This is a genomic window from Microbacterium flavum (assembly GCF_018717645.1).
Lineage (GTDB): Bacteria > Actinomycetota > Actinomycetes > Actinomycetales > Microbacteriaceae > Microbacterium > Microbacterium flavum.
On record NZ_JAFLHG010000005.1, the window covers coordinates 1 to 56,878 of the forward strand.

The 56,878-nt window shown below is 68.9% G+C and carries 52 protein-coding genes and 1 pseudogene; 19 read left to right on the forward strand and 34 right to left on the reverse strand.

Annotation, left to right across the window (positions count from 1 at the left end):
* Positions 1-128 precede the first annotated feature (128 nt).
* Together J0P97_RS06300 and istB are read left to right on the forward strand one after the other, a co-directional pair.
* A pseudogene (locus J0P97_RS06300) lies at positions 129-767 on the forward strand (IS21 family transposase); the annotation flags it as partial.
* Positions 764-1,573, forward strand: a complete 810-nt coding sequence (gene istB, locus J0P97_RS06305; protein ID WP_215486936.1) for an IS21-like element helper ATPase IstB — start codon at positions 764-766, stop codon at positions 1,571-1,573. The pseudogene J0P97_RS06300 and the gene istB, both read left to right, overlap by 4 nt.
* A gap of 66 nt (positions 1,574-1,639) precedes the next feature.
* On the opposite strand, the gene J0P97_RS06310 is transcribed toward istB, so the two are convergent.
* A complete protein-coding gene (locus J0P97_RS06310) occupies positions 1,640-2,215 on the reverse strand; it encodes a cation efflux transmembrane domain-containing protein (RefSeq protein WP_215486937.1) in 576 nt (191 codons plus the stop codon).
* A gap of 122 nt (positions 2,216-2,337) precedes the next feature.
* Between J0P97_RS06310 and J0P97_RS06315 the strand changes: the two genes are divergently transcribed.
* Positions 2,338-2,820: an MmyB family transcriptional regulator gene (locus J0P97_RS06315; protein ID WP_215487144.1), complete on the forward strand. Its 483-nt coding sequence runs from the start codon at positions 2,338-2,340 to the stop codon at positions 2,818-2,820.
* A 33-nt stretch (positions 2,821-2,853) separates the two neighbouring features.
* On the opposite strand, the gene J0P97_RS15755 is transcribed toward J0P97_RS06315, so the two are convergent.
* The 3 genes from J0P97_RS15755 to J0P97_RS06325 all read right to left on the reverse strand — a co-directional run bounded on the left by J0P97_RS15755 (position 2,854) and on the right by J0P97_RS06325 (position 4,297).
* The gene (locus J0P97_RS15755) at positions 2,854-2,982 is read right to left on the reverse strand and encodes a hypothetical protein (RefSeq protein ID WP_281423643.1); all 129 of its coding nucleotides are present in this window, start codon (positions 2,980-2,982) and stop codon (positions 2,854-2,856) included.
* A 20-nt stretch (positions 2,983-3,002) separates the two neighbouring features.
* Entirely contained in the window at positions 3,003-3,758 is a 756-nt protein-coding gene (locus J0P97_RS06320; RefSeq protein WP_308163464.1) for a COG4705 family protein, read from the reverse strand.
* 203 nt (positions 3,759-3,961) lie between these two features.
* Entirely contained in the window at positions 3,962-4,297 is a 336-nt protein-coding gene (locus J0P97_RS06325) for a hypothetical protein (protein ID WP_215486939.1), read from the reverse strand.
* Positions 4,298-4,463: 166 nt separating this feature from the next.
* Here J0P97_RS06325 and J0P97_RS06330 point away from each other — a divergent pair, with 166 nt between their 5' ends.
* Positions 4,464-5,147, forward strand: coding sequence for a phosphatase PAP2 family protein (locus tag J0P97_RS06330; RefSeq protein ID WP_215486940.1), 684 nt, complete (start codon positions 4,464-4,466; stop codon positions 5,145-5,147).
* Here J0P97_RS06330 and efeO read toward each other — a convergent pair.
* Together efeO and efeU are read right to left on the reverse strand one after the other, a co-directional pair.
* Positions 5,140-6,366, reverse strand: a complete 1,227-nt coding sequence (gene efeO, locus J0P97_RS06335; RefSeq protein WP_215486941.1) for an iron uptake system protein EfeO — start codon at positions 6,364-6,366, stop codon at positions 5,140-5,142. The genes J0P97_RS06330 and efeO overlap by 8 nt on opposite strands.
* Positions 6,363-7,289, reverse strand: coding sequence for an iron uptake transporter permease EfeU (gene efeU / locus J0P97_RS06340; RefSeq protein WP_215486942.1), 927 nt, complete (start codon positions 7,287-7,289; stop codon positions 6,363-6,365). The genes efeO and efeU overlap by 4 nt, the downstream gene beginning before the upstream one ends.
* A 197-nt stretch (positions 7,290-7,486) precedes the next feature.
* On the opposite strand from efeU, the gene J0P97_RS06345 reads away from it, so the two are divergent.
* Both J0P97_RS06345 and J0P97_RS06350 read left to right on the forward strand, forming a co-directional pair.
* A complete protein-coding gene (locus tag J0P97_RS06345; RefSeq protein WP_215486943.1) occupies positions 7,487-8,152 on the forward strand; it encodes a response regulator transcription factor in 666 nt (221 codons plus the stop codon).
* Entirely contained in the window at positions 8,149-9,147 is a 999-nt protein-coding gene (locus tag J0P97_RS06350; protein WP_215486944.1) for a sensor histidine kinase, read from the forward strand. The genes J0P97_RS06345 and J0P97_RS06350 overlap by 4 nt, the downstream gene beginning before the upstream one ends.
* Positions 9,148-9,295: 148 nt before the next feature.
* On the opposite strand, the gene J0P97_RS06355 is transcribed toward J0P97_RS06350, so the two are convergent.
* Positions 9,296-9,913: a VTT domain-containing protein gene (locus J0P97_RS06355; RefSeq protein ID WP_215486945.1), complete on the reverse strand. Its 618-nt coding sequence runs from the start codon at positions 9,911-9,913 to the stop codon at positions 9,296-9,298.
* A 126-nt stretch (positions 9,914-10,039) separates the two neighbouring features.
* Between J0P97_RS06355 and J0P97_RS06360 the strand changes: the two genes are divergently transcribed.
* Together J0P97_RS06360 and J0P97_RS06365 are read left to right on the forward strand one after the other, a co-directional pair.
* Positions 10,040-10,432, forward strand: a complete 393-nt coding sequence (locus J0P97_RS06360) for a zinc ABC transporter ATPase (RefSeq protein ID WP_215486946.1) — start codon at positions 10,040-10,042, stop codon at positions 10,430-10,432.
* Positions 10,433-10,517: 85 nt separating this feature from the next.
* Positions 10,518-11,303, forward strand: coding sequence for a metallophosphoesterase (locus tag J0P97_RS06365; protein ID WP_215486947.1), 786 nt, complete (start codon positions 10,518-10,520; stop codon positions 11,301-11,303).
* 396 nt (positions 11,304-11,699) lie between these two features.
* On the opposite strand, the gene J0P97_RS06370 is transcribed toward J0P97_RS06365, so the two are convergent.
* The 6 genes from J0P97_RS06370 to J0P97_RS06390 are packed head-to-tail and all read right to left on the reverse strand — an operon-like array spanning position 11,700 to position 18,428.
* Positions 11,700-11,894, reverse strand: coding sequence for a hypothetical protein (locus J0P97_RS06370; RefSeq protein WP_215486948.1), 195 nt, complete (start codon positions 11,892-11,894; stop codon positions 11,700-11,702).
* Positions 11,891-12,163 carry a helix-turn-helix domain-containing protein gene (locus tag J0P97_RS16005; RefSeq protein ID WP_372449678.1) on the reverse strand — a complete coding sequence of 91 codons (273 nt, stop codon included), beginning with the start codon at positions 12,161-12,163 and terminating at the stop codon, positions 11,891-11,893. Before J0P97_RS16005 ends, J0P97_RS06370 begins: the two co-directional genes overlap by 4 nt.
* Positions 12,073-14,310, reverse strand: a complete 2,238-nt coding sequence (locus J0P97_RS06375; RefSeq protein ID WP_215486949.1) for a TniQ family protein — start codon at positions 14,308-14,310, stop codon at positions 12,073-12,075. Before J0P97_RS06375 ends, J0P97_RS16005 begins: the two co-directional genes overlap by 91 nt.
* Positions 14,310-15,488 carry an AAA family ATPase gene (locus J0P97_RS06380; RefSeq protein WP_215486950.1) on the reverse strand — a complete coding sequence of 393 codons (1,179 nt, stop codon included), beginning with the start codon at positions 15,486-15,488 and terminating at the stop codon, positions 14,310-14,312. The genes J0P97_RS06375 and J0P97_RS06380 overlap by 1 nt, the downstream gene beginning before the upstream one ends.
* The gene (locus tag J0P97_RS06385) at positions 15,485-17,635 is read right to left on the reverse strand and encodes a TnsB C-terminal domain-containing protein (RefSeq protein WP_215486951.1); all 2,151 of its coding nucleotides are present in this window, start codon (positions 17,633-17,635) and stop codon (positions 15,485-15,487) included. The genes J0P97_RS06380 and J0P97_RS06385 overlap by 4 nt, the downstream gene beginning before the upstream one ends.
* Before the next feature lie 34 nt (positions 17,636-17,669).
* A complete protein-coding gene (locus J0P97_RS06390; protein WP_215486952.1) occupies positions 17,670-18,428 on the reverse strand; it encodes a TnsA-like heteromeric transposase endonuclease subunit in 759 nt (252 codons plus the stop codon).
* A gap of 263 nt (positions 18,429-18,691) precedes the next feature.
* Here J0P97_RS06390 and J0P97_RS06395 point away from each other — a divergent pair, with 263 nt between their 5' ends.
* Positions 18,692-19,009, forward strand: coding sequence for a hypothetical protein (locus tag J0P97_RS06395; RefSeq protein WP_215486953.1), 318 nt, complete (start codon positions 18,692-18,694; stop codon positions 19,007-19,009).
* Between the two features lies 1 nt (position 19,010).
* On the opposite strand, the gene J0P97_RS06400 is transcribed toward J0P97_RS06395, so the two are convergent.
* The 3 genes from J0P97_RS06400 to J0P97_RS06410 form a co-directional block, all read right to left on the reverse strand.
* Positions 19,011-22,595: a YobI family P-loop NTPase gene (locus J0P97_RS06400; protein WP_215486954.1), complete on the reverse strand. Its 3,585-nt coding sequence runs from the start codon at positions 22,593-22,595 to the stop codon at positions 19,011-19,013.
* A gap of 93 nt (positions 22,596-22,688) precedes the next feature.
* On the reverse strand, positions 22,689-24,068 hold the full coding sequence (dnaB, locus tag J0P97_RS06405; protein WP_215486955.1) for a replicative DNA helicase: 1,380 nt from the start codon (positions 24,066-24,068) through the stop codon (positions 22,689-22,691).
* 370 nt (positions 24,069-24,438) lie between these two features.
* Entirely contained in the window at positions 24,439-25,161 is a 723-nt protein-coding gene (locus J0P97_RS06410; RefSeq protein WP_215486956.1) for a YczE/YyaS/YitT family protein, read from the reverse strand.
* Positions 25,162-25,366: 205 nt separating this feature from the next.
* Here J0P97_RS06410 and J0P97_RS15880 point away from each other — a divergent pair, with 205 nt between their 5' ends.
* Positions 25,367-28,324: a glycosyl hydrolase gene (locus tag J0P97_RS15880; RefSeq protein WP_308163467.1), complete on the forward strand. Its 2,958-nt coding sequence runs from the start codon at positions 25,367-25,369 to the stop codon at positions 28,322-28,324.
* A 37-nt stretch (positions 28,325-28,361) separates the two neighbouring features.
* Here J0P97_RS15880 and J0P97_RS15885 read toward each other — a convergent pair whose 3' ends face one another.
* The 6 genes from J0P97_RS15885 to J0P97_RS06445 all read right to left on the reverse strand — a co-directional run bounded on the left by J0P97_RS15885 (position 28,362) and on the right by J0P97_RS06445 (position 32,711).
* Positions 28,362-29,360 (reverse strand): LacI family DNA-binding transcriptional regulator, encoded by a 999-nt coding sequence (locus J0P97_RS15885; RefSeq protein ID WP_215486957.1) that lies wholly within the window; start codon positions 29,358-29,360, stop codon positions 28,362-28,364.
* 263 nt (positions 29,361-29,623) lie between these two features.
* Positions 29,624-30,076, reverse strand: coding sequence for a 50S ribosomal protein L9 (gene rplI / locus J0P97_RS06425; RefSeq protein WP_215486958.1), 453 nt, complete (start codon positions 30,074-30,076; stop codon positions 29,624-29,626).
* 11 nt (positions 30,077-30,087) lie between these two features.
* Positions 30,088-30,342, reverse strand: coding sequence for a 30S ribosomal protein S18 (gene rpsR, locus J0P97_RS06430; protein ID WP_005054609.1), 255 nt, complete (start codon positions 30,340-30,342; stop codon positions 30,088-30,090).
* 26 nt (positions 30,343-30,368) lie between these two features.
* Positions 30,369-30,884: a single-stranded DNA-binding protein gene (locus tag J0P97_RS06435; RefSeq protein WP_215486959.1), complete on the reverse strand. Its 516-nt coding sequence runs from the start codon at positions 30,882-30,884 to the stop codon at positions 30,369-30,371.
* 6 nt (positions 30,885-30,890) lie between these two features.
* Complete coding sequence (gene rpsF, locus J0P97_RS06440) at positions 30,891-31,229, reverse strand: 30S ribosomal protein S6 (protein WP_215487146.1); 339 nt, start codon at positions 31,227-31,229, stop codon at positions 30,891-30,893.
* A gap of 144 nt (positions 31,230-31,373) precedes the next feature.
* Positions 31,374-32,711 carry a glycosyltransferase gene (locus J0P97_RS06445; RefSeq protein WP_215486960.1) on the reverse strand — a complete coding sequence of 446 codons (1,338 nt, stop codon included), beginning with the start codon at positions 32,709-32,711 and terminating at the stop codon, positions 31,374-31,376.
* 68 nt (positions 32,712-32,779) lie between these two features.
* Here J0P97_RS06445 and J0P97_RS06450 point away from each other — a divergent pair, with 68 nt between their 5' ends.
* Together J0P97_RS06450 and J0P97_RS06455 are read left to right on the forward strand one after the other, a co-directional pair.
* Positions 32,780-33,421 carry a TetR/AcrR family transcriptional regulator gene (locus J0P97_RS06450; RefSeq protein WP_282838125.1) on the forward strand — a complete coding sequence of 214 codons (642 nt, stop codon included), beginning with the start codon at positions 32,780-32,782 and terminating at the stop codon, positions 33,419-33,421.
* A complete protein-coding gene (locus J0P97_RS06455) occupies positions 33,418-34,593 on the forward strand; it encodes a hypothetical protein (RefSeq protein ID WP_215486961.1) in 1,176 nt (391 codons plus the stop codon). The genes J0P97_RS06450 and J0P97_RS06455 overlap by 4 nt, the downstream gene beginning before the upstream one ends.
* Before the next feature lie 12 nt (positions 34,594-34,605).
* Here J0P97_RS06455 and J0P97_RS06460 read toward each other — a convergent pair whose 3' ends face one another.
* From J0P97_RS06460 to J0P97_RS06480, 5 genes are all read right to left on the reverse strand, one after another.
* Positions 34,606-35,262: a TMEM175 family protein gene (locus J0P97_RS06460; protein WP_215486962.1), complete on the reverse strand. Its 657-nt coding sequence runs from the start codon at positions 35,260-35,262 to the stop codon at positions 34,606-34,608.
* A gap of 229 nt (positions 35,263-35,491) precedes the next feature.
* Entirely contained in the window at positions 35,492-37,159 is a 1,668-nt protein-coding gene (locus J0P97_RS06465; RefSeq protein WP_215486963.1) for an ABC transporter ATP-binding protein, read from the reverse strand.
* Positions 37,159-38,157, reverse strand: coding sequence for an ABC transporter permease (locus J0P97_RS06470; protein WP_215486964.1), 999 nt, complete (start codon positions 38,155-38,157; stop codon positions 37,159-37,161). The genes J0P97_RS06465 and J0P97_RS06470 overlap by 1 nt, the downstream gene beginning before the upstream one ends.
* 1 nt (position 38,158) lies before the next feature.
* Complete coding sequence (locus J0P97_RS06475) at positions 38,159-39,244, reverse strand: ABC transporter permease (RefSeq protein WP_215486965.1); 1,086 nt, start codon at positions 39,242-39,244, stop codon at positions 38,159-38,161.
* A gap of 68 nt (positions 39,245-39,312) precedes the next feature.
* A complete protein-coding gene (locus tag J0P97_RS06480) occupies positions 39,313-40,965 on the reverse strand; it encodes an ABC transporter substrate-binding protein (RefSeq protein WP_215486966.1) in 1,653 nt (550 codons plus the stop codon).
* 228 nt (positions 40,966-41,193) lie between these two features.
* Here J0P97_RS06480 and J0P97_RS06485 point away from each other — a divergent pair, with 228 nt between their 5' ends.
* The 6 genes from J0P97_RS06485 to J0P97_RS06510 all read left to right on the forward strand — a co-directional run bounded on the left by J0P97_RS06485 (position 41,194) and on the right by J0P97_RS06510 (position 46,290).
* Entirely contained in the window at positions 41,194-42,099 is a 906-nt protein-coding gene (locus J0P97_RS06485; protein WP_215486967.1) for an ABC transporter ATP-binding protein, read from the forward strand.
* On the forward strand, positions 42,096-42,950 hold the full coding sequence (locus tag J0P97_RS06490) for an ABC transporter permease (protein ID WP_215486968.1): 855 nt from the start codon (positions 42,096-42,098) through the stop codon (positions 42,948-42,950). Before J0P97_RS06485 ends, J0P97_RS06490 begins: the two co-directional genes overlap by 4 nt.
* Positions 42,951-42,969: 19 nt before the next feature.
* Positions 42,970-44,163 carry a sensor histidine kinase gene (locus tag J0P97_RS06495; protein WP_246539911.1) on the forward strand — a complete coding sequence of 398 codons (1,194 nt, stop codon included), beginning with the start codon at positions 42,970-42,972 and terminating at the stop codon, positions 44,161-44,163.
* A complete protein-coding gene (locus tag J0P97_RS06500; protein ID WP_215486970.1) occupies positions 44,160-44,765 on the forward strand; it encodes a response regulator transcription factor in 606 nt (201 codons plus the stop codon). The genes J0P97_RS06495 and J0P97_RS06500 overlap by 4 nt, the downstream gene beginning before the upstream one ends.
* Before the next feature lie 169 nt (positions 44,766-44,934).
* The gene (locus J0P97_RS06505) at positions 44,935-45,474 is read left to right on the forward strand and encodes a GNAT family N-acetyltransferase (protein ID WP_215486971.1); all 540 of its coding nucleotides are present in this window, start codon (positions 44,935-44,937) and stop codon (positions 45,472-45,474) included.
* 24 nt (positions 45,475-45,498) lie between these two features.
* Positions 45,499-46,290 carry a ferritin-like domain-containing protein gene (locus J0P97_RS06510; RefSeq protein WP_215486972.1) on the forward strand — a complete coding sequence of 264 codons (792 nt, stop codon included), beginning with the start codon at positions 45,499-45,501 and terminating at the stop codon, positions 46,288-46,290.
* Positions 46,291-46,380: 90 nt separating this feature from the next.
* Here J0P97_RS06510 and J0P97_RS06515 read toward each other — a convergent pair whose 3' ends face one another.
* The 3 genes from J0P97_RS06515 to J0P97_RS06525 all read right to left on the reverse strand — a co-directional run bounded on the left by J0P97_RS06515 (position 46,381) and on the right by J0P97_RS06525 (position 49,054).
* Complete coding sequence (locus tag J0P97_RS06515) at positions 46,381-46,764, reverse strand: DUF779 domain-containing protein (protein WP_215486973.1); 384 nt, start codon at positions 46,762-46,764, stop codon at positions 46,381-46,383.
* Positions 46,765-46,897: 133 nt separating this feature from the next.
* The gene (gene exaC / locus J0P97_RS06520) at positions 46,898-48,445 is read right to left on the reverse strand and encodes an acetaldehyde dehydrogenase ExaC (protein WP_215486974.1); all 1,548 of its coding nucleotides are present in this window, start codon (positions 48,443-48,445) and stop codon (positions 46,898-46,900) included.
* 126 nt (positions 48,446-48,571) lie between these two features.
* The gene (locus J0P97_RS06525; RefSeq protein ID WP_215486975.1) at positions 48,572-49,054 is read right to left on the reverse strand and encodes a MarR family winged helix-turn-helix transcriptional regulator; all 483 of its coding nucleotides are present in this window, start codon (positions 49,052-49,054) and stop codon (positions 48,572-48,574) included.
* Between the two features lie 40 nt (positions 49,055-49,094).
* On the opposite strand from J0P97_RS06525, the gene J0P97_RS06530 reads away from it, so the two are divergent.
* Positions 49,095-49,970: a DMT family transporter gene (locus tag J0P97_RS06530; protein WP_308163470.1), complete on the forward strand. Its 876-nt coding sequence runs from the start codon at positions 49,095-49,097 to the stop codon at positions 49,968-49,970.
* On the opposite strand, the gene malQ is transcribed toward J0P97_RS06530, so the two are convergent.
* The 4 genes from malQ to J0P97_RS06550 form a co-directional block, all read right to left on the reverse strand.
* Entirely contained in the window at positions 49,933-52,110 is a 2,178-nt protein-coding gene (malQ, locus tag J0P97_RS06535; protein WP_246539912.1) for a 4-alpha-glucanotransferase, read from the reverse strand. The genes J0P97_RS06530 and malQ overlap by 38 nt on opposite strands.
* A gap of 76 nt (positions 52,111-52,186) precedes the next feature.
* Complete coding sequence (locus J0P97_RS06540; RefSeq protein WP_215486977.1) at positions 52,187-53,539, reverse strand: GAF domain-containing protein; 1,353 nt, start codon at positions 53,537-53,539, stop codon at positions 52,187-52,189.
* A 93-nt stretch (positions 53,540-53,632) separates the two neighbouring features.
* Positions 53,633-55,087 carry a CCA tRNA nucleotidyltransferase gene (locus J0P97_RS06545; RefSeq protein WP_215486978.1) on the reverse strand — a complete coding sequence of 485 codons (1,455 nt, stop codon included), beginning with the start codon at positions 55,085-55,087 and terminating at the stop codon, positions 53,633-53,635.
* Positions 55,088-55,157: 70 nt separating this feature from the next.
* Positions 55,158-56,729, reverse strand: a complete 1,572-nt coding sequence (locus tag J0P97_RS06550; protein ID WP_246539930.1) for a DUF7059 domain-containing protein — start codon at positions 56,727-56,729, stop codon at positions 55,158-55,160.
* Between the last annotated feature and the right edge of the window lie 149 nt (positions 56,730-56,878).

The following is a 56,878-nucleotide window of genomic DNA, read 5'->3' on the forward strand; positions in this document are numbered from 1 at the left end:
GGACCGCGGCGGCCTTCTCCTCCGGCGAATACCGACGCGTCGTCGGCTTCCCCACTGTCTGCTCTTTCGGCATAACCCCATCCTCGTTTCCAAGGTCAGGAGTCTCCAACAAACTCAGGGCGCTTCACATCGGCCGACAGGTCCGCGTCTCGCTACGCGCGTCGGAACTGGTCGTCTTCGACGGGCGCACCGTCATCGCGCAGCATCCCCGCGTGGTGGCACGCGGCGCGGACAGCATCGACCTTGACCATTACCTCGAGGTGCTGCAGATCAAACCGGGCGCTCTTCCCGGCTCGACCGCGTTAGCCCGCGCCCGGGCGGCGGGCGTGTTCACTGCAGCGCATGAAGCGTTCTGGGCGGCGACGAGGAAGGTGAACGGCGATGCGGCCGGGGCCAGGCAGCTGATCGACGTGCTGCTACTGCACCGGTCGATGCCCGCAGTCGACGTGATTGCCGGGCTTACAGCGGCGGTGAGCATCGGCGCGGTCACGGCGGATGTCGTCGCGGTCGAAGCACGCAGACATCACGCCGCCGGCACAGGTGGGGCCAGCCCAGACCGTCATCTTCCCGCGCAGACCCCGATCATCGAGCACCGTGTTGTCATTCTCACCCAGCGGCGGTTGATGGAATCGGCCGCCGGGATTGCCGGTCTTCCCGCCGATACACGCCCCACACCCTCGGTCGCCGGCTACGACGACCTGCTCACCCTGCACCGCCCCATCACGGATCGGCCGTTGGCTGCGTCTCGGAAGGACACCGCGTCATGACAACCACGCCTGCCCCTGTCCCTACGTTCCGTCGCCGCCGCGGGTTGACAGAGGAAGCCGCGATGGTCGCCATCGATCAGGCCTGCCGCCGGCTGCGCCTCCCCACGATCCGCGCGGTCGTGGATGACGCTGTCGGGATCGCGCAGAAAGAGCAACTCAGCTATCACGGGCTGCTCGCCGAGCTACTCCTCGCGGAATGCGACGACCGGGACCGCCGTTCCTCGATCCGCCGGGTGAAAGCCGCCGGGTTCCCCCGAGACAAATGGTTGGGGGATTTCGATTTCGACGCGAACCCGAACATCAACCCGGCCACCATCAACACTCTCGCTACCGGCGATTGGGTTCGCCGGGGGCAACCGCTCTGCCTGATCGGTGACTCCGGGACCGGGAAGTCCCACCTCTTGATCGGGCTGGGCACTGCGGCTGCGGAGAAGGGGTTCCGCGTCAAGTACACCCTCGCTACCCGCCTCGTGAATGAACTTGTCGAGGCCGCCGACGACAAGACGCTCGCGCGTACCATCGCCCGCTACGGCCGGGTCGACCTGCTCCTGATCGACGAGCTCGGCTACATGGAACTGGACCGGCGCGGAGCGGAGCTGCTGTTCCAGGTCCTCGCCGAACGGGAAGAGAAGAACTCAGTGGGAATCGCTTCGAACGAGTCGTTCTCCGGGTGGACGAAAACGTTCACCGACCCGCGGCTCTGCGCGGCGATCGTTGACCGGCTCACTTTCGGGGGGAACATCATCGAAACTGGCACCGACTCCTACCGCCTCGCCCACACCCGCCAGCAACACGCCACTCCCTAACCACCACAGACAGCATCGGTATCAGCGACTGCGCCGCTCGAGTCCGTCGCTGGCCTCGGACGATTCCTAAGGGGTGGGGTCGGTTTCTTGACGTGCTGCTTTCCAGACGGCTCGTGCCGCGTCGGCGTTGAGGATACCGATTCCTACTCCGACGATGATGTCGAGCCAACCGGTCGCGAACCAGAACGTGAGGATGCCGACAGTGATGATCGCGATGTTGGCGAACGCGTCGTTACGGGCGGAGAGCCACGCAGCCTTGGTGAGGCTTCCACTGTGATGGCGGTGCCGCACCAGCAGCAGCGCTGCGGTCAGATTCACCAGCAGCGCGCCGAACGCGGTGATGGTGAGCGCGAACGGTTCGGGCGGGTAGGGGTCGAAGGCTTTGGCGATCGCCATCCAGATGGTCGCGATGGCCGGGATCAGGATCACGAAAGCTAGGACCGAGCCGACCGTTCTGCGCCTGGTCGCCGTCCACGGCAGGGCGGCGAAGATGAGCAGGTTGATCAACGCGTCTTCGAGGAAATCGACACTGTCAGCAAAGAGCGACACCGAACCGATTGTGAGCGCCACGGTGAATTCGACGAAAAAATAGCCGAGGTTCAGAAGGGCGACGGTCAGGACCACGCGGCGAAGCATCTGCATACTGCCATCCTCGCAGTCCCCAGATCATCGCGAGGCTCGGCGAGCACCCACCCTTGACCAGCCAACACTACCGGGGCCAGATCAAGCCGTCACCCCGGGGCCAAACGAACTTGACATAGCCACTGCTCGCGTTCAACACGCCCGGCCGCGCCCTCTACAGCCCTGTCCTCAGTAGCGCCGCGCAGCCTGCTAACACCGCGCGGTTCACCTTCCTCGACGCGGGATCGCATGACTTCTGGGATGACTGGGCTGCGATGGCCGACGGGCTGGTCGCCACGCTGCGCGCCGAAGCCGGGCGGTACCCGACGGACAAACGCCTCACGGACCTTATCGGAGAGCTCGCGACCCGCAGCCCTGATTTCCGGAGCCGCTGGGCATCTCACGAGGTGTATCGGCACTCCACCGGGGCCAAGACCCTTCACCACCCCTTTGTGGGGGAGCTGACATTGACGTTCGAAGCGCTGACCTTCCCCGCCGACGATGGGCTGGCGCTCGTCGCCTACGACGCGGAGCCCGCATCACGATCAGCAGATGCTCTCCGGCTGCTGATGGCTTTGACCTCTGCACCTGTGGGCCTCGACGAGGGCTCCGGGCGGGAAGGTTGACCGCGTCCGGCGTGGCGAAGGAAGCGTGTGTTGTCAGTCGGCGAACTCGTCATCCTTGTCGTCGAGCTGGTCAGCGATGATCGCGGCCAGCTTGACCGCGCCGGCCAACACACCCGCGATGACCACTGCCCCGCCAATGACACCTGCCGCGATGCTCCACATGCGGAGACCTCCTAATTTCTTCACCCGACCCGCGCCCGCGGAGCGTCCCGGGAAGCCAGCGCCGTCGAGGTCTGTGGACGGACATACATCACAGCGACAAGCACGATCATGATGATCGCGAAGCCGAGGGACACCCACCCCGACCCGACGCCGAGCCCCCCTTCGGCAGATGGCTTGCCGAGCCAGTCCGCGACCGACGCGCCGAGCGGGCGGGTCAACACGTATGCGAACCAGAACGAGAACACGGCCCCCCAACGCCAATACCTGTACCCGACCGCCGGGAGCATGATCGCCGCGGCGAACAGGAAAACAGACGGCAGGTATCCGAGTCCCAGCCCCACTGCAGTGAGGTCGCCCACGGCGGTACCGAGCGCGAAGGTCCCCACGACGGCCGCCCAGTAGTAGAGCTCGCGACGAGTTGTGGTGATTTGGTGGACGGAAAGCGTCCGCTCGGTGCGCCGCCAGAGCGCGAACGTTCCCGCAAGCACGACCGCGTACAGTGCAGCCGTGGCGGCGTACGACAAGCCGATCACCACGTGCATGACGTCGGCGGCCATCGTGCCGAACACTCCCACTGCGGCCACTGCCAGCCAGTACACCGCGGGGACATAGCGGCCTCGCGTCAGCTGCAAGACCAGGGCCAGGGCGAAGAAGACGAAGCCGAGGAAGACCGCGACGACAGGATCCATGATGCGGATGGAGAAATCCGAGAGGGCCTCACCCAGAGCCGTCGAAGCCGCTTTCGTAGCCCAGAAGACGAGTGTCGGCTCCGGCACCCGAGAGACGCTACCGGGCTCGAGGGCGCCGGTCCGGGGACGGTAGGGAGTCATAACGCCGAGCCTTCGACCCTTCGTCTAAGTCACTTCTAAGAAAGTGCCGCTCGGCGACGGGCTGCGACAAGTGACGATCGCGGGGCGCCTCGGACCAGACGCCCCGCGACCGGTGGGGGCGAGATGACGATGGGGTTCGTCGTCTCGATTCAGTTGCCGCTCGACGACGAGGAGGCGTCGTCGTTGGTCTCCGTGTCGGTGTCCGCAGCCCCGCTGTCGTCGGCGGTTTCGGTGTCCGTGTCGGTCGCGCTGCTGTCGTCGGCGGTTTCGGTGTCCGTGTCGGCCGCACCGTTGTCGTCGGCAGTTTCCGTGTCCGCGGTCGAGTTGCCGTCGACGGCCGCGGTGCCTGTGGCCGACGTGGAGCTCGCCGGCGCCGGCGTCGCTGCGTTGGCGGGCAGGGCGAGCGCGACACCACCGATACCGAGGACGAGGGCCGCTGCACCTCCGCCGATACTCGCGATGAGGGTCTTCTTCTGAACAGTCATGTCATGTCTCCATTCCGCGGGCGATTGGTCCCGCATAACCTCACCGTGACGTGCGGCCTCTGATGAGCGTCAAAGAATCAGCCGCCGGCGGTCAGCGTTGAGCAGATCCATAGGCGCTGTGGGACTTCTCAGTGCTGCCTTAGAGCCGACGACGGAGAGTGCATGGATGCCGTCTTCACCACGCCGTTCCGCTGCATGGCTCAGCGTCTCCCTTGCCGCCCTCAGCCTGGTAGCCGCTGCGGTCAGTGGTCTGCTCATCGTGGCGTCGCCCACATGGTCGGACGCGGAGGTCGGACTCGTGGGCCTGGTGCACGGGCTGCACAGCACTGCCGGCGACGTCGTCGCCTTGGCGATCAACTCGGTGTTCGGGATCGGTGGAGGGATCCTTGTGTCGCTGATCGTGCTTTCTTGGATCCTGTTGGCCACGCGTTCGTGGCAGGACACGGTGCGCGCGGGCATCGTGCTGGTTGTTCCGTGGGCGTGCGTTGAGGCGCTCAAGCTGGTCGTACGGCGGCCTCGACCAGACCCCGCGATGCTGCAGCCGATGATCGTCGCTGATCCGATGTCGTTCAGTTATCCGAGCGGTCACACAGCCTTCGCGGCCGCGTTGTGCTGTGCTGTGGTTCTCGTCGTGCTGCCCCGACGTACGCGAGCATGGAGCGTGCCGGTGGCGGTGCTCGTCGTACTCGTGACGGCGTGGTCGCGTGTCTACCTCGGCGTTCACTACCCGACCGACGTGCTCGCGGCCGCAGTGGTCGTCCCTGTCGTATCGGTTGCGACTGCGCGCGCTGCCGCGGCGTGGCCTCTTCTGGCACCGCGGCACGTGACTGCGGTGAACCGGATCAGTTGAGAATGGTGCCCGTCAATCGGGAAAGGGGTTCGGCGAGCGTGTTGATCTGATCGACAAGCGCACGCTTGTCCGCTGCGGTGAGATCGGTGTAAGGCACGAAGCCCGCACTGAGGGAACCGTGCGTTGCGAGTTCGTTCTCGAGAGACGCGAATCCGGTCTGGATCCGCTCGACGAGTGTGGCCCCCTGCGCGCCGGTTGCCGAGGCGAAGTCCTTTACGAAACTGAACGACATCTTGGCGCCCTCGACGTTCGCGGCGAAGTCGTAGAGGTCGGTGTGCGACCACCAGTCCTCTTCCCCGGTGATCTTCTTGGTTGCGACCTCGTCGAGCAGGCTGATCGCTCCATTGGAGATCGCGGCGATGCCCTGACCGTCGAGAGCCGCCTGGAAGTCGTCTGAGTGCACGTAGTCGTACAGTTGGCCGATGTCGGCGACGAGGCGCTCGCCCAGTTGCGCGCGCTGTTCGGGAGTTGACGGGCTCCAGTTCTGCCATGCAGGGGTGACCTGATCGGCGTTGAGCGCATCAGCGGCGGGCACCCAGAGGTCCTTCTCGATGCGGTGGAAACCGGTCCACTCAAGATTCTCCGCGACAGCATCGACCTCGCGGTAGTCGATCTTGGGGTCAAGGTCACCGAGTGTGCTCGCGACCGGCTCGATGCGCTCATAGAAGGCGCGCACCTGCGGGAACTGTGCACGCGCGGTGACGTCGTCGCCGGCCGCATACGCAGCGGTGAAGGCCTTCGCCGCCGGGAGCAGTTGCTCGACCTGATCCTTCACGAACGCAGCGTACAGATTCACGGCCTGCTGCTTCTGCTGCGCATCTGCACCGGTAACGGCGACCTGATCGCCGGTGACGGTGAACGCGGCGCGCCCGATACCTTCGCCGACCATTCCTGGTTTGCACACGGTGAGGTAGTTTCCCGGTTGCGCGGTGACGGTAAGCGTGCGACTCGCACCCGGTGCGATGTTCTCGATCTCACCGACGACACGCAGCCCGTCGGAGGCGAGGAGGTAGAACTCGGTGACCTGAGTGCCGGTGTTGTTGACGTTGAATGCAAGAGTCCCGCTGGATGCGCCCGCAGCAGACACGCCACAGGTGTTGTCGTCGGAGGTCACGGTGAGCGCGTCGGCTGTGGTGGCGGCGTCCTTCGCCACACAGCCGGCGAGAGCGACCACCGCCACGGCAAGGGCGGTCACCGCCAGGGGGATGCGAGGGGTCATGATTCTCCGACGAGGTGAGGTACGGGCGAGGGCGAGGCTGCACGGGTGGAGGCTCGGCGGCGAAGTCCGCGCGCGAAAAACGATCCGACGATGGCGATGTATCCGGCCCACGCGATCACCTGAAACCACGACATGCGCGGCATAAATCCGACCGTCGCCTGAAGGACGGTGGCGAGAGCGCCGCCGGGTGCGATCGAGCTACTCAGATCGAACGCCCAGCCGAGCGGGAACCCGGCCCATCCGATGGCAACGGCACCGGTCGCAGGGTCGATAGGCGCACCCGCGGTGAAGGGGCCGGGGACCACGCCGGGTTCTTGCAGGTCTTTGAACGCGTACGCAAGAACGCCTGCTGCCGCGATCACCAGAATGGCGCCCGTCCACGCGAAGAACAGCCGAAGGTTCACGCGCACAAGCCCGCGAGTGAGTAGCCACCCAGCGATCACCGCGGTGAGGATCCCGAGAATCGCACCCAACAGGGCTGCAGGCGCGTTCCCGAAAGACTGGACCAATGACCACAACAACAGTGTCGTCTCGATCCCCTCGCGGGCGACCGACAGGAACCCGAGCGCGACCAACGCCCACATGCCACCGCGAGCGAGCGCCCGGTCCACGTCGCCCTCGAGCGTCGACTTCATGGTCTTCGCGGTGCGCTGCATCCAGAACACCATCCACGTCACCATCGCCACGGCCGCCAGCGATAGCACTCCACCGATGATCTCTTGCGCCTGGAAGGTGAGGGTGTACGCGCCGAAGGTGAGGATTGCACCGATGGTCACGGCGAGAGTGACCGCCAGCCCGACGCCAGTCCACAGCCGCGGAAGCACGTCCCGCCGACCCAGACGAGACACGTAAGCGACAAGCATCCCGACCACCAGCGCCGCCTCGAGACCCTCACGCAGGCCGATCAGAAAGGTCGCGAACACGACGGCACACTCCGCAGATGGGGTCAGAGGGGGAAGCACCCGCCGAACGAATCGTCGACGAGGCAGGTAAGGCGAACCTCACCGGGAGGTCACGATATCCCCGCTCCCGTCGGCGTGCAAAGCCTTAGTGGGGCATGATTCGTTTCTTAGAGACGTCTCAGAACGGGCCGCGAAGGGTGGTGGTGTGGAGGATGATCATGGCCGATAACCGACCGCGTTTGCTGCTCGCCGAAGACGACCCTCAACTGGGACCCCTCATGGTGAGAGTCCTCGAGGAGGTCTACGACGTGACTCTGTGCGCGGATGGCGCCGAAGCGCTCACGGCGGCGCAGCAGGGCCTCTTCGACGTGCTGATCATCGACCGTCGCTTGCCTAACATCGACGGCGTTTCGATCGTGGAGTCGTTGCGGCGCGGAGGGGCGACGACACCGATGCTGATCCTCACTGCGCTCGGGACGGTGCAGGACAAAGTGCGTGGCCTCGATGCCGGTGCGAACGACTACCTGGTGAAGCCGTTCGAGTTCGAAGAGCTGTTCGCCCGGCTTCGCGCCATCCGCCGCGTCAGTGAGGGTGAGGGCCCGTTCGTGCGCATCGGCACGTGGGAGTTCTACCCCGATTCGCGCGCGGTTTACTCGCCTTACGAGGGACGCACCATCCTCACCGAACGCGAATCCGACCTGTTGCGGCTATTCGCTATGCACCCGCAGAAGACATTCACGCGCAATGAAGTCCTGCAGGCCGTCTTCGAAGCCACCGACACTCCCGGAACTGTCGACACCTACGTGCACTATCTGCGCCGCAAAACCGATCCTGAGATCGTCACGACCGTGCGCGGGCGCGGATACCGGCTGGGGTTGCTGTGAGAAAGGCAGCGCATCGCACCGACGCCGACGCACTGTTGGTGCGCCGCACCGCGATCCGAGTCGGGTTGTGGATCACTGTCGCCGTCTCCGTCCTCGTCATCGCCGTGATGGTGGCCGCGATCAGCTTCGTGTTCCACCAGATCCCTCTTACCGCTCTTTTCGACCGGACTCGCCACGAAGAGATGATCGATGTCGGCGGGCTCGACATCATCGTGGGCGGCGTCGCCCTCGGATTTCTCGCCATCATCCTCGCCGGAACACTCGGTCTCCTCGCCACCCGCCGAGCAGTAGCCCCGCTCGTCGACGCGCTCGGCCGGCAGCGCCGATTTGTAGCCGACGCCTCCCACGAGCTTCGAACACCACTCGCGATTCTCGACACCCGACTGCAAGTGCTCGAGCGATCGATGCCCGCAGAAGACCCCAATCGAGAACTCGTCGACGAGCTCCGTGGGGACTCACGCAACCTGATCAACGTGGTGAACGATCTGCTCGACTCCATCGATGTCACATCGAGCGGAGTCGTCGCGTCCGAACCAGTCGCCCCCGTCATCGCTGACGCCGCCACCTCGATGCGACTGATGGCGCATGAACGAGGCATCCAGCTCCACGTTGACACCGTTCCCGCCGACCGCAGCGCCGCCATCCCGCCGACGAGTCTTCACCGAGCTCTCGTCGCGCTAATCGACAACGCCGTGAAGCACTCGCCCGACGGGGGAACAGTGCTGGTCACCACCAGCACGAGTCGGACTGACACCTGCATTGCTGTACGCGATCACGGGCCCGGCATTCAAGGGATCGATCCCGAACGCGTCTTCGATCGTTTCGCGCGGTCCTCGCTCGCGGTCGACGGCGGGGGCTCCGCGAGTACAGGATTCGGTATCGGACTCAGCCTCGTACAAGACACCGTCGGCCGGTTCGGCGGTACCGTCGAGGTCACCAGCACCTCTGAGGAGGGAACGACGATCACCATGACGCTCCCGCGCGGCCGCCGATAGCTGCCCCATCGGGTCTTCTCATGAAGGCAGTCGGACCTACGGTCCCACTCTTCGGTCGCTGCCACGCTCGAGCACGGCCGCCCCGGAATCGTCGAGAATTCCGACGTCGATTACCCCCGACAGCCTGCAGCCTCTCGCCAATGGCTCGCTACGAACCCGACTCCACCCGGGCTGAGCGGCGGCCCCGGCGCGACCCCAGCACCGCAGTCACCGCCACCGGCGCAACAGTGACGACAACGATGCCGAGCATGATCCACTCAATGTTCGCCGCCACCCATGGAATCGACCCCAACAAGAATCCCGACAAGCCGAGCACACCAGCCCACACGACTCCGCTGACGATGTTCCACCGTGTGAAAGCAGCTCGAGTCATCGCCGACATGCCCGCGGCCGGTGCGACGTACGTACGGACGATCGGAACAAACCGAGCCAGCACAATCGCGAATGCGCCCCACCGCGCGAAGAATCGCTCGGTTTCGACCAGGTGGCGCCGCTTCAGGACACGCGCATCAGAACGAAACAGCTGACGGCCGTACCGACGTCCCAAAGTGAATCCGACCTCACCACCAAGGATCGCCGCTGCGCCCGCCACCCCCGCCACGACGCTCCAATGGACGCCGATCGCCGCGGCGATGATGGCACCCGCGAAGACGAGGCTGTCGCCCGGGAGAAATGGGAACAGGATCCCGTTCTCGACGAAGACGATCAACGCAATGAGCACGAGCGAGAAGACGCCGAATCCGGCCAGCACATGAAACAGATCCATCTGCGCGAGCTTCCAGCGCGGGCTCTAAGAAGCCTCGAAGATCGACTACTCCGTCGCATCGAGTCCTCCCCGTAGACGACACCGGACGATGGTGAGAGACTTCTCTGTTCTGCGCGAGGAGGAAGCATGGACACTGACGGGACAGCGGCCGGGGGCTGGGAGGAAATCATTCGCGGACTGATCGCGCGGGCGACCGAGACGGCCCCGACCGAGCCCGGCGTGTACCGGATGCCCTGCGGTGAGTGCGTGGTCGACTTCTTCATCACCGCGGAGGGCGAGGAGCACTGGCTCGTCGCCGGCGACGAGCGCTCCTACACTCGGGAGACCGTCGCGATCGCCCGACACGGAGACCACCCGTGGGAGCGTCTCTACACGCTCGCCGACGCGGCCGAGGAAATCGCGAGACTCGCCGCTGCGAACGGTGGCGACATCGACCGAATGCTCAAACAGCTGGTCAGAACGGACGACGACCGCGAGGTCGAGCGCAGGGTTCGTGAGCGCGAGGGGGATGAGCAGTGAACCGCTCGAGGATGTTGCGGTGCGCTTCGAGGTCGACCGCGATGAACTCTAAAAGCAGCCGTAACCGCGAGCGTGGAGAGCAACTATGACCCAGTATCCATGGTTCGACTTCGACCAGATCGACTTCGTCACCTCGGACCAGCATTTCAGTCACGCACGGATCAGCGAACTCGCTGAGCGTCCGTTCGCGACCGTGGATGAGATGAACGCGGAGCTTGTGCGACGGTGGAACGAGGTGGTAGAACCGGGCGACACCGTCCTCCATCTCGGTGATCTCGCCCTCGGGCCGATCGAGGAATCCGTTGGGCTGACCGCCAACCTGAATGGGCGACGATTCCTCGTGCCCGGCAACCATGATCGGGTTTCGCCGGCGACACAGTCCAAACGCGCAATCGAACGGTTCACGCCGCTGTACGAGGCGGCCGGGTGGAGCATCCTCCCCGAGGTGATTGAGGGCACCCGCCGCGGATACCGGATTCTGGCATCCCACTACCCCTACAGCGGCGACTCGCACGGCACCGACCGGCACACGACCCACCGCCCACGCGCGGATGCTGGTGTTCCGGTGCTGCACGGTCACACGCATGCCCGCGATCACGGCCCGCACGGGCACGAGTTCCACGTCGGCGTCGACGCGCACGACTTCACGCCCATCCGCTTCACCGTCATCGACGAATGGGTCCGCAGCCTCCCGGGGATCGAGACGCGCCTGCAGGTCGCGACCCGGGAAGCGCGCACGGTGCTCGCCGATGTCGTCGGCGGCGAGACCCCGGGATCGGACGCGCTGTTCTACATGCAGGGATACAACGAGCTCGTCATCGTTCTTGAGGAGCTTCTCGACGCGCTCCCTCCCGACGAGCAGCACGAGTAGCCGGGAACAGGTCGCGGTTCGCGTTCGGGCCGGATCGGAGAGTCCGGGTCTCGGTCCGGTAGCGCACCCATCCCTGCCGGCGCCAATGCACCATCACGAGGCTCCGGACTGCCCGTGACGACCACGCCTCCTCATGGTCGGCGTAGTCGGGGTCTTGGGTGGCGAGTTCGCTGAACAGCTCGCGGAACGTCGGCGGTTCGCCGTGCTCACGGGTGTAGTGATGGATGATCTTCACCGCGCGGCGCGCCCACCTCGGAGCGGTCTTCGCTGACGTGAGTTCCATGAACAGCGGCGCCAGGTGGGGTGCCGACCACGGTTTGTCTGCCCACCCCGAGTTGTTCCACTGCACTGTGCAGTGATGGAGGACCGGATCGCCGTCCTCGGGAGCGTCGGGGCTCATGGCCGCGCCTCGCGGTCGACCGGCATCGCCAGCGGACCAGCGGACGTGGTCGGCGGGGAGCTGAGCTCAATCTGTGACCTGGTGTCCTCCATCACGGCCATCAGCGCCGCGGTGTACCTCTCGCCGGTCACCTTCATGCGCTCCCGCGTTGCCCGTTGCAGACGACTGGAGGTCCGCTTCTTTCCGGTCATAACGCCTTCTCCTCTTCGGTCGGTGATGTGGTCTGGGCATGAAGGTCAGTGGCGCGGGCGCGGCGGAGCTCGCGAGCGAGCCGTTCGCCGAGGGGGGTGAGGCGCATCGGCCTGTTGCGTGCCGCGGGGACGAACAGATCTCCGCCGACGTCGGCGCCGAGGCTGGCGAGCTGGGCGCTCAGTGCGCTCTGCGTCGTTCGGATGGTCGCCGCGGCGGCGCGGACGTTGTCGTGCTGTGTGGCGGTGAGGAATCGGCGCGCCCGTTCGATCGGGTGCCGGCCGACGAGGGCGCGCTGGAGGAGCCGTGACTGGCCGGCCAGTGGATGAGGGTGCGGTCGTGTGGGCCGGGTCGCATCGCGATACCTGCCGCGTGGATGCGGTGCGCGATCGTGGGGGCGCTGCAGCCGACGAGCGCCGCGATCTGTCGCAGCGTCATCCCTTCCTTCTCATACCGCTCGCGTAGCCAATCCTCGTCGATGACGAACGTGATGGGCCGTCCGCGACGGGGAGTGCTGTTGCCGTCCGCGAGCACACGCGACACCGTCTGCCGCGATACTCCCGCCCGCCGTGCGAGCTCATAGGTGGTCGCACCCTCACCGTGTTGGGCGATGAGTTCGCGGCGGCGCGATGGTGTGTCGAGTGCGCCACGGACGGGTCTGGCCGTCGCCCACTCACCGACGGTGTTGCTGCGGGCTGCGGCGGGTTCGATGTGCGTCGACAGCGGGGGCGCCCAGCTGAGCGGCTCGTCGATCCCTCGGCTGAGCAGGAAGGCGCGACCGACTTCGTCCAGCTCACGGCGCACCGAGTCCGGCATCGTCATCGTGAAGGTCGTCACCGTCCGCGGAGACAGTCCGCCCGCATCCCATCCTTCCGGTGCGAGTCGCATCGAATCGCCTGTGATGGCTCGGTAGAGGTGGGCGCGCGCATGGCGGTGCCTGGCGCCGGCGCCAGGTTGGACATTCAGTCGGGCGCAGAGCCGCTGCCAGTCCACTTCGGGAAGGAGATCGGTGCAGTCGAGCCTGCGGCGGCGTGCGTAATCGATCGGCGTCGCGTGCGCGTCGAGGTAGGCGGCGAGGTTGAGGATCGCCGCGAGGGCAGGCGTATCAGCGCCCGGCCGGCCGAGCTCACGCATCACATGCGTGACCTGACGGATGGGTGCCGTCGAATCCAGGAGGGCGAGGGCCGCGGAGTGGGTCAGGCGCGTGCCGGTGAACACGACGGCTGCGGCCAGCGCGGACGCGGCGACGTCGCTATTGATGCGGCGTGGGGTGAGCGCGCTCGTCCACTCGTCCCAGAGTTGCGCCGGCACCTTCCGCGCCCGGTCCTCCGGGTTCACGTCCGAGGCCGGCGCAGCTTGGAGAAACAGCGTCGGACGTCGGATGCGACCGAGGGACGCGGCGATCAGTCGCTGCAGCTGCGGCGTCTGACCGGTGTACGACGTACTCACGGCGAGCCGCCCCGTTAGCAGTCGAACGGCACGGTCGGAGTCTTCGAGTGCGGCGATCGCGATCGTCGTGCCGACCGCGCCGCCGGCCGCTGTGGGCGGTCCTGCCCACGTCCACTCATGCTTGTCTCGGGGCACCGCCGCGAGGAGCTCCGTTCCCAGCTCCGGCATGTCGAGGTCGCCGCCATCGCAGAGCGTAGCTCCTGCGGCGCGGGTGAGGAGGCGGATGTCTTCGAGGACAGTCATCGCGGGTTGCGGGGCGTCCGCGTAGATCCCAAACCGGCCCTCGCCGGTGGAGAGGATCTGCATCATGCGGCGCTGCGCGTGGAGCGCCGAGCCCGGTGCGGCGATGCGGTCGGGGTGCGCGGTGAGGTCGCCCCGGCAGCGACTCGCGATCGGCCCAGTCCCGGCACCGGCGACGGGATTGTGGCAGTGCCCGGGATGTGGGATCCCGGCGAGCGGGTGCCCGGTGTGACGCGGTGGCTTGTGGCACACCGGGCAGTTGTCGGCGAGGATGCGGCGGTGCCGGACGCACGCGAAGGTGAACGGAAACTGCCACGACATCCGCCACCTCCCACCGGAGTCCGCCATGCATTCGGGGCAGTACCGTCCCGCCATCCCGCCGACGGGGCAGCGGAAGCTGATCCTCCCCTGGCGGGTGTAGCGGATCGCGTGCCGCGCGAACCGCATCCGCGTCATCTCCTGGAACTGCTCCGCCGGGATCCCCGTCGACCGCTCCAGCCGCGACGCCTGCTCATCGGTGAGCTCAGTCGCCCATTGCGCGGCCATCCACGACGTCGCCGACACCGCCCGGCCGCCCTCCTGCTCCACCAGGCCGAGCGCGCACGCCATCTCCGCGACAGTCGCGCGGTTCGCGGCCGCCGAAGCCTCCAGCCACGAGTCGAACGGCTCATCCGGCAAGGGGCGGACCCGGAATGGGAGGACACGCACGGTACCGGCCGTCTCGCTCATCAGGCCGCCTCCTCGCCGGTCGCTTCGGCGCCGTCGCTCTTCAGGCGGCGCCGGCGCCGCTCGCGGCGTGCCCGATCCTCCCGGTCGTGCTTGGCCTGCAGCTCGGGGCGCTCCGTTTCGGCTCCCTCGTCGATGCGGATGTCGTCGAGGAGTTGCCGGTCGATCCGCTCGACGCCGGTGCGGATGGCGCGGGACGCGCCGCGACGGATGAGGTCCATGAGCGATCCGATGTTGCCGGTGGTGCGGGCGAACAGGTACCGCGACATGTCGACGAGCATCCCCTCGTGCGCGTCGGCGAGCACGAGTGCCTGTTCGATGTGCCAGAGCAGGCTGTCCCACTCCTGACGGGTCTGCTTGGTGCGCAAGCTGTACGGGTCGAGGCTGAGCACGGTCCAGCGGCGGAACGTCTGCGCCATCGCCGCCTCCTTCCCGGTCGCGCCCTCGCCGACGAGGCCGCGTTCGCGGAGCGCGACACCGGCGAACAGAAATGTGGCGCTGTACTCGTTGGACAGCCACTTCAGCTGGTTCGCGACCTCGACACCGTCACGGGTGCGCATCTGGATGAAGTGCAGATCGTCGATGATCACCAGACGGGTGTCGTGCCGTTCGATGCAGTCCGCGGCCGCCCGCGCCAGATCCCGGCCCGCCATCGAACGGTGCAGGATCCCGGCTGTTGCGGGGTGCGCGTAGAACCCGAGGATCATCATGTGCAGACCCTTGATCGTAAGGCGCCCGGGGACAGTGATGTGGCAGACCGGGAGGTGGAGAATGTCGCGATCCTCGTCGAGGTACTCGCCCGCCTCCGCGATCCGTTGCCGGTGGAAATCGCGCCCGAACGTGTTGACGACCGTCGACTTCCCGAGGGCCGGTGGAGCGTCGAGGGCGGCGGCGGATTTGACCCGGTCGGAGTCCTGCAGGTTGCTGTCCAGGATGTCCCCCAGTTGCAGGTGCACCCCGTGCACCTGCCGGGTGCGGAGCAGGATGTTCGCGTGCCACGCCCGACGCTCCGCGTTGTACCGCGCGAACTCGTCCGGGCCGAGCGATCCGAGCTGCTCGGTCGTTAGCAACGCGGGCTTATCGCGCGGGGGACGTTCGGCGAAGTCCTTCCATCCCTCGTAGGTCGACAGGCTCCGCTGCCGGCGAGGCGCGTCGTGCTCGCCCGGGACTGTGGCGGTCATTGGATCATCTCCATCGGCTCGAAGTGGTAGTCGGATCGGATCGTGGGCTCGTCGATGTCGTCCTCGTCGTCGTCATCGCCCGTTTCGGGAATGTCGACGCGCTTGCGTGGGTCGCGGACCTCGCCGGTGAGCTCCCGTCCGAGATCTGTGGTGGGGTTCAGTTCGGCCTCGAGCATCCGCTGCACGGTGCGCAGCGACCACACCCCGTCAGCCGCGGGATCCTTCTCGTTGAGCTGCGCGGCCATGCGGGAACTCATCCGCCTCTCCGATGGGGTGAGCGCGCGTCCCGCGCCCCAGTCCTCGAGCAGCTGCGCGGCGACGTCGTCGACCTGAGAGGGGCGACCCTGGCGGATCGCGATCTTCTTCGCGTACTCCAGCGCGTCGAGGCTGAACGGTGTGTCGAAGGCTCCCTTGTGCTCCCACTCGAGGGTGTGCCAGGTGCCGTCCTCGGGGTCGTGGAAGTAGATCTGCGTCAAGTCGTCGGGGTTGACCACGAACGGCCACTCCGTGCCCTTGTCTCGGTGGATCGACCGGGCGCGGTTGCGGTACTTCGCGACCGAGTCTCCGGTGTAGCGCAGCTTGTGGATCTCGACGCCGTAGTGATTGAACTGCCGTTTCACCACCGGCAGCAGCTCGAGGAGAACGCTCCGGTCGATCGGCATCCGCAGTTGCCCGGCAACGGCGAGCCCCTGGTCGTATCTCTCGGCGGGGCTGAGCTTGACGCCGGGGAGGCGGGGATCCTCGAGGGAGTCGTGGGGTCGGAGGTGGTAGACCGTCGCGACCCATTCGCGGATGATCTGCTCCAGCTGCGGGACCGTGTAGACCGCGTCGGCTTCGACGTCGTCGCCGCGGCCGCCGACGTCCGCGCCCTTGTAGCCAGGGAGTTCCTGGAGGAACGTGTCGAGGGTGCGGAAGAACCTCTCGACAGGGCTCTTGTCGGTGGGCTGGTAGACGCGGGCCGGCTGGATGGATATGCCCAGGCGTGCGCACGCGCTGGTCACGTGCTCCGAGAGGTACGGTGCGCCGTGGTCGACGATGATCGTGTCGGGCAGGATCCCCGCACGGACGAACCGCGGGACGCGGATGCGCGTCGGGTCGACGAGCACGGAACCGGCGACACCGTGGAAGGGCCATCGTGCGCTCGTGCCCCACTCCGCGGGAGTGTCGAAGGGTTGGCACGCTTCCATGAGCACGCCGGATACGTCGATGGATTTCGTTGAGCCGGGCGTCAGCCGCATGCCGAGAATGCAGCGGGAGTAGAGGTCGATCGCGACCGTGAGGTCTGCGGCGACCCACTTGCCCGTCACCGGGGCCACGGCGAAGACGTTGAGCGGCGTCGTATCGAGGAGAACGTATTGGCCGGGCGCGGTGGCGTGCAGGCGTCCGTACGGAGCGGGCGGCCGGTTCGCGTTGGAGCGCTTGCGCTTGGTGCTCCCGGAGAAGGTCGCGCGGCCACGGGAGAGCTCGTCGAGGATCTTGTATGCGGCGCTTCGAGAAGGGGCGGCGACGATACCTGGCCCGTGGGTGCGGTCGGCTCGGGCGTTGACTCTCGCGATGATGATGCTTTTCGCGACCTTCGACTCCGGCGTCTGCTCATCGATGACCTCACGTGCCGCCGTGACCCAGCGGTCGTCGAAGTTGACGAGCAGATTGCCCGGCTGCGCCTTGCGGTGATCGATCAGTCCGATCTCGCCGGCATCCTTGAACCTCGCCACCCACCTCGCGACGGTCCGGCGACCCTTACCGAGCTCGAGCGCCTTCGCCGCGATCCGCTCCTCGATGCGACGCTCCGGATGGTAGGCGAGCTTCGGTTCGCCCTCACGTGCGATCTCGGCCGCCCCCGACCGGTAGCCGGTGAGGACCTCTCGCACATGATCAGCGCGCTCGGCGGACACCGCGCGGGCCGCGTCGCTGGCATCGGCCCAGACGACACCCAGTGGAGCCGCGTCCTCATCGCGACTGTTTCCGGGGATGCGTGTCGTACCTCCCTCAGCGCGGGGGCGCAGGAGGTCGATCATCCGCAGGCGCCGAACCTGCCCAGTTCGAGTGCGGACGACGACCGCGCCATCGCAGATCTCCGCAACAGTGCAGGCGTCGCCGTCGTAGACGATATCCACGCCTGGTTTCAGGGTCCACGTGCTGCTCATCGCTATCTCCTTCAAGTGTTGAGGTGGTGGTATCTCAGGCCCGCGTCACGATGCTCGTGGCGCTCAGAAGTCGAGTCAGGTCGGTGCTCAGCCGGCGAGCCCACAGCAGGTGCAGGACGAGCGCGCGTGCTGCGAGAAGCCCGCCGGTGACGGGCACGATCGCGCGCACTGCCTCGCCGAACGCCATGGGCGATCTCAGCTCGCCGAGCGCGGCGGTGACGTCGCCGCCGGCGAACTGGAACGACCGGCGGTAGCCGGCAAGGAACTGGACGTTGCGCAGCAACACTTCATCGGGCTCGGATTGGACGCGGTACTCCCACCCGTGCGGTTCGATCACGCGCCGCGACCAGCTCAGCGAGTCACGCACCTTCGGGACGGTGAGCTTCGCGGCGGGCTTCACATCCACCACGCAGACGGTGTGGTCCGCGTGGACCATCAGATAGTCGGGAATGTGGCGACGGCGTGCGCCCTTGTCCTCCCCCTCGAGGAGGAACGGCTGAGAGAGAATCCAGTCGACGCGAGGGTCGAAGTCGGCCAGCAGCAGGTTCGCGTACTCGAGTCGCGACTCGTACCCGACATGCGCTTGCATGGTCGCCGACCAGTAGCTGCCCGAGAAGTGCCGCTGCCCCCGGTACCAGCGGAACTCACGCCACGGGACGGCGGCGTCGAAGACGCTCAATCGAGCTGACTGCAGCGGAACAACGTCCACCTCGCCACCCATTTTGCGAACCATCAGCCCGACATCCGCCTGGCGCGTTCCGCCCCGCGTCTCGAGTTGCTCGCGCGCCGTCATGAAGCCAGCGTGAGGGTCGAATCGGTCCGGGAGAATGCACGCTTCTGCCATAGATTCGCGAATTACGATTCAGGATCGCGCTCTTGATTTCCTGGGCTACTTCGGTATATGCGATTTACGAATACCAATGAATGTGACATTCACTGTAGTCGATGTCATATACACAACAGTCACCGTCAGGGATACAAATATAGGGACCACGAAATCAACGCGCGCAGGCCCGCCTGAACCCCACGTCGGCCGCGTGTGCGACACTCAAGGACATGACGATGTTGGAGCCCATCGCGCCGGAGGAATCCCGGCTCGTCTTCGGCAACAGCTACATGTACAGCGTCATGGTCGAGATCGCGGGCCTGCGCGGCGGGAAGTTCTCATCGAAGACGATCACCGACGCGACGAGACTCTCTCCTGGAATCGTGCATCCGCTGATCCAGAAGCTCCGCCGCGCGAACTTCATCGAGTTCGTGGAGCGCGTGCCTGGAGAGCGGACCATTCTGTATCGGGTCCGCGAGAATCCCTGGTGGAATGCGGCGAGCCAGTACGTCGAAGAGGATCGCGCTACCGAGCGCTCCGCATCGTAGGTTAGTCACCGTTGGGTCTCGGGCGGTGTCGGTATACACGCATGACGCCGTCGACTTCATTGAAGGATGAGACGGCGGTGTCCGAGTCCTTGAGCAACTCCAGGAACGGTGTCGGATCTGGGACGAGCGGAAGATCGACATAAGTGTTTGCGGGCTGAAGAACCTCGGCGTACGCACCGCCGAGTTGGGCCACGTATTGGGGTACGAGGCCGGGCACGGTCGCCACGGATGCGCTGAGCGCAGCGACCTTTGAGCTGGTCGACGCTCCCGACATCTGCATCAACTGTAGAGTTTCGGCTGGTAGGGGCTCGCGGGTCACCTCCGCCCAGGCGCCGAGCGCCTCAAGCACATCGGTTGATCCCCAAGCGGCGTTTCGAGGAATCGCATCAGCAAGCAGAGTCTTGACCCGGGGTGAGACATCGGGATTGCGAAGGAGCGACGCCACCAATGTCGCCGACGCGTTCGACGAAACGATCCAGTCTGGCGCCGTCTGAGACTCCACGACAAATGCTTCCTGTGCGTGCGCGGTGGCGAGAGCTTGGAAGGTGCTAGCGCTGTCGTCGAGCAATCCTGCGTTCATGAGTGCCGTGACAAGATCCGCCTCATCCCCCATCGATCGTGATGCTGGGACCGTGTCTACGAGCTGTCCGGCAAGCGTGACACGAGCGGCGACATCGAGCTCATCCTCAGAGACGAGGCGCGCGGCGAGAGTGATGCGCGCGGTCACGTCGGTCTCTGGCGGGACGGCGAGAGTGGGCGAAGCAGCGAGGTACTCGATCAGAGGAGCGTCCAGGGAGCGTACGGCGATGTAGTTCGTGACGTTCGCGAAGGTGAGGGGGAATCGGTGTGATTCAGCAAGAACGGGAAGCAGCGTCGCCGGCACTGCATTGATGTCTCGGATGAGCATCTCCGCGGGCATCCGCCGCGCGATCTCGCTTGCCGCGCCGGCCCTTGAAAGCTCCGCGGCCTCCATCACATCCACTGCCATGTCAACGTCGGTGATACTCGGGCGGTGGGATGCGTCGATGCTTGACAGGTACGCCTCGAAGTGCCCGAGAACGTGGTCGAACGTCGGATCCTCGAGTTGCATGATTGCATCGAGCGCGATGTCGCCCCCGCCGACTGCCACCTCGAGGTTCGGCGCATTTACCTCGTAACGGCGCGCGACCACGACAGACCGCTGCGCGGCCGGTGGGAGCGCTCGGATATCTGCGAGACTGACGCCGAGTTGGGTAAGCGCAGCAGTCGCTCGCTGGGGCGTACCGTCAGCACTCAGTTCCGTGAGGCGCCCTGGGTTCTCAGCGAGAAGTCGCTTGACGTCGTCGGGTACCTCGTACTCCAGCTCTGGATTCAAGGACTCGAAGGCGGCGACGACGAGATCGAGCTGATCCGCCGCGACGGCGGGTCCTTCAGTATTGATGAACTTGAAGACCCCGTCCCACTGCGCTGCGACGCGACTGATGAGCGTCGCTGGGAGCCGACCACGCTGCAAATAGCTGCGCATGAAGCCGACGGCGGCGGGGTCAGCAACGGCGAGAGCGGCGATGTTCTTCGCCAACCGACCGTCTTCTCGCGCCAGCAGCTGGTCGTAGATCGCGATGTTGAACAGCCCGGTCGATTCGAACGCGCGCGGGCCGCCGAGCTCGAGCACCGCGTCGACGTCCTTCTCGTCGAGTGGGTAGTCGTGATCCGGGGTGTCTGCTTGCAGGTGTTGGATCACGTAGGTCATCGCGGCTGCAGAGGCAATGACGCCGTAAAACTCGGAAGCGTAGAGTGCGAAGTTCCTATCGATCAGCCCTTCTGCGAGGAGGTCGTGCAGAAGCGGGTCGACGGTGCCGCGGATAAGTCTCGAGGAAGAGTCACTCGTCTGTCGCATCAGCAACTGTTGGAAGTCGGCCGTGCGGTACCACTGCAGCTCAGCGCGCGCATCCTCAGAAGCCGCCGCGGTATCGGCGACGACTTGGTCGCTCCAACGCGCCGGGACGGGCACGCCCAGATCCGCAGCGATCTCGTCAGCGGTGAGCTCGAAAAGAACCTCTCCATTCACGACGACCTGCAGAGCGTGGCCGGAGTCGATTGCCGCTTCCCAGAAGCGGGCAGTACTGAGCGCGGCGGGTGCCCAATCGGCTCCGCCAATTCGATAGGTCGCAGTGTGTCCACGCCTATGTACCCGTGGAAGCCAGCGTTCGACAAGATCTTGGAGCGCAGCGCCAAGTTGCTCAGCGCGCGCATCAGTCGCTGCAATCTGCGTACCCTGCTCACGCAGCGCAGCGAGCGTCGCCGACGCAGTATCCATCCCACTCGCGATGATTTCTCGCGAGCGTCGGTACAGCACGTCCAGCTCACTTGATCCGACCCGGATCAGCTCGAACTGCTTCATATGGGTGTTCTTGTAAGCAACAAGCGCGAACAACCCGCTTGAGGTGAGCCCGCCGAGCTTTCCGCCCGCCAGCACACGAGCGTGGAAGACCCGAAACTCGTTCAGGATGTTGCGCAGAAGCCGCATATCTGTCACGTGCTTCGCCACCACGCGGACCGCCTCGAAGGAGATCGCCGAGTCAACCTCGGCGGCCAGATCGAACAGGAGGTCGGCAGACGAGCGGTGTGTGATGAACGGCACGATCGGGACAACGAGCTCGAAGAACTTGGTTCGCTGCGTCGCCGCATCCGACAGTCCGCGGTCGGCCTGCCACACGCCCGGTGCTGCGTCCGGGCCATCCGGCGTATCGCGCGGCACCTCAAGGTCTTCGAAGATGCTGTCCCGGACAGCGTAAACGAAGTGGACCGGACGCTTTCGAAGTTGTCGCGACGTGTTGAGCACGGTGTTGAGCTCACGCAGAGACGCGTAGATTGTCGGGTCCTCGAACCGGTCCAGGTCCTCAATGATCACGATGTCGCGACGAGTCTTTTCAAAGAAGTAGACGATCTCGTCGAGGTACTCATCGAAGTAGCTGCCACCGTCGGACTCCGCGGTCAGGCTCACCGACGTCGCTGAGGTTCCCAGTTTGTCGATTCGGATCCGGTTGTGCAGGAGCGCCATAACCACGTACGCGATCACGCCGGCGATCAACGCTGCAGAAAGCAGCAATGGGACTCGCATGCCCTCGTTGGCGGGGGCGAGTTGGAACGGTGCTCCCCAACCTGTGATCCATAAGGTGAGTGCTATGAGGACAGCGACCAGCGCGGATGCAACCAGCGTTCGCCCTACTGGCAGCCTGCTGATCCTCTTGAACCTCGATCCCGGGACGCGGCTGGGGCGCTCACGATAGAGCAGCTGCTTGACGATCTCCTTCTGGATGTAGTTGTTGAGGTCGTCACCACGCTCAACACCGACGTCGCTGAGCGACGACAGTGAGATCTCAACCACGCGCTTGCCGAGCTGGTCTCGCACGCCCGCGAGCACGCTACTCTTCCCGCTGCCGTACCCCCCGGTCAACGCGATATTCCATACGCGCGCGCGTCGATCGTCGTCGGTGAGCAGGTCGACGAGCTCGTCGCGATAAGTGCCGTGCTGGTCGCTCACGAACCGTGGAACGAGCGACTCGAGCCTCAGTGGACTGGTCACCGTCTCGCTGGCATCAGTCACACCGAACCCCTCAATCGTCCACAGCAAATGGCAGGGATGCCAAGTGCCTGCCAACTACCCGTGGAATATGTCATTTCGGCGTGGAACCTACAACTACCCGAAGTCGCCCGGGGCCATGTCGGCGAAGCGTGAGAAGTGGCCCTGGAAGGCGACGGTCACGGTGTCGGTCGGGCCGTTGCGGTGCTTGGCGACGATGAGGTCGGCCTCGCCGGCACGGGGGCTGTCCTTCTCGTAGGCGGCCTCGCGGTGCAGCAGGATCACGATGTCGGCATCCTGCTCGATCGATCCCGACTCGCGCAGATCGCTGATGGCAGGCTTCTTGTCCGCGCGCTGCTCGGCGCCACGGTTCAGCTGCGACAGCGCGATGACCGGCACCTGGAGTTCCTTCGCGAGGAGCTTCAGCGCACGGGAGAACTCCGAGACCTCCTGCTGGCGGCTCTCGACGCGCTTGCCCGAGGTCATCAGCTGCAGGTAGTCGATGACGACCATCTGCAGTCCGACGCGCTGCTTGAGCTTGCGGCATTTCGCCCGGATCTCGACGAGCGTCATGTTGGGCGAGTCGTCGATGTACAGCGGTGCGTCGTTGATCCGCCCACGCGTCGATGCGATGGTCGTCCAGTCGCGGGAATCGAGCGAGCCCTTGCGCATCGACTGCAGCGGAACGGCGCCCTCGGCGCTCATGAGGCGCATCGCGATCTCGCTGCGCCCCATCTCGAGCGAGAAGAAGATCGTCGGACGGTTGTTCTTGATGGCCGCGGCACGTGCGAAGTCGAGCGCGAGCGTCGACTTTCCCATCGCGGGGCGCGCGGCGACGACGACCATCTGGCCCGGGTGCAGACCGTTGGTGAGCTGGTCGAGCCCGGCGAATCCGGTCGGGATGCCGGTCATCTGACCGTCGCGCCCCCGCGCCGCCTCGATCTCCTCGATCGCGGCGCCGACGGCGACCTCGAGGGCCACGTAGTCCTCGGCCTGCTCCGCACCGGTGACCGAGTAGATCTCCGCCTGGGCGTTGTTGACGAGGTCGAGCGCCTCGCCCTGCCCGTTGTAGCCCATCTGGACGATGCGCGTGCCGGCTTCGACCAGGCGGCGCAGCAGCGCGCGCTCGCGCACGATCGACGCGTAGTAGCCGGAGTTGGCCGCGGTCGGCACGATCGATGTGAGCGAGTGCAGGTAGTCGGCACCACCGGCACGCATGAGGTCGCCGGTCTTGATGAGCTCGTCGGTCACGGCGACGACGTCGGTCGGCTCGCCGTGCGAGTACAGGCTGAGGATCGCCTCGAAGATCAGCTCGTGCTTGGGGACGTAGAAGTCGGTGCCGCGGATCGATTCGACGACGTCGGCGACCGCATCCGCCGAGAGGAGCATCCCTCCGAGCGTCGACTGCTCCGCCAGCTGATCGTGCGGCGGGGTGCGCTCGTTGCCGCGTTCCGGCTTTCCACCGAATCGCTCCTCCGAGACATCCGCAATCGACATGCGTCCCCTTCCTTCACGGACGACGCGCGTGCCATCGCTCGACCTCACGCAACGCTAGGCAGAGCCTCCGACACCCGCAAACGGGCCTGTGGATAACTCTGTGGAGGATCTGCGCGAAACGCCGCACGGGCTGTGTACAGAAACTGTGGAAAGTCTCGCCGTTCTCGAAGAATCTCGATCAGTAAACCGAACGTGACCTGGGTTTTCAGATTCCACACCCTGTGGAGGGGAAACGTGGTTGAAGTGGGGGTTGAAGGTTGGTGCAACGCGCCCGGGTTGGGGACAATTCCGTGGACAACATGCGCACGCGCCGGTTCTTGTCAAGTCCAGATCCCTCGCGCGTGTCGCGCTCGGAAACAGTGTGTCGCGATCAGAGATGGTCCGGCGCGGTGCGCGTACGGCGCTGACGGGGCGTCCGTGCTTCGAGGTCGTGACGCAGGAGCGGGGTGCTCACCCGTCCGTTGAAGAACTCGATGAGCGGCCCCGTGAAGAACGCGGTCACGACCGTCCCGAAGCCGACCGCTCCGTGGAAGACCAGCGCGAGGACGAGGAAGAAGACGTCCTGGCCCACGCGCACCGCGCGATAGGGGGCGCGTGTGCCATCCACGATCATCGGCGCCAGCGCGTCGTACGGCGCGGTGCCGAGCGCTGCCGTCATGTACAGCGACGCACCCAGACAGAAGACCAGGATCCCTGCCAGGAACAGCGCCAGACGCAGCCAGGTCGGGACGAAGGCGGGCAGCACCGCGGCGATGAGGTCGGACGCGAACTGCACCGCGAAGCCCGCGAAGACCATGTTCACGATCGATCCCACCCCGATGTATCGACGCCCCCAGATGAGCATCGGCACGAACAGCACGAGGTTGCTGAGGAGCTGATAGGTGCCCAGATCGAGCCCCAGCGCGGCGCTGATGCCGATGTTGGCCGCCGTATAGGGGTCGACGCCCGCGCCGATCGACCGCAGGGTTCCCGCACCGATGCCGATTCCCGCGACACCGACGATCACCCAGAGCAGCCGGGCGATGTAGCGCCACCGGCGATGGCCGATCGACTCCGCCGAGAGGTCATCGGGTGCGGATGCGGGGGTCGCCATGGTGCCACTATGGCACGCCGTCCGGCCGCGGCGGGGCCCGCCCCCTTGACGCTCCCGGGGTCCCGGACTACCGTCGGTGGCGGGTACTGACACGAGTCACCAACCGCCCCCCAGCTCTGGTGACCACCCGCGACGACGGCGTCTCGGGTGCTGCCCGCGCCGCGATCGACGACGACCGCGACGGGATGAGAACGGAGATCTCACCGTGCACCACCAGCCGCACCACCCCCGCCACCCGCGCGTGCGCACGCCACGCCGCCGCGCCGCGACCATCACTGCGCTGATCGCCCTGACGATCGGATCGCTCACCGCCATCGCACCCGCCGCCCAGGCCGCGTCCGGCACGGTGCCGGTCGGATCGGGCAGCTACGCCGAGGGGACGCCCCCCGGCGGCAGCGCCCCGCTCGACTGCGCGGGCGCGACCATGGACCCGCGCTCGCGCACCACCGCCGACTTCCCCGACGGGCCCATCCCGACGAACGACTGGTGGACCTCGCTCCTGTGGAACAAGCTCGAATGCGGGCCGGAGTCGGCGAACCTCTACGCGCACCCCCTCGCCCTGCACGCCTACACCGACGGACTCGGCGTCAGCTACCCGACCACGCCCAACATCACCGGCACCGCCACCGGCGTCTCGGAGTACCACTTCTCGTACGCGGAGGACTTCCGCATCCAGATCCCGGGCCTCGACACCGCGGGAAAGGTCGACGACTACAGCGACTGGACGGTCACCGAGGCGTGGGAGAGCGGCGGCGCGGCCCTCCACACCACGATGGGGAAGGGCCTGCCGTTCGTCTACGGCACCGCGACCGGCGGCGACGTCCGCCTCGCCCTCACCGCAGCCCCCACCGTCTGGGACACCGCCGATGGCCGGATCGGGTTCACGGTCAACGGTCACGACTACGCCGCATTCGCGCCGACGGGAACGAGCTGGAGCTCGTCCGGGAACGCCCTGACCTCCTCCCTCGGCACCGGCGACTACTTCTCCGTCGCGGTGCTGCCCACCCAGACGACGGATGCCGGGCGCCGCGCAGCACTCGCGGCGTACGCCCCCTACGCGCACAACCACGTGACCGGAACGGAGGTCTCATGGAACTACGACGAGGCGTCCGCTCAGCTGACGACGACGTACGCCTTCACGACGACGGCGAAGGAGCCCGGCACCGCCGGGACGGTCTTCGCGCTCTACCCGCACCAGCGGGACGCGCTCGTCGGGATCACACCGAGCACCGACGAGTACATCTCGCCGCGCGGCCCGATGCGGGTGGTCGTCGGCGAGTCCTCGTTCACGACGGCCGCGCCGTTCCACGGGGTGCTGCCGCAGCTGGCCAACACCGCCTTCGCGCCGGGTGATGCGGACACCGCGACCCTCGACGGATACCTCGACCAGGTGTCCGGGAGCGACCCCTTCGCCGGCTTCAACGACGACACGTACTGGACGGGCAAGGCGCTCGGCCGTGCCACGCAGGCCATCCAGATCGCGCAGCAGACCGGCGACAGCGCCGACCGCGACGCGCTCCTGGGCGCGGTCCGCACCCGCCTCACCGACTGGCTGACCGCCTCGCCCGGCGAGACGACCCGCTCGTTCTGGTACAACTCCGACTGGGGCACGCTCATCGGCTACCCGGCCTCGTACGGGTCGGACACGGAGCTGAACGACCACCACTTCCACTACGGCTACTTCGTGGTGGCGGCGGCCACGCTGGCGCAGTTCGACCCGCAGTGGGCCTCGAGCGACGCCTACGGCGAGATGGTCGACACCCTCATCAAGGATGCCGCGAACCCCGACCGTTCCGACACCCGGTTCCCGTTCCTGCGCGACTTCGACATCTACTCGGGCCACGACTGGGCTTCGGGGCACGGGTCGTTCGCCTCGGGGAACAACCAGGAGTCCTCCTCGGAAGGCATGAACTTCGCCTCCGGACTGATCCAGTGGGGGCAGGCCACGGGGAACACCCAGATCCGCGACCTCGGCATCTACCTGTACACGACGCAGGCGGCGGCCATCCACGACTACTGGTTCGACGCCGACGACGAAGCCTTCCCGGCGGAGTTCGGCCACTCCACCGTCGGCATGGTCTGGGGCTCGGGCGGAGCGTACGCCACGTGGTTCAGCGCACGGCCCGAGATGATCCAGGGGATCAACCTGCTGCCGAACACCGCGGGTCACCTGTACCTCGGCTACGACACCGACTACATCACCCGCAACCTCGCCGAGCTCGACCGGAACACCGGGGGAGGCCCGTCGGTCTGGGAGGACATCTTCTGGGAGTTCGAGGCCCTCGCCGATGCGCCGTCGGCCCTCGCCGACTTCCGATCGCGCGCCAACGACTACGCCGTCGAAGAGGGCGAGTCTCGGGCGCATACGTTCTACTGGTTGAAGAGCCTCGACTCCGTCGGGACGGTCGACACCTCGGTCACGGCGGACACCCCGCTGTACGCCGTGTTCACGAAGGACGGAGTGCGCACCCACCAGGCGGCGAACATGACGTCGACGGCGATCACCGTCACCTTCTCCGACGGCGCGACCCTCACGGTCGCTCCGCGCTCGGTCGGGTCGGTGGGCGGAGCATCCGTGCCGACCGACCCGGGCGCGCCGACGCCGACGCCCACGCCGACGCCGACGCCCACCCCGACGCCGACTCCGACGCCGACGCCCACCCCGACGCCGACGCCCACCCCGACGCCGACTCCGACGCCCACGCCCACGCCGACGCCGACGCCGACGCCCACGCCCACGCCGACGGGGCCGATCGCCGCGACGGATCGCCTCCAGGCGGAGTCGTCCCGGACGCTCACCGGGGTGTCGACCGAGGTGACGACCGATGAGGGCGGCGGCCAGAACGTCACGGGGATCGGCGACGGTGATGTCCTCCGTTTCGACGACGTCGACTTCGGCGCGACACCGCTCACCCAGATGATCGTGCGCGTCGCCTCCGGCGCACAGGGCGGCGAGAGCGGCATCATCTCGGTTCGGCTGGACAGTCCGACCGGACCGGTGGTCGGCGACCTCGCCGTGGCATCCACGGGGGGCTGGCAGTCCTGGCGGACCGTGCCGGGCAACCTCCGTGCGACGACCGGCGTGCACACCGTGTATGTGACGTTCGCGTCGGGTCAGCCGCGCGACTTCGTCAACCTCAACTGGGTGACGTTCGGCCGCTGACCCCGGCATCCCGTACCACCGGCAGCGCGCCTCGGCCTCAGGTCGAGGCGCGCTGCACCACGCGGAAGAGTTCCCCCGCCGGCCGCGGCGACGGGGACGGGCGTCCGCCGCCCTCGCGGTGGCCCAGCGCGTCGAGCGCGGCCCCCACCAGATGCTCCGCCTGTCCGTCGATCGCCTGCCACACCGTCGTCAGCGCGGGTGTGGTGAGACGGGAGAGCGGGATGTCGTCGACGCCGATGACCGCGAGGTCGTCGGGGACCCGCAGACCGGCGGCACGCGCTCCGGCGAGCACGGCGATCGCGACCTCGTCGTTGTAGGCCACGATGCCCGTGACGCCAGCTTGCCACCATCCCCGCACCGCGACGGAGGCCTCGAGGCTGTCGAGCTCGACCGTGCGCACCTGCGGCTCGGCGACGCCGCGCTCGCGACTGGCCGCGCGGGCACCGCTCAGGCGCCGCTGAGCGAACTCCTCGAGGCGATCATCGTGCGGTGCGGCGTATCCGAGCACACGGTGTCCCCGGTCGACGAGGTGACCGACCTGCAGCGCCCCGATCGCCTGCTGAGGGACCGCGAAGGTCTGCGGCGCGGAGGGCGCGTCGAGCGTCGCCCCCACGACGGGGATGCCGGCGACCGCCATCGCCGCGGCATCCGCCGGTGTGAGCGGCCCGAGCGCGACCACGGCGCGCGGGGTCACGGCGCGCCAGAGGTGCGTGAGGGGCCGGTCGCCCAGGTCGTGGAAGACGAGCAGCGACAGCCCCGCCTCGGCGAACAGAGTGGTCAGGTGGTCGAGCAGGCGATCGATCACCGGGCCCGCGCTCCAGTCGGGCAGGACGCACACGACGATGTCGCTGCGCCCCGAGCGGAGGGCGCGCGCCGCGGCCGAGGGCGTGTAGCCGAGGCGTTCCGCGGTGTCGAGGACGCGTCGGCGGGTCTCGTCGGAGATCGCGGCCCCGGGAGTCGCGTTGAGCACGTAGCTCACGGTCGTGCGCGACACCCCGCTTTCGCGGGCGACATCGGCACTGGTGACGCGGAGCACCCTCCCGAGCCTACCGAGCGGTCAGGATCACCGCCGCCCCCGCCCGCCCGCCCCCGCCCTCGCCCCCTCGCGCCCTCGCCCCGCTGCCGAGTGTCCAGAACTCGCGGAGTCGGCACCGTCGGGTTCCGCGTGTCGTGGACACTCGGCGGCACCTCGCGCGGCAGAGCCCCGTAACCCGGCGCGCCGGCACCCGTCAGCGCGCCGCAGACGACGGATGCCGCGACCCTCCCGAGGGAGGAGCCGCGGCATCCGTCGTGCGCGAATTACTTCGCGGCGACCACCTGCAGGGTGATCACGGCGGTCAGGTCGTCACGCAGGCGAACCGTCGCCTCGTGCTCGCCGGTCGCCTTGATCGGAGCGGTGATGTGGATCTTGCGCTTGTCGAGCTCGCCGAGGCCGGCCGCGGCGACCGCGTCGGCCACGTCGGCGGTCTTCACGGCGCCGAACAGGCGGCCTTCCTTGCCGGCCTTGACCGACAGCTTGACCTTGTTCGCCTCGAGGGCGTCCTTCAGCGCGACGGCCTCTTCGTGGTCGTGGATCGCGCGGGCGTCACGGGCGGCACGGATGGATGCCACCTGCTTCTCGCCACCGCGGCTCCACGCCACGGCGAAGCCCTGAGGGATGAGGTAGTTGCGGGCGTACCCGTTCTTGACCTCGATGACGTCACCGGCGCTTCCGAGCCCGGCAACCTCGTTCGTGAGAATCAGCTTTGCCATGTTGGTGCTCCTTAGCGGCCAGCGCCGGCGTAAGGCAGGAGCGCCATTTCGCGCGCGTTCTTGATCGCCTTGGCGATCAGACGCTGCTCCTGCACCGAGACACCGGTGATACGACGGGCGCGGATCTTGCCGCGCTCCGAGATGAACTTGCGAAGCGTCGCGACATCCTTGTAATCGATGACGCCGACGCGGATCGCCTTCGCGGGAGCAGCGTTCTTCGCGCCCTTCCGCGGCTTGCGGCGATCGCCGGTAGCCTTTCCAGCCATTGTTTTTCCTTAAGTACGTGAGTTGATCAGAACGGCGTGTCGTCGCCGTAGGAACCGGGAGCGCTCCACGCGTCCGGTGCGGCCGAGCCGGGGGTCGCCCACGGCTCCTCCTGCTGCACCTGCGGACGGGCCTGCTGCCCGCCACCGCCGCCACCGCCGAAGTTGCCTCCGCCAGAGGATGCCGCGCGCGTGACCTGAGCCGTGGCGTATCGCAGCGAGGGGCCGATCTCGTCGACCTCCAGCTCGATGGACGTCCGGTTCTGGCCTTCGCGGTCCTGGTAGGAGCGCTGCTTCAGACGGCCGGTCGCGATGACGCGAGAGCCCTTGGTGAGCGAACCGGCGACGTGCTCGGCGAAATCGCGCCACACCGATGCGCGAAGGAACAGCGCCTCGCCGTCCTTCCACTCGTTCGCCTGACGGTCGAACGTGCGGGGAGTCGACGCGATCGTGAAGTTCGCGACGGGCAGGCCGTTCTGCGTGTAGCGCAGCTCGGGGTCTGCCGTGAGGTTGCCCACGACGGTGATGATCGTCTCGCCGGCCATCGTCCGTTACGCCTTCGCTGCCTTGCGGGCGGCCTTGGCCTCGGCGCGCTCCTTCTCGGCGGCGACCTGAGCGATCGCCTCCTCGGCACGCAGGACCTTCGTACGCATGATCTGCTCGTTCAGCTTCAGCTGACGGTCGAGCTCCTGCGTGGCCTCGCTCGTGGCGGTGAAGTTGACGACGGCGTAGATGCCCTCGGTCTTCTTCTGGGTCTCGTATGCCCGCTTCCGCTTGAAAAAAAAAACCAAATTCTCGATAGAGCCACCATCGTTGGTGATGACCTTGAGGAACCCGTCGAGCTTGGGGGCGACCTGACGCTCGTCGATCTCGGGGTCGAGGATGACCATGAGCTCGTACTGGTGTGAGTGCGTCACTAACCCACCTCCTTCGGACTAGAACGGATGCCGGGCATTTCCCGGCATCAGGAGGGTTGATGCACGTGCCCGACATCCGAACCGGAACGGTGCGGACAGACGGACAACCACAACAGTCTAGCGGACGCCGCGTCGGGCGAACGACTCGATCGGATCAGCCTCCGTCCCCGCGGGGCCCACCTGATCCAGGACGGCGTCGAGTCCGGCGAGCCCGGGGGCGGCCCGGAACGCCCGGGCGAGGCTGGCGGCTCGCGCGCGGAAGCCCGGTTCGCCCTGCACACGGCGGACGGCGGCGGCCACGGCATCCGGTGCCGGGGTGTTGGTTCGGAGGTCGATGCCCACCCCCGACCAGGCGACTCGGGCGCTGACTTCCACCTTGTCCTCCGTCCGGCCGGCGACGACGAGTGGGATGCCGTGACGCAGCGCCTGCTGGACCCCGCCGTACCCGCCGTTGGTCACCATGACGTCGACGCGCGGCAGCAGGAGGTCGTACGGCAGATACGGCGCGACGCGCACATTCTCCGGGAGCGGACCGGGGACCCGGGCGACCGGGGCACCGCCTGTGCTCACCACGACGAGCGGCGCGCTGCCGCCGAGCCCGGCGATCGTCGGCAGGACGAGCTGGCCGAGATCAGAGTTGGCGACCGTGCCCTGCGTGACGTGCACGACGGGGCGGGTGCCGGAGAGCTCCGACCACCAGTCGGGGAGGTCCCCCGCCGCGGCGGCGGACGCGGCGGGGGGAAGGGCCCCCACGAAGGTGACGTGGGGAGGCAGGTCGGAGCGGGGGTATTCGAACTCCGAGACGGTGAACTGCACCACGGCATCCGCCGCGCTGTGCCAGTCGAGGAAGAACCGGCCCAGCGGGTGGCCGAGTTCATGACGCGCGATCGCGTCCGCCTCGCGGGCGACCGGGGCGAAGACGAGCCGCCGGGAGGCGATGGCGAGGGCCGCGTTCCGCAGGCGTCCCGTCCAGCCGGCACGCGGCGGGATGCCGAGACCGAAGGGGGCTGTGTCGCGACTCGCGATTCCCAGAGGGAAGATGCCGAGCGCGACGATCGGCGGCCGTACGGCGCGCGGTGTCTCGACGAGCAGGGCCGCACCGACGAACAGCGGTTCGGTGAGGATCGCGTCCACAGGCGTGTCGGCGAGGAGTGCGCGGAGGGCGGCGAGCTGGGCGGCGCCGGGCCGCAGGAACAGGTGGAGCATGTCGAAGCGGATCGCGGCCGGGCCGGTGAGCCCGGCGCGGCCGGGAACGGATGCGGCGTCATCGAGATCGACGTCGGCCGCATCCGGGAGCGCGCGGAACTCCACGCCGGCCGCCGCGATCCGCGGCGCGTAGCGAGAGCTCGTGAGGAAGAGGACGCGATGCCCGCCCGCCGCGAGGTGCGTCGCGACCTGCAGGAGCGGCATCACGTGACCGTGGGCCGGCGTGGCGCAGAGGAGGTAGGTGGACATGGTGATCGCTCTCGCTTAGATTCGGATTACCTGTGAGAGTATTCACCACACTGAGAGGGTAGTCAATAGTGGCATCCGGAGATTCCTCCCGCGCCTACCGGTCGTCCCTTCGCGAGCGACAGGCGGACGAGACACGCCGCCGGGTCATCGAGGCAGCCGGCGTCCTGTTCTCGGCGCACGGGTTCCAGTCGACGACGATGGCCGCGATCGCTCGCGAAGCGGGGGTATCCACCGAGACGGTCAAGGCGACCGGGGGAAAGTCCGACCTCCTCATCGCCGCCTTCGAACGGACCTTCGCCGGCGTCGAGGGGGAGGCGAGCCTCACCGACACTCCGGTCGCAGGTGATCTTCTGTCCCTGTCCGACGCGGACTTCCGCGCGGGGGTCGTCGTGGCGATCGCCGGCGCGAATGCGCGCGGACACGCGCTCTGGACGGTCGTCCTGGGGGCCGCGCTCTCGGACGAAGCCGTCTCCGCCGCCCTGACCACGATCCTCGCCAACCGCCGCGCCGACTACCGCCGTCTCGTCTCCGAACTCGCCCGGCGCGGAGCCCTCGTCGAAGACCCGGACGCCGTCGCCGACACGCTCTCCTTCCTGCTCTCCCCGGAGGGGTACCAGCACTTGGTCGTCCAATCCAGTTGGAGCGCCCCGCAGTACCGCGCCTGGCTGTGCACGATGCTGACGGCCGCGGTCGGTAGCGTGGGCGCATGAGCCAGCCCGCGGCGCCCCTCCCGTTCGACGCCCGACCCCTCACCGAGCAGGTCGACCGTGCGCAGGTGCGCGCGTACGTCAGGCAGCTGCGGGCGTCGGGGCGTCTGCCCCGGCGATCGGTGACGGGCATCGTGGTCGCGGTCTTCGCCACCGTCGTCGTCCTCTTCGTCTTCTCGAACGTCCTCACCGTGATCTTCGGGTCGTTCGGGTCGTTCGGATCGATCGCCGGATCCGGACGCCCCGCCGGCATCCTCGCGGTCATCCCCGGGATCATCCTCATCGCGCTGCTGGTGGGCGGCGGCATCCTCGCCTGGTCCGTCGCGACAGGCCGGGTGGGAGGCACGCGCGTCTATCGGCTCGGCCGATTCGCGCAGGCCAACGGGATGACCTGGTACCCCGAGGTCGCCACCCCGCCGCTGCCGGGGATGATCTTCGGGCTCGGCCACTCGCGCCGGGCGATCGACATCCTCCGCGGCGAGCGCCCGCGCCTCGTCGAGTTCGGGAACTACTCGTACAAGACGGGGTCGGGCAAGAACGAGTCGACGCACCGCTGGGGGTACGTCGCGGTGAAGCTCGGCACGCCGCTCCCGCACATCGTGCTGGATGCCGTCGGCAACAACTCGTTCCTCGGCTCCAACCTTCCGGCCGCCTTCGACCGGAGCCAGCGACTGAGCCTCGAGGGCGACTTCGACCGCCACTTCGCGCTGTTCTGCCCCGAGGGATACGAGCGCGACGCCCTCTACCTCTTCACCCCCGACATCATGGCCCGCTTCGTCGACACCGCGGCCGCGCTCGACGTCGAGATCGTCGACGATTGGATGTTCCTCTACACGCAGCGCCAGGTCTCGACCCTCGACCCCGCGACCTGGGCGTGGCTGTTCTCCGTCGTCGCCGCCCTGCTCGGCAAACTCGATCAGTGGGAGCGCTGGCGCGACGACCGGCTGGATGCCGCGCACGCGCCCACGGGCCCAGGAGCGCCGGGCGCGCCCAGCCTCCCCTTCGCGGCGCCCTCGGCGTCTCTCCGGCCTCCGATCGGCGTCGCGCCCGAAGGACGCCGGCTGCGACGCCGCGTGCCGTGGGCGGCCATCGTCATCCTCGCCGCGATGCTGCTGTTCTTCGTGCTCACCCAGACGGGCATCCTGGCCGGGCTGTTCGGCGCGATCCTGCGCTGACTGCTCGGGAGCTCAGTCCTCGAGCGGCGGCAGCAGCCTTCGCACGAGCGCCTGCATCGGGCCCATCAGCAGCATGACGAACAGCGCGTTGTAGTTCACCGCCGGGATCGTGATCGACACGACGAGTGCGACCGAGAACAGGATGCACATCGAGATGTCGGCCGACAGGCCGCCGCGCAGGGTGTCCGTCGAGATCTCGCCGAACTCGCGCCGGTGGCGCAGCACGTAGACGCGCTGGATCGTCGCGACGAGCGCGGTGAGGATCATGCTGCCGATGTAGATGGCCTTCGTGAGCGCGTCGTCATCCGGCATCCTGCCCGACAGCGCCGTCGCGACGGGCAACCACACGATCGAGAGCAGCCACGCCATGGAGATCCACAGGAGCGTCGTGCTCACCCGCTGGACCCCCGAGAACAGGCGCTGATGGTTGAGCCAGAACATCGCGATGATCGCGAAGCTCAACACGAAGCTCGTGAGCTGCCAGCGGTGGTCGCCGAGCCAGTCCAGCGCGGTGCCCTCGGCATCCGCGGCATCGGACACGCTCTCCATGAGCGGCAGGATCAGCAGCGTCATCGCGATCGCGACGACCGCGTCGATGAAGGCCTTCGGCCGCTCCGCGGAATAGAGCACCGGAGCGCGGCCCCGCTCCTGCACCCCCGCCCTCGTCATGGTCAGATGATAGGCGACGCCGCCACGGACGGGGGGCACCCGCCCCGCCCCGACGCCGACGCCTCCCGACGCCGCCGCCGGCGTCTCCTCGTCCCGAAAGCAGGGCGGATCGCCCCATCCCGTCCGCCGGGGACCGCTCTCGGTCGATCCGGCCTGCTTTCGCGACACGACGAGCCTCTGACCCGGCCCGCCGGCAAGCCGGCCCGGCCGCACCCCGGACGGCGCCGCGTCAGCCGCGCGCGGCGCGCCAGATCTCGCGGCGGCGAGCCTGCTCGTCGGGGTCGGGCACCGGGAGGGACGCGATGAGGGTCCGCGTGTAGGCATCCTGCGGGTCGCCGAGCACCCGCGCCGTCGGCCCCTCCTCGGCGATCCGCCCCTTGTGCAGCACGATCACGCGATGGGCGAGCATGTCCACGACGGCGAGGTCGTGCGTGATGAACAGCGTCGCGAACCCGAAGCGCTCCTGCAGCTCGGCGAACAGGTCCAGCACGCGCGCCTGCACCGAGACGTCCAGCGCGCTCGTCGGCTCGTCGGCGATCAGCAGCTTCGGGTCGAGCGCGAGCGCCCGCGCGAGCGACGCACGCTGACGCTGGCCCCCCGAGAGCTCGTGCGGGTACCGATCGCCGAAGGCCTTCGGCAGCTGGACGGCTTCGAGCAGCTCGTCGACCTTGTCGCGGGCGGATGCCGCATCGCGCGCCCCGCCGTGGACGATGAGCGGCTCGGCGACGCACTCCGCGACCGTCAGCAGCGGGTTGAAGCTCGTCGCCGGGTCCTGGAAGACGAACCCGAGTTCTCGACGTCGCTTGCGGAACACCCGCTCGCGCACGCCGTTCATCTCGGTGTCGAGCACGCGCAGAGAACCGCCGGCGACGGGTGTGAGGCCCGCGATCGCGCGCCCGATGGTCGTCTTCCCCGACCCCGACTCGCCGACGAGTCCGAGCACCTCCCCCGGACGGATGGCGAAGTCGATCGCGTGCACCGCGCGGAAGGTCGGGCTGCCGAGCCGGCCGGGATACTCGATCACCAGCCCCTTCGCCTCGACGACGGGCGCGATCGGGGCGCCCGTCGCATCCGTCACCGGCGGGACCGGCCGGTCGATGAGCTGCACGCGCGGCACGGCGGCCAGGAGCTTCCGGGTGTACTCGTGCCGCGGCGCGGCGAAGATCTCGCGGACGTCGCCGGTCTCGACGAGCTCACCGTCGAGCATGACGGCGACCCGGTCGGCGAGATCGGCGACGACACCCATGTTGTGGGTGATGAGGACGACCGCCGTGCCGGTCTCGTCGCGCAGGCGTCGGAGGAGGTCGAGGATCTCGGCCTGGACCGTCACGTCCAGCGCGGTGGTCGGCTCGTCGGCGAGGATCACGCCCGGGCCGAGAGCGAGGGCCATCGCGATCACGATGCGCTGCTTCTGCCCGCCGGAGAACTGGTGCGGATAATCGTTCACCCGACGCTCCGGCTCGGGGATGCCGACGCGGCCGAGCATCTCGATCGCCGTCCGTCGGGCCTCCTGCGCGGACACGTCCCCGTGCGCGCGGAGGCCTTCGGCGAGCTGCCAGCCCACCGTGAACACCGGGTTCAGCGCCGTGGAGGGCTCCTGGAAGATCATCGCGGCCTTGGTGCCGCGCACGTCGCGCAGCTTCTCGCCGGAGAGGCCGACGACGTCGACGCCGTCGAGGATCACGGCCCCGCGCGTCGTCGCCGTCTCGGGCAGGAGCCCGAGGATCGAGCGCGCCGTCACGGTCTTGCCGCTCCCGGACTCGCCGACGATGGCGAGGACCTCGCCCGGCCGGACGTCCAGCGACACGTCGCGCACCGCGCGCACCTCGCCGCCGTCGGTGGTGAAGGCGACGTCGAGATCGCGGATCTCAACGGCGAACTGCCCGTCGTGGGTCATCACTGCACCTCTCCGAGGAACTCCTGCGCGGTGGGTTCACGTTCCGCGACCGCATCGGCGGGGGTCTGCGGCGCCTTCGACCGACGCCGGGCGCGGAGCCGGGGGTCGGCGAGGTCGTTGAGGCTCTCGCCGATGAGCGTGATGCCGAGGATCGTCAGGACGATCGCGAGACCCGGGGGGATCGCGGTCCACCAGATTCCCGAGGCGACGTCCGAGATCGACTTGTTGAGGTCGAAGCCCCACTCCGCCGCGACCGTGGGCTGGATGCCGAAGCCGAGGAAGCCGAGCGCGGCGAGCGTCGCGATCGCCTCGGAGGCGTTGAGCGTCACGATGAGCGGGAGCGTCCGCGTCGAGTTGCGCAGCACGTGCCGGAATATGATCCGCGGGGTCGAGGCGCCGATGACCTTCGCCGATTCGACGAATGCCTCCGTCTTCACGCGTACGACCTCGGCTCGGACGACCCGGAAGTACTGCGGGATGAACACGACGGTGATGGATGCCGCGGCCGCCATGATCCCCGGCCAGAGCCCCGACTGGCCGTTGTTGATGGCGATGGCGACGACGATCGCCAGGAGCAGCGTCGGGAACGCGTAGATGGCATCCGCCACCACGACGAGCACACGGTCGACCCAGCCGCCGAGGTAGCCCGACACCAAGCCGAGGAAGATGCCGATCACCACCGACATCGCGATCGCCACCACGACCACCATGAGGGCCGTCTGGGCACCCCAGATCACGCGGGAGAGGACGTCGTATCCGCCGACGGTCGTTCCGAGCAGGTGCGCCGCGCTCGGCGGCTGCTGCGCGCCGAAGTTGGCCCCGTCGGGCCCGGTGAGCTGGCTGTAGCTGTAGGGGGCGACCCAGGGGGCGAGGACCGCCAGCAGCACGAAGACGCCCGTGAGGACGAGGCCGGCGACGAGCATGCCGCGTTGCAGGCCCACGCTTTGGCGGAGCTGGTGGACGACCGGAACCCGATCGATCAGAGAGCGGCGCGCCATCTCAGTACCTCACTCGCGGGTCGATGAAGGCGGCGACGATGTCGACGATGAAGTTCGTCAGCGCGACGATGATCGCGATCATGGCCACGATGCCCTGCACGGCGACGAAGTCGCGCGCCGACAGGTAGGCGGCGAGCTGGAAGCCGAGACCCTTCCACTCGAAGGTCGTCTCGGTGAGCACCGCACCACCGAGCATCAGGGCGATCTGCAGTCCGATGACGGTGATGATCGGGATGAGCGCGGGCTTGTAGGCGTGCGTGCGCACGAGCCGGCTCTCGCGGACGCCGCGCGAGCGCGCCGCGTCGATGTACGGCATGTTGTACGTCCCGATCACGTTCGTGCGGACGAGCCGCAGGAAGATCCCCGCCGTGAGGAGCCCCAGCGTCAGGGCGGGGAGGATCGCGTGGGAGAGGACGTCGCCGACGTAGGCGGGGTTCCCGCTCGCGATGGCATCGATGAGGTAGATCCCCGTGCCGCCCTTGCGGTTCAGCGCGATCTCGGTGCGCACGCTCGCGCGCCCCGACACCGGCAGCCAGCCGAGCCACACCGAGAAGACCAGCTTCGCGACGAGGCCGGCGAAGAAGACGGGCGTCGCGTAGAAGAGGATGGCCGACACGCGCAGCACCGCATCCGGCCACCGGTCGCGCATCGCCGCGGCGACCATGCCGAGGGGGATGCCGACGATGAAGGCCACCACGAGCGAGTAGAGCACGAGCTCGAGAGTCGCGAGGCCGTAGGTGGCGAGGACCTGGATGACCGGCTGCTTGTCGGTGATCGTGGTGCCGAAGTCGAACCGGAGGATCTGCCCGAGGTACTCGAGGTACTGGACGAAGATGTTCCGGTCGTAGCCCGCCTCGTGGATACGCTCGGCGAGCTGGTCGGCCGGGAGACGGCCGCCCAGGGCGGCGGTGATCGGATCGCCCGTCATCCGGATGAGGAAGAAGACGAGCGTGACGAGGATCAGGACGGTCGGGAAGATCAGCAGGAAGCGGATCAGGATGTAGCGGCCGAGCGAACCGCCCGAGCCGCGGCGTCGCGGCACCTGGAGAGCGGGCGGCGGCTCGGTGACCGCAGCGTCGATGGTCATGGATGTCTACCTTACGGACCGGACCCCCGCGCGCCCGGTGAGGGCGCGCGGGGGTCCGAATCGATTGCCTACTTGGTGATCGGTGCGAAACGCAGCTTGAACGATGCGTCGAGGGTGACCCCGCTCACGTCCTTGCCGGTGACGGCCACCTGAGCACCCTGCAGGAGCGGGACGGTCGACAGGTCGCCGGCCACCAGCTGCTGGATCTTCTCGATGTCGGCCGTACGCTTCGTGGCATCCGGCTCCACCGCCTGCTGGAGGATCAGATCGTTGACCTCGGTGTTGACGTAGTGGTTGCCGAGGAAGTTCTTCTCGAGGAAGAACGGCGTCAGGTAGTTGTCGGCGTCGGAGTAGTCCGGGAACCAGCCCAGCTGGTACGCGGGGTAGACGTCGGAGGTGCGGTCCTTGGAGTACTGCACCCACTCGGTCGACTGCAGGTCGACCTGGAACAGGCCGTCCTTCTCCAGCTGCGACTTGACGAGCGCGTACTCGTCGCCCGACGAGGGGCCGTAGTGGTCGGGGCTGTACTGCAGGCTGAGCTTGACGGGGGTCGTGACGCCCGCAGCGGCGAGCGTCGCCTTCGCCTTCGCGGCATCCGGGCCGCCGTTCCCGTCGCCGTAGAGACCCTTCAGCGCGTCGGTCGCACCCGCGAACCCGGCGGGGACGTAGGAGTACAGCGGCGTGTAGGTGCCCTTGTAGACCTGCTCGCTGATCGCATCGCGGTCGACGAGATCGGCGACGGCCTGGCGGACGGCGAGAGCCTTGGCCGGGTCGGCCTCAGCGGTCGTCGTGCCGAACGGCTGCGTGTTGAAGTTGAACACGATGTAGCGGATCTCGCCGCCGGGACCGTCGACGACCTTCACCGCGTCGTTGCCCTTGAGGTCATCGACGTCGGTGGCCGACAGGCTCCGGTAGGCGACGTCGATGTCGCCCTGCTGGACGGCGAGCTTGAGGTTCGACGAGTCGCCGTAGTAGCTCAGGATCACGCCGCCGTTGACCGGCGCGTCGAGAAGGCCCTTGTAGCTGTCGTTCGGGCTCAGCTCCACCGACTTGTTGAAGTCCCATGAGGTGATCTTGTACGGCCCGCCGAACGCGTCGCCGTCCACGATCGTCTGATCGGGCGTGATCGCGTCGGCAGAGAAGACCTCTTCGTCGACGATCGCTCCGGGGAAGCTGGTGAGGATGAACGGGAAGACCTGGTCGTTGTCCGTCTTGAGGGTGAAGACGACCGTCGTGTCGTCGGGCGTGGCGACCGAGTCGAGGTTGTAGAGCAGGCTCGACGCGCCGTTCGGGTCGGCGATCTTGAGGTTGCGCTCGAACGAGAACTTCACGTCCGACGAGGTGAGGTCGTGGCCGTTGGACCACTTCAGGCCGGCGGGCAGCTTCACCGTGTACTCGTTCGGCGCGGTGAACTCGGCCGACTCGGCGAGGTCGGGGACGACCTCGGTGGAGTTGTAGTCGGTGTTCACGAGGTAGGGGAACACCTGCGTCTGCACGGCCAGGGATCCGTTGTCGTAGGAGCCGGCCGGGTCGAGGGTCGTGACCTTGTCGGTGGTGCCGACGATGATGGGCGTGCCGGGGCCCTCGCCGCCGCCGGAGGCGCCGCCGGTCGTGCCGCCGCCGGAGCAGCCGGCGAGAAGGAGCGTCGCGACGCCGAGCGCCGATGCGGCGCCGAGAAGGCGCGTCCGTGCGGACCCGCCTCGGATGTCATGCAGTGCCATACGTGTTACCTCTGCTGTGTGGAAGGGCGACCTCGCAGGGTGACGAGGTCATTCCGCCATCTTCGACCGGGCGCGTCTCGCGCGCACCTCCCGGCGCCCATTCGTAACGAGACTGAAACCGAGTGTCACCCCCCGTGCGACTCGCTCGGGCCACCCGTGACGAATGTCACGGCGGCATCGTGACGGGCGTGTGAGGCTCGCCGTGCCCGCCGCGGGCAGAGTCGAGACATGGACCAGAACCAGGGAATCCTCGCGGTGGACGCCGCAGGACTGCGCAAGAGCTTCGGTGCGGTGCGAGCGGTCGAGGGGGTGGACCTGCGGGTGCGCCCGGGCGAGATCGTCGCCTTCCTCGGGCCCAACGGCGCCGGCAAGACGACGACCATCGACATGCTCCTCGGGCTGTCGGATCCGGACGAGGGGGCGGTGCGGATCTTCGGCGAGAGCCCCCGCGCGGCGATCGCGCACGGACTCGTCTCGGCCGTGCTCCAGACCGGCGGACTGCTCAAGGACCTCACCGTCCGCGAGACGCTCGCCCTGACGGCGAGCCTCTTCGCCGACACCCGTCCCCTCGACGAGGTCCTGCAACGGGCGGGCATCGCCGAGATCGCGAACCGTCGCGTGGGTCTGTGCTCGGGCGGCCAGCAGCAGCGGCTGCGCTTCGCGATGGCGCTGCTGAGCGACCCGGGCCTCCTGATCCTCGACGAGCCGACCACCGGCATGGACGTCGAGGGGCGGCGCGCATTCTGGAGCGCGATCCGGGCGGACGCCGCGCGCGGACGCACCGTGCTGTTCGCGACGCACTACCTGGACGAGGCGGACGAGTACGCCGACCGGATCGTCCTGATGACCCGGGGAGGCATCGTCGCCGACGGGACGACCTCCGAGATCAAGAACCTCGTGTCGGGCCGGATCGTCCGCGCCACGCTGCCGCAGGCCGACCCCGCCGCCCTCGCGGCCCTGCCCGCCGTGGACGACGTCGAGTTCGCCGGTGACCGGGTCACCATCCACACGAAGGACTCGGATGCCGTGGTCCGCCATCTCCTCACCTCCACACCCGCCCACGACGTCGAAGTGACCGCCCAGAACCTCGAGAGCGTGTTCCTCGCCCTCACGTCCGAAGGAGCATCCGCATGAGCACCGCATCCCCCGCCGCCGGGACCTCCGCTGCCGGCGCCCCCGGTGCCCCCGCCGACCGCGTCTCGCTGGATCGCCGCGTCCCGCCGCTCGGCGGATTCACCCTCACCTACCTCGGCATCGAGCTGAAGCGGCGCCTGCGCAACCGGCGGACGCTCTTCTTCACGGTCGCCTTCCCCATCGTGATGTACGTGCTGATCGGCCTGCCCATGCGCGACGAGTCGCTCACCGGCATTCCGGTCGCAGACGGCGGCATCTCGGTGGCGGCCTACATCATGGTCTCGATGGCGATGTACGGCGCGATGATGTCGGCGACGCAGACGGGCGCGGCCGTCGCTGTCGAGCGTGCCCAGGGGTGGAGCCGGCAGCTGCGCCTCACCCCGCTGAACCCGTTCGTCAACGTCATCGTCAAGATGATCGCCGGCATGGTGCTGGGCCTCCTGGCGGTCGTGGCGACGTACGTCGCCGGAGCGATCAGCGGCATCCAGCTCACCGCCGGGCAGTGGATCAGCACCGGCCTCGTCGGATGGCTGCTCGCAAGCGCCGTCTTCACGACGCTCGGGCTATTCATCGGATACCTCATGCCGAGTGAGAACGCGGCGCAGGTGACGAGCCTCGTCGTCGTCTTCCTCTCGTTCCTCGGCGGCCTGTTCTACCCGCTGAGCAGCATGCCCGACGTCATGCAGACGGTCGCGACGTTCACCCCCGTGTACGGCATCGGGGAGCTCGCGCGGTCGCCGCTGACGGGCGAGGCCTTCGACATCATGTGGCTCGCGAACGCCGTGGTCTGGCTCGTGACCCTCATGGTGGCCACGACGTGGGCCTTCCGCCGCGACACGAAGCGCGTCTGAGCGCGCGCGGCCTACAGTGATGCTCGTGACGGTCGCCCGCGACGAGTTCGGCGGGCCCGGGTGGGAGATCCCCCCGGGCTCCGCCGCATCGGCGCGCTCGCCGATCGCGATGCTGCGCTCCCGCGGCGCCGTGCGCTGGTACGCCGGCGCGGCCCTCTCGCTCATCTGGCTGGTCACCGTCGTCCCCGACATCGTCGCCGCGGCGTCCGGACCGCTCGGCGGCGCTCTCGCGATCAGCCTCGTCGTTCTGTTCGCCGTCGCGTTCCTCGCCGCGACGCCGATGTCGTGGGCGCTGCCACGGCGCAGCCGCGCCCTCCCGGCGCTCGGACTGTTCGCCCTCTCGTTCGCACTGTTCCCGTGGCTGGGATGGGGCATCCGGGGCGTCTGGACATATGTCGGGGTGACGATCGGGATGGCCGTGCTGCCGCTGCGCCTCACCTGGATCCTGCTGCTCGCCCTCGGCGGCGTCGCGGCACTCGCCGGGGCGCAGCTGGAGGGATGGACCGAGGACGTCCTCTGGGTGCCCGCGATCATCGTCTCCATCTCGGCCATGATGGCCGCCTTCGCCCGGAACATCGCCGCGATGAACGCGCTGCGAGCGACGCGCGATCAGATGGCGGAGATGGCGGTGGAGCGCGAACGCAGTCGCGTCGCGCGCGACCTCCACGACATCCTCGGCCACTCGCTCACCGTGATCACCGTCAAGACCGAGCTCGCCGGGCGCCTCATCGACGTCGACCCGGGGCGCGCCCGCGCCGAGATCGCCGAGGTCGAGGCGCTCGCCCGGGGTGCCCTCGTCGACGTGCGCGCCACCGTCGCCGGCTATCGCGGGGTGAGCGTTGCCGGCGAGCTCGCCGCGGCCCGCGTGGCACTGGATGCCGCGGGCATCGACGCCGCGCTGCCCGGCTCGACCGAGGCGCTGCCCGCCGCGACCCGCGAGCTGGCCGGCTGGGTCGTGCGCGAGGGCGTGACCAACGTCATCCGGCACGCGCACGCGACGCGCTGCCGCATCGAGCTGACGCCGCGCACCGTGAGCGTCGAGGACGACGGCGTGGGGCTGAGCGGGGCGGACTCCGGAAGTGGGCGCGACGCCGGCGCCGACGCCGGCGGCGCGGGGCTGATCGGGCTGCGGGAGCGGGTCGAGAGCGCCGGGGGCCGGCTGACGGTCGGCCGGAGCGAACTCGGCGGTCTGCGACTGAAGGTCACCCTGTGATCCGCCTGCTCATCGCCGACGATCAGGCACTCGTGCGGGGTGCGCTGTCGGCTCTGCTCGGACTGGAGCCCGACATCGAGGTGGTGGCCGAGGTCGGGCGCGGAGACGAGGTGGTCGCGGCGGCGCGCCAGACGGATGCCGAGGTCGCGCTCCTCGACATCGAGATGCCGGGCATGGACGGGATCGCCGCGGCCGCGGCCCTCCGCGCCGAGGTGCCGGTTTGTCGGGCGCTCATCGTCACGACGTTCGGGCGCCCCGGATACCTCGCCCGCGCGATGCGCGCCGGGGCCTCGGGCTTCGTGGTGAAGGACACGCCCGCCGCGCAGCTCGCCGACGCCGTCCGCCGCGTGGCGCAGGGCCTGCGGGTCGTCGACCCGGCCCTCGCCGCCGACTCCCTCGCGCAGGGCGAGTCGCCCCTCACCGCTCGCGAGACCGATGTGCTCTCCGTCGCCCGCACGGGCGGGTCCATCGCCGACATCTCCGGCATCCTGCACCTGAGCGAGGGCACCGTGCGCAACCACCTCTCCTCCGCGATCGGCAAGACCGGCGCCCGCAACCGCGCCGACGCCGTGCGCGTCGCCGACGACCGCGGGTGGCTCTAGCCCGCCCTGCCGCCCCGCCGCATCCCGCCGCCCCGCCGCATCCCGCCGCCCCGCCGCATCCCGCCGTCTCGCCGCATCCCGCCGTGCCGCTCTGGCGCGGCCTGACTGCCTGCCTGCCTGCCGCGACAACGATGTCTCGTGAGACGGCCGGTGCGGCACGATGGACGATGTGAGCGTCATTCTTCGCCCGTGGGGTCGAGACGACGCCGGCGCACTGCGGGATGCTGCGGCCGGCGCGACCGATCTGGCCGCACAGTTCGGAGGCGCGGACCTGTCGAGCGCCGAGGCGGCGGCGGGATTCATCGCCAGAGCGCTCGTCTTCGATGAGAAGGCCAGGAACTGGGCCGTGGTGGAGAACGGGGTCGCTGTGGGCAATGCCGCGGCGACGGCCATCGAGTTTCGACACGGAACCGCGTGGATGTCGTATTGGCTCGCGCCGGCTGCACGCGGGAAGGGGTACGCGACCCGTGCGCTGCTCTCGCTCTGCGATTGGGCATTCGGCGCGGGTCTGCACCGCCTCGAGCTCGGCCACCGCGTGAACAATCCGGCGTCATGTCGGGTGGCCACCGCCGCGGGTTTCCGGGCCGAAGGCATCGAGCGCGAGAAGCTCCGTTATGGCGCGGAGCGCTTCGACGTGGAGACGCACGCGCGCCTGGCCGGTGACCCCTCGCCGACCGGTTCGCCTCTGGCTATGGCGCCCCGCGCCTGACGGCGGCGCTGGCATACTGCCGGGATGATCACCGCCGATGCGCGACGCGCGGACGCCCCCTCGTTCGAGCGATGGGTCGCCCACTTCACGGACAACCGTGCGCGACATGCGGCGATCGAGGGGCGCATCGACTGGGATGCGGCCGCGGAGATGTCGCCGGCGGCACGGGCCGCCCTCATCCGGTCGTTCCAGCGGTTCGAGCTGGGCGAAGGCGGCGACGGCGCGCACCTGCTGCGGAAGGCGCGGGGATGCGGCGAGGCACAGCAGCACGCCCTGCGGATGCTCGTCGGCGAAGAGCAGGCGCATTCCGCGCTGTTCGCGCGCGGGCTCCGCCACCTCGGGGCCGTGCCGCTGCCGCAGCACTGGTCGGACGGCGCCTTCACACTGCTGCGGCGCTCACTCGGGCTCCGCACCGAGCTGATGCTGTTCCTCATCGCCGAGGCCGTGGCGATGCCGTACTTCGTCGTGCTCGCGCGACGCGGGCCCGACGCCGTCATCCGCGGGATCGGCACACGGATCGCGCTCGATGAGGAGCACCACCTCGCGTTCCAGATCGATCAGCTGCGGGGCGGCCTGCGCTCACTGCCGCCGTGGGCGAAGCCGCTCGTCGTGCTCCCCTGCTGGCTCGTGGCCGTGGGCGCGACCGCCGTCGTCGTGATCGACCACGGCGGGGCACTGCGTGCGTGCGGGATGGGTGCCCACGCGTACGCGGGCGCCGCGCTCCGCTCGTTCCGCCGCGCGCTGACCGCCGCACTGGGCGGCGTCGGCTCCTCCGAGCCGCGAGACACCGTCTGCGCGCCGACACACCCGGTGTGAACCGGTGTCTCGGCGCGAGAACGGTGTCTCGCGGATGTGACACGGACGCGGGGGGGGCGGCGGCCGGGGGCGCGCGGCGAACCGTCCGGGTCAGCTCAGGCCGAAGGCCTCCAGCTCGGCGGCGTCCAGCATCCGCGAGCGGATCAGGAACCGCATCCCCGTGGGGCCCTCGACGCTGAAGCCCGCCCCGCGGCCGGGCACGACGTCGATCGTGAGGTGCGTGTACTTCCAGTACTCGAACTGCGACTCCGACATGTACACCTCGATCGGGTCGTCGAGACCCGCGTCGATCGTGCCGAGCAGCACGTCGGACGGGCCGGTGAGGAACATCCCGACGGGGTAGCACATCGGTGCGCTGCCGTCGCAGCATCCTCCCGACTGGTGGAACATGAGCTTTCCGTGTTGCGCCGACAACTGGCGCAACAGGGCCGCCGCGTCATGCGTCACGGCGACCCTGCTGAGTGTGTCGTTCATGGCATCCTTTCGCGCCCCTCGTCCCACTTGTGGCTGTTCTCCTGGGTGGGAAGCGACCACAAGTGGGACAAGCGGCGCCACAAGTGGGACAAGCGGCGCCCCAAGTGGGACGAGGACGAGGAGGGAGGGTGGCTCAGAAGAAGCCCATCGCCCCTTCGGCGTACGACACGAGCAGGTTCTTGGTCTGCTGGTAGTGATCGAGCATCTTGAGGTGGTTCTCGCGACCGATGCCGGACTGCTTGTACCCGCCGAACGCCGCGTGCGCGGGGTACTGGTGGTACGTGTTCGTCCAGACGCGACCGGCCTCGATCGCCCGGCCGGCGCGGTACATCGTGTCGGCCGAACGGCTCCAGACGCCGGCACCCAGGCCGTACAGCGTGTCGTTGGCGGTGTGGATGGCTCCGTCGAAGTCGTCGAAGCTCGTCACCGAGACGACCGGGCCGAAGATCTCCTCCTGGAAGATGCGCATCGAGTTCTGCCCCTCGAACACCGTCGGCGCGACGTAGTAGCCGCCCGACAGCTCGCCGCCGAGGTCGACCCGCTCACCGCCGGCGAGGAGCTTCGCGCCCTCGGCCTTGCCGATCTCGATGTAGCTGAGGATCTTCTCGAGCTGGTCGTTGGATGCCTGTGCGCCGATCATCGTCGCCGGGTCGAGCGGGTTGCCCTGCACGATCTTGCCGACCCGCTCGAGGCCGTCGCCGAGGAACTGGTCGTAGATCGACCGCTGGATGAGCGCACGACTCGGGCAGGTGCAGACCTCGCCCTGGTTGAGGGCGAAGAACGAGAAGCCCTCGAGGGCCTTGTCGTAGTAGGCATCCTTCTGGCGCGCGACGTCCTCGAAGAAGATGTTCGCGGACTTCCCTCCGAGCTCCAGCGTCACCGGGATGAGGTTCTGCGACGCGTACTGCATGATGAGGCGGCCGGTCGTGGTCTCCCCCGTGAAGGCCACCTTGCGGATGCGCTTGTGCTGCGCGAGCGGCGCGCCCGCCTCGATGCCGAAGCCGTTGACGATGTTCACGACGCCCGCCGGCAGCAGGTCGCCGATGATGTCGAACAGGAACAGGATGGATGCCGGGGTCTGCTCCGCCGGCTTGAGGACGACGCAGTTGCCGGCGGCGAGCGCCGGGGCGAGCTTCCACGTGGCCATCAGGATGGGGAAGTTCCACGGGATGATCTGGCCGACGACGCCGAGCGGCTCGTGGAAGTGGTACGCGACGGTGTCTTCGTCGATCTGGCTGAGCGAGCCCTCCTGGGCGCGCAGGACTCCGGCGAAGTAGCGGAAGTGGTCGACGGCGAGCGGGATGTCGGCGGCGAGGGTCTCACGGACGGGCTTGCCGTTCTCCCACGTCTCGGCGACGGCGATCGCCTCGAGGTTCGCCTCGATGCGGTCGGCGATCTTGTTGAGGATGTTGGCGCGCTCGGCGGCCGTGGTCTTCTTCCACGACTCGAACGCCTTCCAGGCGACATCCACCGCCCGGTCGATGTCCTCGACGGTGCCGCGCCCGACCTCCGTGAACGGCTTGCCCGTGACGGGGGTGATGTTCTCGAAGTAGCCGCCCTTGATCGGCTCGACGAACTCGCCGCCGATGTAGTGACCGTAGCGGGGGCGGTAGTCGGCGACCGCGCCGCGCTGACCCGGCTGGGCGTAGACGCTCGAGACGCCTTCTTCGACGATGGTCATGTTGTCTCCTTCGACGCATGAACTCGCGGCGTCGGTGCCGCGTTTTCGGATGCGGCAGAACCTACGCCCCGCTACGTTGCATCTCGTTGCAGGGTCCTGCCTGCGAGAAGCCGCGGGGATGCCGGGTCAGAGCGCGGCGAGCCACCGGCGGGATGCCGCGGCGATGGCCTCGGCATCCGCGGCGTCGATCAGGTCGACGAGGCGGTGCTCGTTCTCGAGGTGCGCCGTGACGGCCGCGTCGATCAGCGTGCGGCCCTCGGGCGTCAGACGGACGATGCGGCGCCGGCGATCGGCGCCCGCCTCCTGGCGCTCGACGAGGCCGCGCTCCACGAGCCGGTCGACCCGTTTCGTGAGGCCGCCGGTGGTCACCATCGTGTGCGCGGCGAGCTCGCCGGCCGGGAGCTCGTAGGGTTCGCCCGCTCGGCGGAGGGAGGCGAGCAGGTCGAACTCGGCCTCACTGAGTCCGAACCGCGCGTACACGGTGACGAGTTCGTCGGTGAGGGCAGTGGCCAGGCGGTGCAGGCGTCCGATGACGCCCTGCGGGCTCGGGTCGAGGTCAGGGCGCTCGCGGCGCCACTCCTCCAGGATGCGGTCGACGTGATCCTTCACCCCCACGACAATACCTTCCGTGGAAGCTATAGTGTCTTCCGTGGAAGATAAACCGCTGCGCTGGGCGCTCACGACGGCGATCGCGCCGATCGCGTGGGGCAGCACCTACTACGTCACCCGCCACGTGCTTCCGGCGGATGCCGCGCTCTGGGGCGCCGTCATCCGGTGTCTGCCCGCGGGGCTCCTCGTGCTGGTGTTCACGCGGCGCCTGCCGAGCGGATCGTGGTGGTGGCGGTCGTTCGTCCTGGGCGCGCTCACCGTCGGCGGGCTCAATGTGCTGGTCTACGTCGCCGCGCAGCGCCTCGCGACGAGCCTCGCCGCGACGATCATGTCGACCTCGGCGGCCGCCCTCCTGCTGCTGAGCTGGGTGGTGCTGCGTCAGCGGCCGACCCTTCGCGCCGCCGGCGGTGCCGCCCTGGGGATCGTCGGGGTGATCCTCATGCTCCAGCCCGGGGCATCCGGCGCCCCGGATGCCGTCGGCGTCGCGGCATCCGTCGTCGCGATGCTGGCGTCGTCTCTCGGATTCGTGCTGACGCGCCGGTGGGGGTCCGGTGTCCCGCCGCTGACGATGACCGCGTGGCAGCTGATCGCCGGGTCGCTCCTCGTGCTGCCCCTCGCCGTGCTCGTCGAGGGCCGCCCGCCCGCGCTCGACCCGTCGGCGATCGCCGGATTCGCGTACGTCATCGTGATCGCCACCGCCGTCGCGTACGCCGTGTGGTTCAACGGCCTCGCACGGCTCCCCGGCGCCGTCGTCGGGATCGTGGGACTGCTGAACCCGGTGACGGGCGTGCTCCTCGGGGTGATCCTCGGTGGGGAGCGGCTGGATCCCGCGGCGCTGGTCGGTCTCGCCCTGGTGCTCCTGGGCGTGGTCGCCGGGGCTACACCCGCGCGTCGACGGCCGACACCAGCGACGTGAACCGGGGAAGCGTGGCGAGGTCGTCGAGGAGGACGACCTCGCCCTCGGGGCCCGCGAGCGGAATCTGCCAATTGGGGTACTCGGTATCGGTGCCAGGCTGGTTCTGCGTGCGGCGCTCGCCCACGGCGTCCACGAGCGCGACGCCGACCAGCTGCGAGGGGGATGCCGTGATCAGCACGCTGAGCGCCTCGATCACCTCCCGCTCGCTGGGCGCCTCGCCGATCAGGCCGCGGGAGCGCAGCAGCGTCAGCATCGCGGCGCGCTCGGCATCCGCGTCGGCGAGCTCCTCCTCGACGGGCCGGGTCAGCAGTCCGAGCCGCGCCCGCAAGGCGACGTGCTCGTCCGCGAGATACCCCGCCGTCGGAGGCAGATCGTGCGTGTTGACGGTCGCGAGCAGCGACCGGCGGTACTCCTCGGGCGGGCGGAAGCCATCGCCCTCGCGCTCGAACCACAGCACGCTCGTGCCGAGGATGCCGCGATCGGCGAGGTAGTCGCGCACCCAGGGCTCGACGTTGCCGAGATCCTCGCCGATGAGGACGGCGCTCGCGCGCTGCGCCTCGAGCATCAGCACCCCGATCATCGCCTCGTGGTCGTAGCGCACGTAGGTCCCGGCGGCGGGCGAGAGCCCCTCGGGGATCCACCACAGCCGGAAGAGCCCGATCACGTGGTCGATGCGCAGCGCGCCCGCGTGGCGGAGGAGGGTGCGGATCATGTCACGCAGCGGCGCGTAGCCGCTCTCGGCGAGCGCACCCGGGAGCCACGGCGGCTGGTTCCAGGTCTGCCCCTGCTGGTTGTACATGTCCGGCGGGGCACCCACCGCCATCCCCTGGGCGTACATCGGCCGGAGCGACCAGGCATCCGAGCCGAGCGGGTGGACGCCCACGGCCAGGTCGTGCATGACGCCGATGGCCATGCCGGATGCCTTCGCCGCCGCCTGGGCGCTCTCGACCTGCTGGTCGCAGATCCACTGCAGCCAGACATGGAAGCGGACCCGGCCCGCGAGGCGTTCGCGGAGGTCGGAGATCAGGGGCGAGGCGATGTCCCACGCCTCGTCCGGGCGCGCCGATCCCTCGTAGTGCTCCTCGAGGGCGCACCACAGCGCGAAGTCGTCGAGCGGCTGTCCTTCGCGCGCGGCGAACGCGTCCCGCTCGGCGACGCGCGCGGGCGACAGGGGCACGGCGAAGATCGCGTCCAGGGCGACCCGCTTGGCCGCCCACACGGCATCGCGGTCGATCCGTGCGGGGTCCAGGTCCATCGCGGCGACGGGCGTACGAGCCGCCTCGACGAGCGCCCGCTCGGTGGGGGTGAGGTACGCGACCTCGCGGATGTCCTCGGGACGCACGTACAGCGGCGCGAGGAACCGGCGCGACGCCGGCCGGTACGGCGAGGCCTCGATCGGACTCGTGATCTCCGCCGCGTGGATCGGGTTCACGAGCAGGAAGTCCGCGCCCTCCGCGCCCGCGATCGCCGCGAGGTCGGCGAGGTCGGCGAAGTCGCCCATGCCCCACGACGCGCGCGAGCGCACCGAGTAGAGCTGCGCCATGAGCCCCCAGCCGCGGTGGCGGCCGGGGCGGGTCGGCGGGTCGGGCATCCGCTCGGGGGTGATGACCAGGCCCGCCTGTGCGCTCTCGGTGGCATCCCCGCCGCCGAACGGCGTGAGGAACGCGTGCACCGTGTGCCACCCGACCGGCAGGGTCGTCGGAAGGGGCACCTCGACACGCCAGCGCGTCGCGCCGTCGACCTCCCGCGCGACGGGAGCCTGGTCGGGAACGGGCAGGTCGCGCCACGATCCGTCCTCCAGCGCGACGACGAGGCGGACGTCGTGCCCGTCCGGCACGTGGACGGGCAGGGCGCGCGCGCCGGGGCGTGACACGAATGAGGGGGGCAGCACGCGTCGCCACGGCGCATCCTCGACCTCGGCGAGGGTGGCGGAGATGTCGTCATCCGTCGCCGTCTCCACGTGCATCGCCTGCAGGACGGCGCGCAGCGTCGGGGCGGGGACATGGACCCGGTCGCCGAAGAACGACCAGTACTCCGTCGCGATCCCGTGGGCGGCGGCCAGCTGCACCAGCGCGGGTGAGGGCTCGACCGGCGCGCTGTCGGGCGTGGCGGTGTCGGGCGTGGGGCTGTCTGCGGTCATGGATGCCTCCGTCCCGCCCATCCTGCCAGTCGTCGCCGCCGTGCGGGAATGCGTGACGGACCGGCGACGGAACCGCTCAGACCTCGAGCTTCTCCAGCCGCGCGACGAGCCCGGCACGACGCGGGGAGCGCGCCGGCAGCATCTCGAGGGCGAGCCGCAGCACCTCCGCGTCGTCCTGTCCGTCGGCCGTGTCGACGTAGGTCAGGAGGACCTCGACGGATGCCTCGGTCAGCAGCGCCTCCCGCAGGGCGAGCCGGACGGTCTCGCGGAGCTCGTCGATGCCGGGCGCGGTCGAGTCGGGCAGCACGGGGCCGCGGTAGGCGGCGAGCGCGACGCGGTGCGCTCCGCGTCCCAGGAGCGAGAGCACCTGCTGCGCGTCGGTGTCGAGCTCGGCGGGGAGGCGGTACGGGCGGGACGAGGGCACGAGGTGCGGAGCGACGCGCTCCAGCGTCTTGCGCAGGCGCACCATCTCGGGCCGGAGCGTCCCGTCGGTGGCATCCGGCCCGTAGACGAGCTCCGTCAGCCGCTCGGCCGACAGGCCCTGCCGGTGCACGGCCAGCATGAGGAGGATCTCCGCGTGACGGCCGGAGAGCTCGGCGATCGTCTCCCCGCTGCCGCTCGAGACCTCGATGAGCGCCTTGTCGCGGCCGAGCACCCGCAGTGTCGCGATCTCCGGCGCGCGCGGAGCGCGGGCGGCGGAGCGCGACAGCCCGCGGGACGAGCTGCGGCGCACGGGGATCGGCGCCGACGCGGCGGCACGGGCGCGCAGCCGCGCGACGAGCAGCTCCCCCTCGACGGCGCGGGCGGTCGCGTCGACGAGCAGCTGGGCCTGCGGCGTCGCCGCGTCGCTGCCGCCGGTGACGTCGATGACGCCGAGGAGGCGTCGGGTCTCCGGATCGTGCACGGGCGCAGCCGTGCACGACCAGGGCTGGACGAGGCGGTTGAAGTGCTCGGCACCGTGGATCTGCACCGACCGGCCGAGGGCGAGGGCCGTGCCGGGGGCGGAGGTTCCGACGATCTCCTCCGACCAGTTCGCCCCCTCGACGAATCCCATCGCCCCGGTGAGGTCGCGGATGCCGTGGTCGCCCTCCACCCAGAGGAGCCGGCCCGCGGCATCCCCGACCGCCACGACGACGCCGGCGTCGGACTCGGGGAGCAGCAGGGCCCGGATCATGTCCATCGCTCCGGCGAGCGGGTGGGCGCTGCGATAGGCCTCGATCTCATCGTCGAGCAGATCGAGGGGCGGCAGCGCTTCGGCTCCGACGAGGTGCGCGAGCGAGCGTCGCCACGACTCCTGGACGAGCGAACGCACCTGGGTGAGCCGCGGGTCGGCGCCGTTCCCGCCGACGAGCTCCTCGTGCGCACGCTCGATGAGCAGACGCGACGTCTCGGGCGAGACCTCGCGACGCGACGACCATGACGAGGGCATGGCGACTCCGATCAGCGGCGAGGAAGTGCCGTCAGTCTAGATCGCGGCCGGAGTGTTGGCGAGCGCACGGATGCGCCTGGGCGCCCATGCGCGTCAGCGGGCGGCCCACCAGGCGCGCAGGCGCTGCTCGGCGGCATCCGGGCCGATGACACCCTCGTCGAGGCGCACGTCGAGGAGGAAGCGGTACGCCTCGCCGACCTCGCGGCCCGGCCCGATGCCGAGGACCTCCTGGATGCGGTTGCCGTCGAGCTCGGGGCGCATCGCGTCGAGCTCCTCCTGCGCGGCGAGCTCCGTGATGCGGCGCTCGATGTCGTCGTAGGCGCGGCGCAGACGCCCCGCCTTCCGCGCGTTGCGGGTCGTGACGTCGGCGCGGGTGAGGATGTGCAGGCGCTCGAGCTCGCTGCCGGCATCCCGCACGTACCGGCGCACGGCGGAGTCCGTCCACGCCCCCTCGGCGTACCCGAAGAACCGCAGGTGCTGCTCGATGAGCTGGACGACCGCGCCGATCGTCGCGGTGTCGAAGCGCAGCGCCTGCAGCCGTTTGCGCGCCATCCGCGCGCCCTTGAGGTCGTGGTGGTGGAAGCTCACACCACCGCCCGGTTCGAGCTTGCGGGTCGCGGGCTTCCCGATGTCGTGCAGGAGCGCGGCGAGGCGGAGGGTCACGTCGGGTGCGCCGCCCGGATGCCGCTCGTGCTCGAGGTCGATCGTCTGCTGCAGGACGGTGAGCGAGTGCTCGTACACGTCCTTGTGGTGATGGTGCTCGTCGATCTCGAGCCGCAGCGCGGGGACTTCGGGGAGGATCTCGCCCATGAGTCCGGTGTCGACGAGGATCCGGATGCCGGGGACCGGATCATCCGTCGCGAGGAGCTTCACGAGCTCGCCCTGCACCCGCTCGGGGCTCACGATCCGGATGCTGGCGCGCAGGCGGGTCATCGCCTCGAGCGTGTCCGGCGCCACCGTGAATCCGAGCTGAGCGGCGAACCGGGCGGCGCGGAGCATCCGCAGCGGGTCGTCGCCGAAGCTCACGTCGGGATCGCCAGGCGTGCGCAGGATGCCGGCGACGAGGTCCTCGACCCCGCCGGTGGGGTCGACGAGCGCCGGGACGGGCAGGCGCAGCGCCATGGCCCCGACCGTGAAATCGCGGCGCGAGAGGTCGGCGTCGAGGTCGTCGCCGAAGGCGACGGTCGGCTTGCGGGTCACGCCGTCGTAGCTGTCGGCCCGGTAGGTCGTGATCTCGACCTGCTCGGAGGTGCCCGGCTCTCCCGACACTCCCGGCCCGGCCATCTTCGCGCCGATCGTGCCGAACTCGCGACCGATGTCCCACGTCGCGGATGCCAGCGGCTTCACGATCCGGAGGATGTCGTCGGGCCGCGCATCCGTGGCGAGATCGAGGTCGTTCGTCCGCCGCCCGAGCAGCGCGTCGCGCACGGGACCGCCCACGATCGCGAGCTCGAACCCCGCCTGCGCGAATGCGGCCCCGAGCCGCGCCATGATCGGAGAGGTCGCGAGAGCACCCAGGCGATCGAGCCCCTCGGCCATAGTGAGCATGGGTTCGAGCCTACCGGGGCGGTGCGAGACGTCCCGGCCCGAGCGCCCGCGACCCGCGACCACCCTCCGATCAGTCGGCGAGGTGCAGGAACCCCGCGAAGACGAGCTCGCGCACGCGCGGGAGGATGTCGGCGCGCAGGGCCGCGGCATCCACCTCGAGTAGGTCGGCGATCGCCGCGATGAGGGGACCGAGCGGGAGGTCGCCGTCGCTGGCGCCGACGAGGGCGGCGAGCGCAGGGTCGACCTCGATCGTCCGGGCCAGGGCGCCGCCCTGACGGAGCTCGATCACCGAGGGGGCCTCGACGCCGGGCAGGTGGTGGCGCGCCTCGGTGACGTCTCCCGCGACGACGACGCGGGTCGCAGACAGGGCGTCATCGTCGAGGACGGCCAGCGCGTCGTGGGCGGTGAGCGCCTCCGCAAGGTGCGCGCCGAGCGAGCCGCCCGGGAGCGGATGCGCGATCCGTTCGAAGCGGCGCAGCGTGGGCGTTCCCGTCGCCGTCCGGCGCAGGAGCAGATACCCGAACCCGATGGCGGTCACGTCGCGCGCCGCGAAGTCGGCGAGCCAGGCCTCGACGAGCGTCGCGTAACCCGGGGTCCCGGGGGCGGTGCCGCCGTCGCGGACCCACAGCTCGGCGTAGGCGAGCGGATCGAGCTGCTCGCGCTCGATCACCCAGGCATCCAGGGGCTCGGATGAGGCATCCACCCACGCGCGGACGCGCTCGAGCCCGTCCTCGCCGCCGCGGTACTCCCAGTTGCCGAGCAGCTGCGCGACGCCGCCGGACGCCAGCACCCCGCCGACTCCCGACACGAACGCCGCGACGAGATCATCGCCCGCGAACCCGGCATCGCGATACTCGTACGCGGGCACCCCCGCCGCGCGGGGGGTGATGACGAACGGAGGGTTGGAGACGACGCGATCGAACTCCTCGCCCGCCACCGGCGCGAACAGGCTCCCGTGTCGCACCTCGACGGCGGCGGCGCCCTCGTTGAGCAGGACGTTCAGGCGCGTGAAGGCGAGAGCCCGCTCCGAGACGTCGGTCGCGACGACGTGTGCGGCGTACGCCCGGGCGCGGAGCGCCTGGATGCCGCATCCCGTCCCGAGGTCCAGCACCCGGGTCGCGGGCGTCGGCAGCTGCAGTCCCGCGAGGGTGAGTGATGCCCCGCCCACGCCGAGCACGTGCCCCGGGGGGAGCGGACCGCCGAGAGCCGCCTCGTCGAGATCGCTCGCGACCCACCATCCCCCGTCCGCCCCGCCGTCGGCGTAGTCCTGGGGGCGCAGCAGCACGCGGGGGACGACACGCGCCCCCTCGATCGCGGCGAGACCCAGCGCCGCGAGCCCGCGGGCACCGGCGTGCGGGAGGGCCGCGTCGACGGATGCCAGGGGCGTCGGAGCGCCCAGGAACAGCAGCCGAGCAAGCGTCGCGACGCGCACGGCCGCACCATCCGGGCGATCGTCGGCGGCGACAGCGCCCTCGCCCTCGATCCTGTCCAGCGCGCGGAGCGCGGGTCCGGTCAGCCCGTGTCCGATCGCCTCGTCGGCCAGCGGACCCCAGAGCGCGCGCACCGCGTCGGCGGTGTAGCCGGCCTGTGCGAGGTCGGTGCGCAGCAGCGCGACGAGTGCGGGGTCGGGGTCTTCTCGCAGGGCTGCGTCGGACTCCGATCCGGGGGTGGGGGCAGGGTTCGCGAGCTCAGTCACCGCGGCATCCATTCGTCGTCCGTTCGCGGCGCGGCGGCCGGTCACCGCTCGCGCACAGGGGCGTGACCCTAGAATCTCACCTGATCGTGCGGTCT

Excerpts from the sequence above, each read along its gene's own strand:
- istB (WP_215486936.1), top strand. The coding sequence starts at position 764 with ATGACAACCACGCCTGCCCCTGTCCCTACGTTCCGTCGCCGCCGCGGG.
- J0P97_RS06310 (WP_215486937.1), bottom strand. The coding sequence starts at position 2,215 with ATGCAGATGCTTCGCCGCGTGGTCCTGACCGTCGCCCTTCTGAACCTC.
- J0P97_RS15755 (WP_281423643.1), bottom strand. The coding sequence starts at position 2,982 with ATGTGGAGCATCGCGGCAGGTGTCATTGGCGGGGCAGTGGTCATCGCG.
- J0P97_RS06325 (WP_215486939.1), bottom strand. The coding sequence starts at position 4,297 with ATGACTGTTCAGAAGAAGACCCTCATCGCGAGTATCGGCGGAGGTGCA.
- J0P97_RS06330 (WP_215486940.1), top strand. The coding sequence starts at position 4,464 with ATGCCGTCTTCACCACGCCGTTCCGCTGCATGGCTCAGCGTCTCCCTT.
- efeO (WP_215486941.1), bottom strand. The coding sequence starts at position 6,366 with ATGACCCCTCGCATCCCCCTGGCGGTGACCGCCCTTGCCGTGGCGGTG.
- J0P97_RS06345 (WP_215486943.1), top strand. The coding sequence starts at position 7,487 with ATGGCCGATAACCGACCGCGTTTGCTGCTCGCCGAAGACGACCCTCAA.
- J0P97_RS06355 (WP_215486945.1), bottom strand. The coding sequence starts at position 9,913 with ATGGATCTGTTTCATGTGCTGGCCGGATTCGGCGTCTTCTCGCTCGTG.
- J0P97_RS06360 (WP_215486946.1), top strand. The coding sequence starts at position 10,040 with ATGGACACTGACGGGACAGCGGCCGGGGGCTGGGAGGAAATCATTCGC.
- J0P97_RS06365 (WP_215486947.1), top strand. The coding sequence starts at position 10,518 with ATGACCCAGTATCCATGGTTCGACTTCGACCAGATCGACTTCGTCACC.
- J0P97_RS06370 (WP_215486948.1), bottom strand. The coding sequence starts at position 11,894 with ATGACCGGAAAGAAGCGGACCTCCAGTCGTCTGCAACGGGCAACGCGG.
- J0P97_RS06375 (WP_215486949.1), bottom strand. The coding sequence starts at position 14,310 with ATGAGCGAGACGGCCGGTACCGTGCGTGTCCTCCCATTCCGGGTCCGC.
- J0P97_RS06380 (WP_215486950.1), bottom strand. The coding sequence starts at position 15,488 with ATGACCGCCACAGTCCCGGGCGAGCACGACGCGCCTCGCCGGCAGCGG.
- J0P97_RS06385 (WP_215486951.1), bottom strand. The coding sequence starts at position 17,635 with ATGAGCAGCACGTGGACCCTGAAACCAGGCGTGGATATCGTCTACGAC.
- J0P97_RS06390 (WP_215486952.1), bottom strand. The coding sequence starts at position 18,428 with ATGACGGCGCGCGAGCAACTCGAGACGCGGGGCGGAACGCGCCAGGCG.
- J0P97_RS06395 (WP_215486953.1), top strand. The coding sequence starts at position 18,692 with ATGACGATGTTGGAGCCCATCGCGCCGGAGGAATCCCGGCTCGTCTTC.
- dnaB (WP_215486955.1), bottom strand. The coding sequence starts at position 24,068 with ATGTCGATTGCGGATGTCTCGGAGGAGCGATTCGGTGGAAAGCCGGAA.
- J0P97_RS06410 (WP_215486956.1), bottom strand. The coding sequence starts at position 25,161 with ATGGCGACCCCCGCATCCGCACCCGATGACCTCTCGGCGGAGTCGATC.
- rplI (WP_215486958.1), bottom strand. The coding sequence starts at position 30,076 with ATGGCAAAGCTGATTCTCACGAACGAGGTTGCCGGGCTCGGAAGCGCC.
- rpsR (WP_005054609.1), bottom strand. The coding sequence starts at position 30,342 with ATGGCTGGAAAGGCTACCGGCGATCGCCGCAAGCCGCGGAAGGGCGCG.
- J0P97_RS06435 (WP_215486959.1), bottom strand. The coding sequence starts at position 30,884 with ATGGCCGGCGAGACGATCATCACCGTCGTGGGCAACCTCACGGCAGAC.
- rpsF (WP_215487146.1), bottom strand. The coding sequence starts at position 31,229 with ATGGTCATCCTCGACCCCGAGATCGACGAGCGTCAGGTCGCCCCCAAG.
- J0P97_RS06445 (WP_215486960.1), bottom strand. The coding sequence starts at position 32,711 with ATGTCCACCTACCTCCTCTGCGCCACGCCGGCCCACGGTCACGTGATG.
- J0P97_RS06455 (WP_215486961.1), top strand. The coding sequence starts at position 33,418 with ATGAGCCAGCCCGCGGCGCCCCTCCCGTTCGACGCCCGACCCCTCACC.
- J0P97_RS06460 (WP_215486962.1), bottom strand. The coding sequence starts at position 35,262 with ATGACGAGGGCGGGGGTGCAGGAGCGGGGCCGCGCTCCGGTGCTCTAT.
- J0P97_RS06465 (WP_215486963.1), bottom strand. The coding sequence starts at position 37,159 with ATGACCCACGACGGGCAGTTCGCCGTTGAGATCCGCGATCTCGACGTC.
- J0P97_RS06470 (WP_215486964.1), bottom strand. The coding sequence starts at position 38,157 with ATGGCGCGCCGCTCTCTGATCGATCGGGTTCCGGTCGTCCACCAGCTC.
- J0P97_RS06475 (WP_215486965.1), bottom strand. The coding sequence starts at position 39,244 with ATGACCATCGACGCTGCGGTCACCGAGCCGCCGCCCGCTCTCCAGGTG.
- J0P97_RS06480 (WP_215486966.1), bottom strand. The coding sequence starts at position 40,965 with ATGGCACTGCATGACATCCGAGGCGGGTCCGCACGGACGCGCCTTCTC.
- J0P97_RS06485 (WP_215486967.1), top strand. The coding sequence starts at position 41,194 with ATGGACCAGAACCAGGGAATCCTCGCGGTGGACGCCGCAGGACTGCGC.
- J0P97_RS06490 (WP_215486968.1), top strand. The coding sequence starts at position 42,096 with ATGAGCACCGCATCCCCCGCCGCCGGGACCTCCGCTGCCGGCGCCCCC.
- J0P97_RS06495 (WP_246539911.1), top strand. The coding sequence starts at position 42,970 with ATGCTCGTGACGGTCGCCCGCGACGAGTTCGGCGGGCCCGGGTGGGAG.
- J0P97_RS06510 (WP_215486972.1), top strand. The coding sequence starts at position 45,499 with ATGATCACCGCCGATGCGCGACGCGCGGACGCCCCCTCGTTCGAGCGA.
- J0P97_RS06515 (WP_215486973.1), bottom strand. The coding sequence starts at position 46,764 with ATGAACGACACACTCAGCAGGGTCGCCGTGACGCATGACGCGGCGGCC.
- exaC (WP_215486974.1), bottom strand. The coding sequence starts at position 48,445 with ATGACCATCGTCGAAGAAGGCGTCTCGAGCGTCTACGCCCAGCCGGGT.
- malQ (WP_246539912.1), bottom strand. The coding sequence starts at position 52,110 with ATGACCGCAGACAGCCCCACGCCCGACACCGCCACGCCCGACAGCGCG.
- J0P97_RS06540 (WP_215486977.1), bottom strand. The coding sequence starts at position 53,539 with ATGCCCTCGTCATGGTCGTCGCGTCGCGAGGTCTCGCCCGAGACGTCG.
- J0P97_RS06545 (WP_215486978.1), bottom strand. The coding sequence starts at position 55,087 with ATGCTCACTATGGCCGAGGGGCTCGATCGCCTGGGTGCTCTCGCGACC.